The organism is Actinoplanes sp. NBRC 103695, from assembly GCF_030269485.1.
In the GTDB taxonomy this organism is placed as follows: Bacteria; Actinomycetota; Actinomycetes; order Mycobacteriales; family Micromonosporaceae; genus Actinoplanes.
The window spans coordinates 1-44,479 of the sequence record NZ_BSTL01000050.1; the positions used below are offsets into that span (position 1 = coordinate 1).

The 44,479-nt window shown below is 71.2% G+C and carries 44 protein-coding genes; 24 read left to right on the top strand and 20 right to left on the bottom strand.

Annotated features, from left to right (window positions below; all coding sequences use genetic code 11):
- Positions 1–92 precede the first annotated feature (92 nt).
- The 5 genes from QSK31_RS45410 (at position 93) to QSK31_RS45430 (ending at position 4,020) form a co-directional block, all read left to right on the top strand.
- Positions 93–1,394 (top strand): DUF4832 domain-containing protein, encoded by a 1,302-nt coding sequence (locus QSK31_RS45410; RefSeq protein ID WP_285691337.1) that lies wholly within the window; start codon positions 93–95, stop codon positions 1,392–1,394.
- A gap of 63 nt (positions 1,395–1,457) precedes the next feature.
- Positions 1,458–1,580: a hypothetical protein gene (locus tag QSK31_RS45415; protein ID WP_285691338.1), complete on the top strand. Its 123-nt coding sequence runs from the start codon at positions 1,458–1,460 to the stop codon at positions 1,578–1,580.
- A 121-nt stretch (positions 1,581–1,701) separates the two neighbouring features.
- A complete protein-coding gene (locus tag QSK31_RS45420) occupies positions 1,702–2,295 on the top strand; it encodes a GNAT family N-acetyltransferase (RefSeq protein WP_285691339.1) in 594 nt (197 codons plus the stop codon).
- Between the two features lie 305 nt (positions 2,296–2,600).
- Positions 2,601–3,122, top strand: coding sequence for an RNA polymerase sigma factor (locus QSK31_RS45425; RefSeq protein ID WP_285691341.1), 522 nt, complete (start codon positions 2,601–2,603; stop codon positions 3,120–3,122).
- A complete protein-coding gene (locus tag QSK31_RS45430) occupies positions 3,112–4,020 on the top strand; it encodes a hypothetical protein (RefSeq protein WP_285691342.1) in 909 nt (302 codons plus the stop codon). Before QSK31_RS45425 ends, QSK31_RS45430 begins: the two co-directional genes overlap by 11 nt.
- Before the next feature lie 220 nt (positions 4,021–4,240).
- Here the strand turns inward: QSK31_RS45430 and QSK31_RS45435 are convergent, their stop codons facing one another.
- Positions 4,241–4,612: a YchJ family protein gene (locus tag QSK31_RS45435; protein WP_285691343.1), complete on the bottom strand. Its 372-nt coding sequence runs from the start codon at positions 4,610–4,612 to the stop codon at positions 4,241–4,243.
- 23 nt (positions 4,613–4,635) lie between these two features.
- Here QSK31_RS45435 and QSK31_RS45440 point away from each other — a divergent pair, with 23 nt between their 5' ends.
- Complete coding sequence (locus tag QSK31_RS45440) at positions 4,636–5,430, top strand: SDR family oxidoreductase (protein WP_285691344.1); 795 nt, start codon at positions 4,636–4,638, stop codon at positions 5,428–5,430.
- Between the two features lies 1 nt (position 5,431).
- Here the strand turns inward: QSK31_RS45440 and QSK31_RS45445 are convergent, their stop codons facing one another.
- Positions 5,432–5,923, bottom strand: coding sequence for a DinB family protein (locus QSK31_RS45445; protein ID WP_285691345.1), 492 nt, complete (start codon positions 5,921–5,923; stop codon positions 5,432–5,434).
- A gap of 27 nt (positions 5,924–5,950) precedes the next feature.
- On the opposite strand from QSK31_RS45445, the gene QSK31_RS45450 reads away from it, so the two are divergent.
- Entirely contained in the window at positions 5,951–6,523 is a 573-nt protein-coding gene (locus QSK31_RS45450; protein WP_285691346.1) for a GNAT family N-acetyltransferase, read from the top strand.
- Here QSK31_RS45450 and QSK31_RS45455 read toward each other — a convergent pair.
- A complete protein-coding gene (locus QSK31_RS45455; RefSeq protein ID WP_285691347.1) occupies positions 6,490–6,813 on the bottom strand; it encodes a hypothetical protein in 324 nt (107 codons plus the stop codon). The two genes, QSK31_RS45450 and QSK31_RS45455, sit on opposite strands and share 34 nt — an antisense overlap.
- 91 nt (positions 6,814–6,904) lie before the next feature.
- On the opposite strand from QSK31_RS45455, the gene QSK31_RS45460 reads away from it, so the two are divergent.
- Positions 6,905–7,996: a serine hydrolase domain-containing protein gene (locus QSK31_RS45460; RefSeq protein WP_285691348.1), complete on the top strand. Its 1,092-nt coding sequence runs from the start codon at positions 6,905–6,907 to the stop codon at positions 7,994–7,996.
- A gap of 39 nt (positions 7,997–8,035) precedes the next feature.
- Here QSK31_RS45460 and QSK31_RS45465 read toward each other — a convergent pair whose 3' ends face one another.
- From QSK31_RS45465 to QSK31_RS45500, 8 genes are all read right to left on the bottom strand, one after another.
- A complete protein-coding gene (locus QSK31_RS45465) occupies positions 8,036–10,243 on the bottom strand; it encodes an MMPL family transporter (protein WP_285691349.1) in 2,208 nt (735 codons plus the stop codon).
- A gap of 1 nt (position 10,244) precedes the next feature.
- The gene (locus tag QSK31_RS45470) at positions 10,245–10,793 is read right to left on the bottom strand and encodes a TetR/AcrR family transcriptional regulator (RefSeq protein ID WP_285691350.1); all 549 of its coding nucleotides are present in this window, start codon (positions 10,791–10,793) and stop codon (positions 10,245–10,247) included.
- A 101-nt stretch (positions 10,794–10,894) separates the two neighbouring features.
- The gene (locus tag QSK31_RS45475; protein WP_285691351.1) at positions 10,895–11,623 is read right to left on the bottom strand and encodes a hypothetical protein; all 729 of its coding nucleotides are present in this window, start codon (positions 11,621–11,623) and stop codon (positions 10,895–10,897) included.
- A gap of 10 nt (positions 11,624–11,633) precedes the next feature.
- A complete protein-coding gene (locus QSK31_RS45480) occupies positions 11,634–12,818 on the bottom strand; it encodes an ABC transporter permease (protein WP_285691352.1) in 1,185 nt (394 codons plus the stop codon).
- Entirely contained in the window at positions 12,815–13,513 is a 699-nt protein-coding gene (locus QSK31_RS45485; RefSeq protein WP_285691353.1) for an ABC transporter ATP-binding protein, read from the bottom strand. The genes QSK31_RS45480 and QSK31_RS45485 overlap by 4 nt, the downstream gene beginning before the upstream one ends.
- On the bottom strand, positions 13,510–14,739 hold the full coding sequence (locus QSK31_RS45490; protein WP_285691355.1) for an efflux RND transporter periplasmic adaptor subunit: 1,230 nt from the start codon (positions 14,737–14,739) through the stop codon (positions 13,510–13,512). The genes QSK31_RS45485 and QSK31_RS45490 overlap by 4 nt, the downstream gene beginning before the upstream one ends.
- 23 nt (positions 14,740–14,762) lie before the next feature.
- Positions 14,763–15,536, bottom strand: coding sequence for a response regulator transcription factor (locus tag QSK31_RS45495; protein WP_285691356.1), 774 nt, complete (start codon positions 15,534–15,536; stop codon positions 14,763–14,765).
- A 60-nt stretch (positions 15,537–15,596) separates the two neighbouring features.
- Positions 15,597–16,838, bottom strand: coding sequence for an efflux RND transporter periplasmic adaptor subunit (locus tag QSK31_RS45500; RefSeq protein WP_285691358.1), 1,242 nt, complete (start codon positions 16,836–16,838; stop codon positions 15,597–15,599).
- A 156-nt stretch (positions 16,839–16,994) separates the two neighbouring features.
- Here QSK31_RS45500 and QSK31_RS45505 point away from each other — a divergent pair, with 156 nt between their 5' ends.
- Positions 16,995–17,522: a hypothetical protein gene (locus QSK31_RS45505; protein WP_285691359.1), complete on the top strand. Its 528-nt coding sequence runs from the start codon at positions 16,995–16,997 to the stop codon at positions 17,520–17,522.
- Here QSK31_RS45505 and QSK31_RS45510 read toward each other — a convergent pair.
- The gene (locus QSK31_RS45510) at positions 17,519–18,205 is read right to left on the bottom strand and encodes a TetR/AcrR family transcriptional regulator C-terminal domain-containing protein (protein ID WP_285691360.1); all 687 of its coding nucleotides are present in this window, start codon (positions 18,203–18,205) and stop codon (positions 17,519–17,521) included. The genes QSK31_RS45505 and QSK31_RS45510 overlap by 4 nt on opposite strands.
- Before the next feature lie 85 nt (positions 18,206–18,290).
- Between QSK31_RS45510 and QSK31_RS45515 the strand changes: the two genes are divergently transcribed.
- The 3 genes from QSK31_RS45515 (at position 18,291) to QSK31_RS45525 (ending at position 22,775) form a co-directional block, all read left to right on the top strand.
- Positions 18,291–18,740, top strand: a complete 450-nt coding sequence (locus QSK31_RS45515; protein WP_285691361.1) for a nitroreductase/quinone reductase family protein — start codon at positions 18,291–18,293, stop codon at positions 18,738–18,740.
- A 224-nt stretch (positions 18,741–18,964) separates the two neighbouring features.
- A complete protein-coding gene (locus QSK31_RS45520) occupies positions 18,965–21,208 on the top strand; it encodes an ATP-binding protein (protein WP_285691362.1) in 2,244 nt (747 codons plus the stop codon).
- A gap of 10 nt (positions 21,209–21,218) precedes the next feature.
- On the top strand, positions 21,219–22,775 hold the full coding sequence (locus QSK31_RS45525) for a helicase HerA-like domain-containing protein (RefSeq protein WP_285691363.1): 1,557 nt from the start codon (positions 21,219–21,221) through the stop codon (positions 22,773–22,775).
- On the opposite strand, the gene QSK31_RS45530 is transcribed toward QSK31_RS45525, so the two are convergent.
- A complete protein-coding gene (locus QSK31_RS45530; protein ID WP_285691364.1) occupies positions 22,772–23,239 on the bottom strand; it encodes an alpha/beta hydrolase in 468 nt (155 codons plus the stop codon). The two genes, QSK31_RS45525 and QSK31_RS45530, sit on opposite strands and share 4 nt — an antisense overlap.
- Before the next feature lie 8 nt (positions 23,240–23,247).
- The gene (locus QSK31_RS45535; protein ID WP_285691365.1) at positions 23,248–24,252 is read right to left on the bottom strand and encodes a magnesium transporter CorA family protein; all 1,005 of its coding nucleotides are present in this window, start codon (positions 24,250–24,252) and stop codon (positions 23,248–23,250) included.
- 81 nt (positions 24,253–24,333) lie between these two features.
- Here QSK31_RS45535 and QSK31_RS45540 point away from each other — a divergent pair, with 81 nt between their 5' ends.
- Positions 24,334–25,392, top strand: coding sequence for an aldo/keto reductase (locus QSK31_RS45540; RefSeq protein WP_285691367.1), 1,059 nt, complete (start codon positions 24,334–24,336; stop codon positions 25,390–25,392).
- A 946-nt stretch (positions 25,393–26,338) separates the two neighbouring features.
- Here the strand turns inward: QSK31_RS45540 and QSK31_RS45545 are convergent.
- Positions 26,339–27,043: a DUF6193 family natural product biosynthesis protein gene (locus QSK31_RS45545; protein WP_285691368.1), complete on the bottom strand. Its 705-nt coding sequence runs from the start codon at positions 27,041–27,043 to the stop codon at positions 26,339–26,341.
- 7 nt (positions 27,044–27,050) lie between these two features.
- Positions 27,051–28,406 (bottom strand): Hsp70 family protein, encoded by a 1,356-nt coding sequence (locus QSK31_RS45550; protein ID WP_285691369.1) that lies wholly within the window; start codon positions 28,404–28,406, stop codon positions 27,051–27,053.
- 57 nt (positions 28,407–28,463) lie between these two features.
- On the opposite strand from QSK31_RS45550, the gene QSK31_RS45555 reads away from it, so the two are divergent.
- Positions 28,464–29,117 (top strand): ABC transporter ATP-binding protein, encoded by a 654-nt coding sequence (locus tag QSK31_RS45555; RefSeq protein ID WP_285691371.1) that lies wholly within the window; start codon positions 28,464–28,466, stop codon positions 29,115–29,117.
- On the opposite strand, the gene QSK31_RS45560 is transcribed toward QSK31_RS45555, so the two are convergent.
- Positions 29,114–29,941, bottom strand: coding sequence for an ABC transporter ATP-binding protein (locus QSK31_RS45560; RefSeq protein ID WP_285691372.1), 828 nt, complete (start codon positions 29,939–29,941; stop codon positions 29,114–29,116). The genes QSK31_RS45555 and QSK31_RS45560 overlap by 4 nt on opposite strands.
- A gap of 91 nt (positions 29,942–30,032) precedes the next feature.
- Between QSK31_RS45560 and QSK31_RS45565 the strand changes: the two genes are divergently transcribed.
- From QSK31_RS45565 to QSK31_RS45585, 5 genes are all read left to right on the top strand, one after another.
- Positions 30,033–30,971: a ribose-phosphate diphosphokinase gene (locus QSK31_RS45565; protein ID WP_285691374.1), complete on the top strand. Its 939-nt coding sequence runs from the start codon at positions 30,033–30,035 to the stop codon at positions 30,969–30,971.
- 202 nt (positions 30,972–31,173) lie between these two features.
- Complete coding sequence (locus QSK31_RS45570; RefSeq protein WP_285691376.1) at positions 31,174–31,548, top strand: roadblock/LC7 domain-containing protein; 375 nt, start codon at positions 31,174–31,176, stop codon at positions 31,546–31,548.
- Entirely contained in the window at positions 31,545–31,997 is a 453-nt protein-coding gene (locus tag QSK31_RS45575; RefSeq protein ID WP_285691377.1) for a hypothetical protein, read from the top strand. The genes QSK31_RS45570 and QSK31_RS45575 overlap by 4 nt, the downstream gene beginning before the upstream one ends.
- Before the next feature lie 14 nt (positions 31,998–32,011).
- Positions 32,012–32,611 carry a hypothetical protein gene (locus QSK31_RS45580; protein WP_285691378.1) on the top strand — a complete coding sequence of 200 codons (600 nt, stop codon included), beginning with the start codon at positions 32,012–32,014 and terminating at the stop codon, positions 32,609–32,611.
- A gap of 11 nt (positions 32,612–32,622) precedes the next feature.
- Entirely contained in the window at positions 32,623–33,066 is a 444-nt protein-coding gene (locus QSK31_RS45585; protein ID WP_285691379.1) for a roadblock/LC7 domain-containing protein, read from the top strand.
- Here QSK31_RS45585 and QSK31_RS45590 read toward each other — a convergent pair.
- Entirely contained in the window at positions 33,002–35,044 is a 2,043-nt protein-coding gene (locus QSK31_RS45590; RefSeq protein ID WP_285691380.1) for a hybrid sensor histidine kinase/response regulator, read from the bottom strand. The genes QSK31_RS45585 and QSK31_RS45590 overlap by 65 nt on opposite strands.
- A gap of 230 nt (positions 35,045–35,274) precedes the next feature.
- On the opposite strand from QSK31_RS45590, the gene QSK31_RS45595 reads away from it, so the two are divergent.
- Both QSK31_RS45595 and QSK31_RS45600 read left to right on the top strand, forming a co-directional pair.
- On the top strand, positions 35,275–36,966 hold the full coding sequence (locus QSK31_RS45595; protein ID WP_285691381.1) for a serine/threonine protein kinase: 1,692 nt from the start codon (positions 35,275–35,277) through the stop codon (positions 36,964–36,966).
- Positions 36,967–36,990: 24 nt separating this feature from the next.
- On the top strand, positions 36,991–37,770 hold the full coding sequence (locus tag QSK31_RS45600) for a L,D-transpeptidase family protein (protein ID WP_285691383.1): 780 nt from the start codon (positions 36,991–36,993) through the stop codon (positions 37,768–37,770).
- A gap of 490 nt (positions 37,771–38,260) precedes the next feature.
- Here the strand turns inward: QSK31_RS45600 and QSK31_RS45605 are convergent, their stop codons facing one another.
- Positions 38,261–38,806 carry a hypothetical protein gene (locus tag QSK31_RS45605; protein WP_285691384.1) on the bottom strand — a complete coding sequence of 182 codons (546 nt, stop codon included), beginning with the start codon at positions 38,804–38,806 and terminating at the stop codon, positions 38,261–38,263.
- Positions 38,807–38,856: 50 nt separating this feature from the next.
- Positions 38,857–39,009: a hypothetical protein gene (locus tag QSK31_RS45610; RefSeq protein WP_285691385.1), complete on the bottom strand. Its 153-nt coding sequence runs from the start codon at positions 39,007–39,009 to the stop codon at positions 38,857–38,859.
- 168 nt (positions 39,010–39,177) lie between these two features.
- On the opposite strand from QSK31_RS45610, the gene QSK31_RS45615 reads away from it, so the two are divergent.
- Genes QSK31_RS45615 through QSK31_RS45625 form a run of 3 tightly spaced genes read left to right on the top strand, consistent with a single transcriptional unit; the run spans position 39,178 to position 44,470 of the window.
- Positions 39,178–40,725 carry a hypothetical protein gene (locus QSK31_RS45615; RefSeq protein ID WP_285691386.1) on the top strand — a complete coding sequence of 516 codons (1,548 nt, stop codon included), beginning with the start codon at positions 39,178–39,180 and terminating at the stop codon, positions 40,723–40,725.
- A complete protein-coding gene (locus tag QSK31_RS45620; RefSeq protein WP_285691387.1) occupies positions 40,725–43,631 on the top strand; it encodes a DEAD/DEAH box helicase in 2,907 nt (968 codons plus the stop codon). Before QSK31_RS45615 ends, QSK31_RS45620 begins: the two co-directional genes overlap by 1 nt.
- Positions 43,628–44,470 carry a hypothetical protein gene (locus tag QSK31_RS45625; protein ID WP_285691388.1) on the top strand — a complete coding sequence of 281 codons (843 nt, stop codon included), beginning with the start codon at positions 43,628–43,630 and terminating at the stop codon, positions 44,468–44,470. Before QSK31_RS45620 ends, QSK31_RS45625 begins: the two co-directional genes overlap by 4 nt.
- The last annotated feature ends 9 nt before the right edge of the window (positions 44,471–44,479 follow it).

The following is a 44,479-nucleotide window of genomic DNA, read 5'->3' on the forward strand; positions in this document are numbered from 1 at the left end:
AGCAACACGGAGGAACCCGGCCGAGCGCCGGGCCCTCACCATGCCTACAGAACAGCTAAAAGCACGCGAATCGCATTCATCGAATCATAGCTATGGGCCGACGGCCAAGCGAAAGACTGAGGCTAGCGTCCCTGCTCACCGGATCGTCGTTATGCTCCACCGTCACCTATCCAGGCTCTTCGGAAACGTTCGCCAATCCGGAGCGCGGCTTCTACCACCACACCGGCGAATGCAACGCGTCCACCTTCGACGAGGCGACGCTCCGGACCTACCGGACCTCGCAGAGCATCTCGCTGGTGATGTGCATCTTCTACCTGCGGGAGTTCAAGACGTCGCCGATCTCCGCGTCGGCGCTCGCCCATCTGCAGTCACAACTGGACACCGTCCGCCGGGCCGGGCTCAAGGTCGTGCTGCGGTTCGCGTACACCGACTCCGACGACGTCGACGCGACCCCCGCGCAGGTGTCGTCGCATCTCGACCAGCTGGCGCCCTACCTGCGGAACAACGCCGACGTGATCTCGGTCGTGCAGGCCGGGCTGATCGGCACCTGGGGCGAGTGGTGGGACACCCGCAACTACGGTGACGAGGGCGTGATCAACGAGCAGAACTGGCGGGACCGGAAGGCGGTCACCGACAAGCTGCTGAGCGTCGTCCCCACGTCGCGGGCCATCCAGCTGCGCACGCCCAAGTTCAAGCGCACGATGTACGGCACGTCGACCACGGTGCCGCGCATCGGGCACCACAACGACTGCTTCCTGGCCAGCCCCGACGACTTCGGCACGTACGAGAACCCGTCGGTCGAGTACCCCTACCTCCAGCAGGACACGCTGCGGGTGCCGATGGGCGGCGAGACGTGCGTGGTCAACCCGCCGCGCTCCCAGTGCCCGACGGCGACGTCCGAGCTGGCCGGGTTCCACTGGTCGTACCTGAACACCGACTACAACCGGGACGTCCTCGCCGGCTGGAGTCCCTGCATCGCGGACGTCACCCGCAAGCTGGGCTACCGGTTCGCGCTGACCAGCGGCACCTACCCGTCGTCGGCGACCCGCGGTGGGTCGCTGCCGGTGACCATCGGGGTGCGCAATGACGGGTACGCGGCACCGTACAACCCGCGCAACGTGCGGCTGGTGTTGCGCAACACGTCCAGCGGGGCGCTGACCCGGCTGGCGCTCTCGGCCGACCCGCGCACCTGGGCGGCCGGCGCCACCGCCTCCATCAACCAGTCCGTGACCGTCCCGTCGAACCTGGCCACCGGCCAGTACCAGCTGTTCCTCGAACTGCCCGACCCGCTCCTGGCCGCCCGGCCGGAGTACTCGATCCGCCTCGCCAACCAGGGCACCTGGGACGCGGCGACCGGCCTCAACAACCTGAACGCCACAGTCACCGTGAGGTGATGCAACCGTCCTGCGCCGGGGCCGTGACCGTGTCACAGCCCCGGCGCGGCCATGCTGGTCGGCATGACGGTGATCAGCACGTGGCGAGTCGAGGACCAGCCGCCGACGCGCCTGACCGTGGCCCGCGAGCTCGTCGCGGTCTGGACGGTGCACGTCCATCGCTCCCTGCGCCTGATCCTCTCCTAGCCCAGGGGCCCCCTGACGTCCCGGCCCTGAGCTCTCCGACGTGCTGGCCTGAGCTCTCCGAGGTCCCGGCCTGAGCCGCTGACGTCCTGGCCGGTGCCTGTGACGCCCTAGCCTGGGACCGGTGACGTCCTACCTGTCGACGCCGCCGGCCATTGCCGCCGGCACCCTCTCCGCAACCTCGCAACCGACGCTCCCCGCCCCCGGAGACCTGGTCCTGCGGCCGTGGGATCCGGCCGACGCGGCCACCTTCCTCGGCGCCTACCAGGACGCCGCGATCCGGCGCTGGCACACGAACCGGCCGTCCACCGAGCAGGACGTGCACGACTGGTTCGCGCGGTACCGCGACGACTGGACCCACGAGCGGGCCGGCCACTGGGCCGTGACAGGCCCGGACGACGCCGTGCTGGGGCGCATCGCCCTGGGCCGGTGGGACTTCGCCGACGGTCTTGCCGCCTGCGCGTACTGGGTGCTGCCGGCCGCCCGTGGCGCCGGTGTGGCGTCCCGTGCGCTGATCGGGCTCGGCGACTGGGCGTTCGAGGCCGGGTTCCACCGGCTCTATCTGGATCACTCGACCCGCAACGACGCGTCCTGCCGGGTCGCGGTCAAGGCCGGCTTCGCGCTCGAAGGAACCCAGCGCAGCGCCGGCATCCACGCCGACGGCCGCCACGACATGCACCTGCACGCCCGCATCCGCGGCGACCAGCCGCCCGCCTGACTTCCGGCCGTGGCGGCAGAACGAATGTCCTTTCCCTGCAGAAAGAACGTTCGTTCTCTCATTGCGCCCGTGTTGCGCCGGCGTTGCGCGCCCCTCGCCTCTGCTCCTGTCGCCGCCCGCGCCCGCGCCTGCGCCCCGCGCCCCGCGCCTGCGCCCCGCGCCTGCGCCCCGCGCCCCGTGGCCTGCGCCGGCAAAGTCGTTGCAGCATTTCGTCGCGTGCCGGCGTTAGCCAGAGTGGTAGAGGGGAGCGGCATCCGAGCACCGGATGCCGCCCCTGCCTACCACTGGGGCTTGGGGGAGCGGGGATGCGGGACAGTGGCGCCTTCGACGAGTTCTATCGGGCGACGTCCGCCCGGATGGTGCGCTACGGCTACGCGATGACCGGGGATCTCGGTGACGCGCAGGACGTGGTGCAGGAGGCCTACGCCCGGGCGTGGCGGCATTGGCGCAGCGTGGCCGGGCATCCGGCGCCCGAGGCGTGGGTGCGGCTGACCGTCAACCGGCTGGCCACCGACCGGTGGCGCGCACTGGGTCGGTGGCGGGCGGCGCTGATCCGGACCGGTCCACCCGAAGTGGCCGCGCCACCGGGCGAGACCTCGGTGCTGCTCGCCACCGCGCTGCGCAAACTGCCCATGCACCTGCGGCAGGCGATCGTCCTGCACTACCTGTACGACATGTCGACGACCGACATCGCCGCCGAGACCGGATCGCCGATCGGCACGGTCACCTCGTGGCTGCGCCGTGGGCGGCTCGAACTCGCCGCCATTCTGAACCCGTCCGGCCCGTACGCCGGCAAGACCCTTCTGGAGGCGAACGATGTCGACTGAGCTGGAGCGTGCCTTCGCTGCCCTGTCGTCGGACGCCGACCGGGCCGGCCTGGCCCCGCCGCAGAGCATCCGCCGCGAAGGGGACCGGCAGCGGCTGACCGTCGCCCTGGCCGGTGCGGCCGCCGTCGCCGTCCTGGTCACCGGCGTCAGCGTCGGCGCCCGGTTGGTGGCCGGCCCGGACCCCTCGCCCACGGTGCCCGCCGTCACTCCGGGGCCGGTCAGCCCTGCGCCGCCGTCGCCGAGTCCGTCGAAGTCCCCGAAGAGCGCCGTCCCGGTGGTGCCCGGCAAGAGCAGCCCGTCCACCCCGGCGCCCCCGGAGGCGCCCGACATCCCGGATTCGATTCCGGCCCGCGCCTTCGTCCGGGCCGCGGACGCCCCCGGCGAGGGCAGCACACCCGAGCGTCAGGGTGCCGGCGACCATGATCTGCCCGGCTTCTGCGGCAGGTCCTACGAGCAGCGGTCCGCGACCGGCATCCGGGCCACCCAGGTGATGTTCTACAAGTCCGCCGGCTCGCCCGCCGACTCGACGCCGAAGTCGGCGCTCTACGAGGACGTGATCGTCTTCCGGGGCGACGGCGCCGAGAAGTTCATGGACGGCCTGCGCGCCGCGGTCGGCGACTGCCCCGGCGAGGAGGGCGACGAGCGGAACGTGTCGCTGGGCGAGATCGGCGTCGGCGACGATTCGCTGCTGATCGAACGGAACAACCCGGCCATGACCGACGAGGGCGTCCCGGTCGGCGACGGCTCGCTGCACCGCGTCTACTTCGCCGCGATCCGCGTCGGCGACTCGGTGGCCTTCCTCAACGACACCGGCTGGGAGTCCGGCTCCGCCGACCGCGCCGACACCACGCATCTGGCCCGCAAGGCCGCCGACCGCCTGAAGGCCTGGCGGGACTAGCATCGCCCGGATGTTCGAGGGGACTTCCTCGAGGACGAGCGGGTGACGCGGGTCTGAGCGGCGACAGGTTCAGCGTCATGAAGCCTGGGCCGCGGCGGCTGCCCTGGTCTGAACCCACCACCAGCGCGAGACCCGCGTTCACGGCCCTACGCGGCGCGGAGGCCGCGGTGTGCCACGAGGATGGGGTGTTGCGGTTGGGGAAGCGAGTCGCGCGTACCCGTCAAGGGTTGTGAAGCGGTCCCCAATAGACCCACCGCTCCTCGTGGCGGGTGAAGCGGCTGCGCTCGTGGAGGCGGCCGCGGCGGCCGGCGGTGGAGTAACGGGCGACGAACTCCACCTCACCCTCGGTGTCGAACATGCCGCCACGCGCCGTGAGCACGGTCAGGCCGGTCCACTCGGTGTCCGGGTCCTTCCCGATCGCGGCGGGACGGGTCCGCGGGTGCCAGGAAGTGAGCAGGTAGTCGCCGCGGTCCAGCGCGAACGCCGAATACCGCGACCTCATCAGGGCCTCGGCGGTGGGCGGCGCGGCGCCGTCGTGTGCCGGGCCGCAACATTCCGCGTACGGCAGCCCGAGCCCGCAGGGACACATCATGGCGATCACCCTATGCTGCGCTGATGAGTCGAACGGCGTTGGTCACGGGAGCTTCGTCGGGCATCGGTCAGGCGACCGCGGCGGCCCTCGCGAAACGGGGCTACCGGGTGATCGGGACCAGCCGCGATCCCTCCCGGGCGCAGCAGATGGACGGCGTCGAGTTCGTCCGGCTGGACCTCAACGACGACGCGTCGATCGAGGCGCTCGGCGACACGCTGCGCGGCGTGGACGTGCTGGTCAACAACGCCGGGGAGAGCCAGTCGGGGCCGTTCGAGGACCTCCCCGGGTACGCGGTGCGCCGGCTCTTCCAGACGAACGTGTTCGGTGCGGTGCGGCTCGCCCAGCTCGCGCTGCCGGGTATGCGGGAGCGCGGCTACGGGCGGATCGTGATGGTCGGCTCGATGGTGGCGTCGTTCCCGATCGCCTACCGGTCGTCGTACGTCGCCGCGAAGGCCGCGCTCCGGGGCTTCGCGACCGCGGCCCGCTACGAGCTGACCCCGTTCGGCGTGTGGCTGACGACGGTCGAGCCCGGCTCGATCCGCACCGGCATCAGCGCGCGCCGCACCAACTTCGTCGCCGAGAACTCGTCGCACGGCAAGGACTTCGCGGCCGTACTGTCCTATCTGGACAGCAACGAGCGCGGCGGCACCCCGGTCGGCAAGGTCGTCGAGACGATCATCCGCGCGATCGAGGCGGACCGCCCGAAACCGCTGTACGCGGTCGGCAGCGGCGCCCCGCTGGTCTTCGCGTTGCGCCGCCTCATCCCCCGCACCACCGCGGAACGCCTCATCCAGCGCCGGTACGGCATCACCCGCTGAGTCACCGGCCGACCGCGCCGTCGAGCTGTTCCCGCAGGATGTCGGCGTGGCCGGCGTGCCGGGCGGTCTCCTCGATCAGATGCACGAGCACCCAGCGCATCGACGGCGGCTCGGTCTCACGCAGCGTCCGCGCGCCCGGCCGGCTCAGATCCGCGACCCGCGCGACGATCCCGTTGGAGTGCGCCGCGGCCGCCCGATAGGCGGCGACCAGGTCGGCCGGGGTGTCGTCGTCGGTGACCGCCGCCTCGTCGTCCTCGAGCGGCCGGTCCTCGGCCGCGTAGGACCACGCGAACCAGTTGTACTCCACCGCGGTCAGATGCTTCACCAGCCACAGCAGGCTGATGCCCGAGCCGGCACCCGGCCGGCGGGCGCCGTCCACGCCCAGCGCCTTCGCGATCACCGCCTCGCGCAGATAGTCCAGGAAGGCGGCAAGCGTCTCCCTCTCACCGCTGTTGATGCTGGGCGGTCGCCGGTCACCACGTTCATCACTCACCCACCCACTCTGCCGTATCGTGACCGGGTGTCCTTGACGAGCGAACGCCTGAGGCTGCGCGAACTGCGCGACGACGACCTCCGGGACCTCGTCGCCTGGTGGCAGGACCCCGAGGTGCTCGTGACACAGACGTCGGCCGTGATGCACCCCCGCCCGGCGGCCGAGGTCGCCGAGCTGTACCGAGGCTGGAGCCGCAACCAGGGCACCGACGCCGGCCTGGTCGTCACCGACCGCGAGCAGGGCACGGTGCTGGGGCACACGGCCCTGTACGGCGCCGACGCGCACAACCGGACGGCGACCTTCGCGATCATGATCGGCCCGCCGCACCAGGGCCAGGGCCACGGCACCGAGGCGACCCGGCTGATGCTGCGCTACGGCTTCACCGAGCTCGGCCTGCACCGCGTCCAGCTGACCGTGATCGGCTCCAACGAGCGAGGCATCGCCACGTACCTGAGGGCCGGCTTCGTCGAGGAGGGCCGCGCCCGCGAGGCCGTCTTCCGCGGCGGCGCCTGGCACGACCTGGTGCACATGGGAGTCCTGTCCCGAGAGTGGAGCGCCGCGGCGTCTCACCTCCGGCCGGGGAGACCGGCGGCAAGGTGACGAAGAACCTGCAGTGAACTCCAGGCCCTCGCGGATGCGCGGCCCGTCCCCACCGACGCGGGCGTGTGCGCTCGCGCGGCGGGGCGGAAGACGACGGCGCCGACGTTCTCGGCGAACAGGGCTGCGTACACCAGCCAAAGGTCCTGAGGGTCGCGGACCAGGAGCAGGAGGGCCACGGCGACGGCCCGCGGCACGTCGGCGGCGACGACCAGCAACCAGGTGCCGAGCCGGCTGACCGAACGGGCCAGCCACAGCAGCCGGAAGTCGCGTATCCGCAGGGCATCTCTCACCGTTGGCAATCCTGCAAGAACCGGTCGTGGGTGTCGCAGCGTACTTGGTCACAGAATCGGGCGCGCCCCCGAGCAGGAACCGGGGACCGAGATGACCATCACCACCACTGAGCCGTCCGCCGCTGCCCACCGCCCGCCGTCCTGGTGGGAACGGCAGACCGACCGTGTCATGCGGCGTCCGCTGAACGAGTGGACGTTCACCCACATGAACTGGCTGCTCCCGACCGCCCGGGTCGCCCGTGGCCGGGCCGGGAACCCGCTGCCCGCCCAGCCGAGGCCGCTGGACGTGACCTACGAGTTCGGCGAGTGGGAGCACAGCATCGAGGATCTGCACCAGCGCACGTTCACCACCGCGTTCGTGGTGCTGCACCAGGGGCGGATCGTGCACGAGCAGTACCGGGGCGTGTTCGCGGTGCCGCGTACCCGGATGCAGCTCTTCTCCGTCTCCAAATCGGTGACGTCCATGCTGGTGGGCATCGCGCTCGCGGACGGGGCGATCGGGAGCGTGGCCGACAAGGTGACCGAATACCGGCCCGACTTCCTGGGCACCGCCTACGACGGGGTGACGATCGCCGACCTGCTCGACATGCGCAGCGGCGCCGGCGAGGAGGAGACCTGGGGCCCGGACTCGGCGATCCGCCGCTTCGAACGCGCGGTGCTCAGCGGCGGCGACGTCGCGGAGATCGTGCGGTCGGTGCCGCGCGGGTGCGAGCCGGGGGAACGGTTCAACTACTCGACGTTCGACGCGCAGGTGCTCGGCTGGGTGCTGGAGGCGGCGACCGGGGTGCCGCTCGCGGCGTACGCGTCGGAGCGGTTGTGGCAGCCGATCGGCGCCGTGACGGACGCCTTCTACGGGCTGAGCCGGTCGAAGCCGCGGACCGCGATCAGCGCCGGTGGCCTCAACGCGACCGCGCGTGACCTGGCCCGGGTCGGGCAGGTGATGGCGGAGGGCGGCGGCCTTCTCGCACCGGCGCCGTCCGAGGCGCCCGGGTACTCGAACCAGTGGTGGACCTTCCCCGGCGGCCGGTTCAGCGGCATCGGGGTGCACGGGCAGTACCTGTTCGTGGACCCGGCGGCGTCGGTGGTGATCGTGAAGACGAGCGCGTGGCCGGTCGAGGAGGACGACGCACTGGAACAGGAGTCGATCGCGGCCCTGACCGCGGTGGCCGGCAGCTTGGCGTAGCCGCTGGGCGCCGGAGCGGCGTCCAGCGGCCGTTCACTCTCAGACCCGGACGGGCTCCGGGTCGGCGGTGGAGGAGGCAGGCGGCGGGGCGTCGATCTGCTTGCGCAGCTTCTCGCCCTCGATGTCGACGTCCGGCAGGACCTTGTCGAGCCAGCGCGGGATCCACCAGGCGCCCCGGCCGAGCAGCGACATCACCGCCGGCACGATGGTCATCCGGACGATGAACGCGTCGATGGCCACGCCGATGGCCAGGGCGAAGCCCATCGACTTGATGATCGGGTCCTCGATCAGCACGAAGCCGGCGAAGACGCTGGTCATGATCAGCGCCGCCGCGGTCACCACGCGGGCGCCGTGGCCGGTGCCGCTGACCACCGCGTGGTACGGGGTCTCGCCGTGCACGAAGTCCTCGCGCATCCGCGACACCAGGAAGACCTCGTAGTCCATCGCCAGCCCGAACAGGATGCCGATCAGCAGTATCGGCAGGAAGCTGACCAGCGGCCCGGGGCTCTCCAGTCCGACCAGGTCGGCGAGGTGGCCCTGCTGGAAGATGAACACCGTGATGCCGAACGTGGCGCCGACGGTGAGCAGGAAGCCCAGCGCGGCCTTGACCGGCACCAGGATCGACCGGAAGACCAGCATCAGCAGCAGCACCGACAGGCCGACCACGAGCAGCAGGTAGATCGGCATCGCGTCGGACAGCTTCTCGGACACGTCGATGCCGATCGCGGTCTGGCCGGTCAGTGACACGTCCGCGCCGCCGAGGTTGTGCGTGCGCTCGCGTACCTCATGAACCAGGTTCTCGGTGCTCTTCGAGGTGGGCCCGTCCTTGGGGATCAGGCCGAGCAGCATGGTCTTCTTGTCACCGCTGGGGTTCGGCGGCGTGACCAGCAGCAGGTTCGGCGTACCCCGCAGGGCGGTCGTGACCTGGCCGGCGGCCGCGGCGGTGGTCTCCGGCGAGTCGCTCGACACGATCAGCGCGAGCCGGCCGTTGAAGCCCGGCCCGAAACGCTCGGTGATCACGTCGGCGGCCAGCCGCGCGGGGGAGCCCTCCGCGCTCGACCCGGGTGCGGGCAGCGCGAGGCGCATGTCGGGTGCCGGCAGCGTCAGCGCGCCCAGGCCGAGGATTCCCACGATGATCACGGGTACGCGCAGCTTGATGACCATTCGCGCCCATCGGAAGCCGAAACCCTCCTTGGTGGCCGCGGCGACCGCGGACGCCTCGTGCCGGCCGGCGCCGCGCAGCTTGCGGGGCAGGATGCGCAGACCCGCGAAGCCCAGCAGGGCCGGCAGCAGCGTGAGGGCCACCAGCACGGCGACCGCGACCGTCCCGGCGGCGGCCAGACCCATGACCGTGAGGAACGGGATGTTGACCACGGACAGCCCGGCCAGCGCGATGATCACCGTGACACCGGCGAAGAGCACTGCCGACCCGGCGGTGCCGACCGCACGACCGGCGGCCTCCTCCGGCTCCAGCCCTTCGACCAGGTTCTGCCGGTGGCGGGACGTGATGAACAGCGAGTAGTCGATGCCGACCGCCAGGCCGAGCATCAGGGCCAGCACCGGCGCGGTGCTGGTCAGCTCGATGACGCCGCTCAGCGCGAACAGCCCGGCCATGCCCGCACCGACGCCGATCAGCGCGTTCAGCATGGTCATCCCGGCCGCCACCAGCGAGCCCAGCGTGACCAGCAGGACGATCAGGGCGATCACCACGCCGATCGCCTCGGTGCCGCCGACCTCCGGCGGGGCGCCGAGGATCTCGCCGCCGTGCTCCACCTGGAAGCCGGCCTGCTCGGCGGCGACGCCACTGGTCAGGAACGCGTCCTTCTCGTCCTCGGTGATCTGGTCCGCGCGTTCCTTGAACTGCACGTTGATCAGCGCGGTGCGCATGTCCGGCGAGAACGCCTTGGCCTGGTACGGGTCCACCGCGGCGAGCACGCCGGGCAGAGCGCCGGCCTCCTTGACCAGCCCGACGACCTGGTTGGCGACCGTCGGATCCTGCAGTGTCCGGCCCGCGGGCGCGGACACCACGATCACGCCGGTGGCGCCGCTGGCCTCGGGGAACTCGTGCTGGAGCGCGTCGATGGCGCGCTGCGACTCGGTGCCCGGCATGGTGAAGTTGTTGCCGGTCTCGCCGCGCAACGTCAGCGCCGCGGTGCCCACGGCGGCCAGCAGCACCAGCCACAGGACGCCGACCGCCTTGCGGCGGCGGAACGAGGCCCGGCCGAGCCGGTAGAGAAGGGTTGCCATCTCAATCCTTGTCGTGGTGAGGGGTGATCAGCGCACGTCGTGCGACGCGCAGAAGTGCGGGACGCAGCTGGGCGGCGTCCCATTTGTCGTCGATGGCCACGTTGACGACTCCGTGCAGGACGGTCTGGGCGGCGATGATCTCCGCCGGGTCGTCGGAGCGGGCGGTGATGGCGGCGCACAACTCGTCGGCCTGAGCCAGGACGCTGCAGAAGGCCGGCTCGCTGTGGAACTGCGGCACGACCTCGTAGACCAGGGCGGCCTCGCGCCGGAACTCCAGCACGAGGTCGACGAAGCGCTCGATGGCGAGCGCCTGCGCGGCGGCGGGGTCCAGGTCACCGAGGTCGGCGAGCAGGCCGGTCAGCGCGTGCTCGGCGGTGGCCACCAGGGCGAGCAGGATCTGCTCCTTGCCGGCGAAGTGGTAGAGCAGGGCGGCCTTGGAGCAGCCCACCTCGACGGCGATGTCCTGAAGCGACGTCCCCTTGAAGCCGACGCGGGCGAACTGGTCACCCGCGACCCGGAGGATCTCGTCGCGCGTGCTGACGCGAGCCATGCGCACCATGGTGCCTGACCGATCGGACAGGCTCTGACCGATCGGTCAGGAAAGTGGCAGAGGTAACAAAGAGAAAGAACGTTCTTTCCCGGTGGGCGGCCTTACTGCTTCGTCACGCTGGTCGCGGTGACCGCGTCCTCGCCTGCGGCGGTGCCCTGCACGGTGATTCTGGCGCCGGCTTTGATGTCGCTGAGCTTGGCGGGTGCTGAGGTACGGACGGAGGTGTCCTTACCCGTCTTCACGGTGACGACCGTGCCGTCCGCGGTCTCGACGTAGATCGTGCTGCCCTGCACGAGCTTGACCGTGCCGGTCGTGGCACCGGCTCCGCCCGTCGTGACACCGGCCCCGCCCGTCGTGACACCGGCCCCGCCCGTCGCGTTCCCGCCGTCGGCCCCGCCGGTCGTGCCGGGGGCGCCCTCGGCCCCGCCGGGCGCGTTGCCACCGGTGGTGCCGCTCCGCTGGCCGAAACCGCCGCCGTTGGCCCCGCCGCCGGCCCCGAAACCGCCCGCCGGGAAGTTGCGTCCGGTGGTCTGCTGGCTCGTTCCGGTCTGCCGCTCGGTCAGCGCGCCACCGAGGAAACCGCCCGCCACCAGCACCAACCCGACCAGCGGGAGGGTCGCCCTGTTGTGCCAGCGCCGAGGTGCGGCCTTGGCGAGCTCGGCAGCGAGGCCGTCCGGCGCCGCCTCGTCATCGGCGACCGGCAGGACGACGGTCTCGTCGGCGGAGGAAGGGAAGACGGAGGTGGAAGGCGCGGCTGAGGTGGAAGGCGCGGCGGGGTCAGCGTAAGGGGACGCGCCGGAGTCGGACCGGGCGGAGTTGGCGGGGGTCACGGCGGGGTCCTCACTCGTAGCGCAGGGCGTCGATGGGGCGGAGACGGGCGGCGCGGGCCGCGGGCAGGCCGCCGAAGAACAGGCCGATGGCGATCGAGACACCCAGAGCCAGGGCGACCGAGCTCGGGACGATGACCGGGCGTACGCCGACGATCTCGAACCTGCTGCCGATCAGCGCGGCCAGCACGCCCAGCGCGCCCCCGATCACGCTCAACAGCGTGGCCTCGATCAGGAACTGGGTCAGGACGGTCCGCCGGGGCGCGCCGAGCGCCTTGCGGATGCCGATCTCGCGGGTCCGCTCGGTGACCGTGACCAGCATGATGTTGGTGATGCCGATGCCGCCGACCAGCAGGCTGATCGCGGCCACCGCCCCGAGCAGCGCGGTGAACGTGTCGGCCGTCTCGGTCTGCGTCTCGAGCAGCTGGGACGCGTTCTGGATGCGGTAGGGCGCCGTGTCGCCGGCCGTGACGCCGAGGCGCTGGTCGAGGATCGACGCCACCTGGGACTGCACGGCGCTGACCCGGCCGGGCGACGCCGCCTCGACCAGGATCGAGTTCAGCGCCCCGTACCCGGTGAGAACCTGGCGCACCGCGGTGAGCGGGGCCACCGCCGTGTCGTTGCTGTCCTGGAAGCCGGTCGAGCTCTTCGCGGCCAGCACCCCGATCACCGTGAACAGCGCCCCGCCGACCGTGACCTGCTGGTCGATCGGGTCGACGCCGGGGAACAGCTCCTCGGCCACGGTCTGCCCGATCACCACCACCCGGCGGCCCTGCGCCTCGTCGTCGGCGGTGAACGCGGCGCCCTGCCCGACCGGCGTGTTGGAGGCCGTGAACCAGCCGGGTGTGGTCCCGACGAAGCTGTTCACGTCGTGGTCGGTGCCGTCGTACGTGAGGGTCGCCGACGCGCTGACCACCGGCGACACGGAGGCCACGTCCGGCGCGAGAACAGGATCGGACAGCGCCGAGGCGATCGGCAGGGTGAGGGTGGCGCCACGCCCGGTGCCGAGCACGGTCACCGTGTTGGTGCCGAGCGCCTCGATCCGGGAGGCGACCGCCTGCGCCGAGCCGTTGCCGACCGCGACCAGCAGGATCACCGCCGCCACCCCGATCAGGATGCCCAGCATGGTCAGCGCCGACCGCAGCTTGTTCGCGGACAGCCCGCGCAGCGCGAACCGGACGACCTCCCCGACGCTCATCGGTGAGCCTGCTGCCTGACGTCGGTGACGACCTGCCCGTCGACCAGCCGGATCAGGCGGCCGGCCCGGTCGCCCACCTCCTTCTCGTGGGTGATCAGCACGATCGTCCGCCCGTCGGCGCTGAGCTGGTCGAACACGTCGAGGATGTCCTCCGTGGAGCGGGTGTCCAGGTTGCCGGTGGGCTCGTCGGCGAGCAGCAGCGCCGGCTCGGTGACCAGCGCGCGCGCCACCGCGACGCGCTGCTGCTGCCCGCCGGAGAGCTGGTTGGGTTCGTGCCGGGCCCGGTCGGCGAGGCCGACCAGGTCCAGAGCGTCGAGGGCGCGGCGCCGTCTCACCTTGGCCTTGATTCCCGCGTACGCCAGCGGAAGCTCCACGTTGGCCAGTGCGGTGGTCCGCGGGATCAGGTTGAACGCCTGGAACACGAAGCCGATCAGCCGGTTCCGGGCGAGCGCGAGCTGCCGGTCGACGAGCCGGCTGACGTCCACCCCGTCCAGCCGGTAGCTGCCGGTGGTCGGCACGTCGAGCGCGCCGAGGATGTTCATCAGCGTGGATTTGCCGGAGCCGGACGAGCCCATGATGGCCAGGTACTCGCCGCGGGGCACGGTCAGCGTGACGCCGCGCAGGGCGTGCACCGCGGTCGGGCCGTCGCCGTAGGTCTTGGTCAGGTCCCGCACGTCGAGGACCGGCCGGCTCATCGGCCACCCCGGACCTGACCGCCGCCGCCGGCCGGGAAGCCCCCGCCGGCCGGGGCGCCGCCGCCACCGGTGAGGCCACCGAGTCCACCGCCGCCGCGCTGGAACTGCCCGCCGTTCTGCTGCGTACCCGTGGCGGTCTCGCGAAGGACCACCCGCTCGCCGGCGGCGAGCCCCGACGTGATCTGCGTGGCCGCGTCGCCGACCAGGCCGATCTCGACCTGGCGGACCTCCTGCGCGGTGCCGGCGAGCACGGTCACGGTGTGCCGCCGCCCGGCCGTGGTGACCGCCTGCGAGGTCACGAAGATCGCGTCGTCGACCTGACCGGTCACCACCGCCACCGAGACCGTCTGGCCGGGCTTCGCGCCGGTCGGCACCTTGTCCAGGGTGAGCGTGACGCCGTAGGTGACCGAGTCGCCCGACGGGGACTGCCCGGTCGTGCCGCCGGTCGTGCCGGACGTCGACGTGGCGGCCTGCGGGTCGATCGCGGCGACCTCGGCGCCCTCCTGCACGCCGTCGAGGGCGTTCCAGCTGACCGTGGCGGCCAGCTTCTCCTTGAGCGCGGTCGCGTCCGCCTCGGCGAACTGGGCGGTGACCTGCAGCTTGGTGAGGTCGGAGATGTCGATGAAGCCGCCGGTGTCCTCGGACGTCGTGGTGGTCTGGCCGCCCTGCTGGGAGGTGGACGACCCGGAGGCCGCGCTGCCCAGGGTTCCGTTGACGGCGACCACGGTGCCGGCCATCGGCGCGGTCAGCACGGTGCCGTCGACGCCCGCCTCGGCCTCGTCCACCGCGAGCCGCGCCTGGGCGACGTCGTTCTCCGCCGACGAGGTGTCCGACCCGGCGTCCTCGGCCCGGTCCAGCGCGTCCTCGGCGGCGTCCAGATCGGCCCGCTCGGTGTCCAGGGTGCGCCGCGCGGCGGCCGGGTCCACCTCGGCCAGCGTCTGCCCCTTCCTGACCCGGTCGCCGACCTTCACCTTGATCTCGGTGACCGTGCCACCGGTGGTGAACGTGGCGCTCGCCGTGCTCGCGGCGGCCACCGAGCCGTCGGCGGTCACCGTCTTCGTGACGGTTCCCTGCTGGGCGGGTACGGAGCGGACGGCCGAATCCGCGGCCTGTGCGGTCGACGGTCCCGCCAGCACTCGACAGATCACGTAGCCGCCGCCCGCGAGCAGCAGCACCAGCGCGATGTTGACGAGCACCGACGGCCGGCGCAGCGACGTGAGAGACACGCGCCTACTGTGGAGACCGCTGCTCAAGAGAACCTCGGAGCGGCCTCGGAGTCGGCTCGCGGCCGGCGCAGGGTGTAACCGACGCCCCGGACGGTGTGCAGCAGCGGCGGCCCGACCGTGTCGATCTTGCGCCGCAGGTAGTACACGTACGACTCGACGATGCGCCCGTCGCCGCCGAAGTCGTACTTCCACACCCGGTCCAGGATCTGCGCCTTGCTGACCACCCGGCCGGCGTTACGCAGCAGGTAGTGCAGCAGGTTGAACTCGGTCGGCGACAGCTCCACCAGCCGGCCGCCGCGGCGCACCTCGTGGGCGTCCTCGTCCAGCTCCAGGTCGGCGTAGCGCAACGTAGCGCCGGTGGGCGGCGGGACCGGGCCGGGGCGGCTGCGGCGCAGGATCGCCCGGATCCGCAGCACCACCTCCTCGATGCTGAACGGCTTCGTGACGTAGTCGTCGGCGCCGGCGGCCAGCCCGGCCACCCGGTCCTCGACCGTGTTCCGCGCGGTCAGCACCAGCACCGGGACGGTCCGCCCGGCCGCCCGCAACCGGCGGGGCACCTCCAGGCCGTCGCCGTCCGGCAGCGCGACCTCCAGCACGATCAGGTCCGGCTCGTACTCGTCGATCGCGGCCAGCGCCGCCTGCCCGGAGGTCACCACCCGGACGTCGTAGGCCACCAGCCGCAGCGTGGCGGAGAGCAGACCGGACACGTGCGCCTCGTCGTCGACGACGAGCACCCGCCCGGCGTGCGCCGGAGGGTCGGCGAGGAGGGCGGTCGAGCCGCTGGTATCAGGAAGCACCCGGAAGAAGTATCAACGCTTCCTTTGAATCCGCCATGAATGTCGTAGGAGCCAGCTGAGTCACCAGGAGCGGCTGACGACGTCACCCTCGGCGAGGCCCGCGGTGATCTCCGTGTACGCGTCCCCGCGCAGCCCGACACCGACGGCCACCTCGACGCCCGCACGCAGCACGGTTCCCTTGTCCCCGGTGACGTCGTGCACCGCGGTGCTGGGCACGCGCACCACGTCGCCGGCCGACCCGGTGGTCACCCGCAGCGCCGCCCGCTGGCCGATGAGCAGGCCGGCCGGCGCCTTGTCGAAGGCCAGCACCACGCCGTAGCGGACCATCGTGCCGTCGTCCGTGCCCGCCGGATCGACCTGGACGACCGTGGCGGCCGCTTCGTCGTCCTGTCCGGCCAGCGTGACTGTGGCCTTCTGCTTCACCGCGAGCCGGCCGGCGTCCGCTTCCGGGAAGTCGGCGCTGATCTCCATCGTGCCGCCGGCCAGCGAGACGAACGCGGAACCGGCCCGGACACCGCTGCCGACCTTGCCGGAGACGCTCAGCACGCGGCCGGCCATCGGGGCGGTGATCGTGGTCCCGTCCAGGGCGTCCTCGGCGTCGGCCAGGGTCTGCTCGGCCTGGTGCAGGCGCTGCTGCGCGCTGAAGATCTGGTCCCCGCCGCCGCCCTGACCCGTGCCACCTTGACCCGTGCCGCCTTGACCGGTGCCGCCCTGGGGCGTCGTCCCGGTTTCGCACGTCTGCGGCTGCGACGGCTTCGGCTGGGTCGCACCGGTGGGACGTGTGCCGGTCGGGCCCGTGGTGGCCGGGCGCGTCGTGGCCGGCGCGGGGGCCGGGCTCGAGGTGGCCGGGCTCGAGGTGGCCAGGCTCGAGGTGACCGGGGCCGGGGCGGCGGCCGGCACGTCGCAGCCGGTGGAGGTCGTGGTCCTCGCGGCCGCCTCGCGGGCCGACGTCAGCGCGTCCTCCGCGGCACCGACGTTGTCGCGGGCGGTGTCGACGGCCTCGGCGGCGGTCGCGTCGTCGATCGAGGCGAGCACCTGACCCGCCGTGACCACGGTGCCGGCGCTCACCTTGACGCTCTCGACGGTGCCGGCGGCGGTGAACGACAGGCTGCGGGTCTGCGCCGGCTGGACCGTGCCGGTCGTGGCGACCTGCGCGGTCACCGGACCGCGGTCGACGGTCGCGGTCGTGGGCGCCGCCGCCGGCTTCGCGTCGTCGGCGAGCAGCGCGCGTACGCCGAAAAAGGCCGCGGCCGGCACGACCAGGCCGACCACCGCCCAGAGTGTCCACCGGCCGATCCGCATGGCCGGAAGTCTGGCCGGTGGTCCTCGCCGCCGCCTCGTGCCCACCTCGGAGTTGCCTCGGAGCTTTCCCAGGCGGCTCCCAGCGGCGTCCGACACTCCCGGGAGGTCGATGGTCTTCGCTGTTCGGCGACCCTCTACCCACCGAAGGAGACGATCGTGGCGCTGCACCGAACCGGACTGGTCCTGGCTTCGCTGGCCCTGCTGTTCGGCGCGGCCGCGTGCGGAGGCGGCAGCGGCGACGACCCGGCACCCGCGAACGGCGGCGGCCCGGGTGGCGAGGGCATGAACGCGTACTTCGAATGCCTCCAGAAGAACGGTGTCACGGTCGCCATGCCGTCCGGCGGCGCCCGTGCGTCGAGGGGTCCGCGACCCTCCGGTGAGCCGCGTCCGTCCGGGCAGCCGCGGCAGGGCGGCGGGGGCTTCATGGGTGGCAAGCCCGAGGGCGTGGACGACGCGACCTGGGAGAAGGCGCAGGCGGCGTGCGCGTCGGTGCGGCCCAGCTTCGGCCCGGGCGGCGGCAACGGGCGCGGCGACGGCGGTGGGATGTCCCCGGCCTACCGCAACTGCCTCCAGGAGAACGGCGTCACCATGGGGCAGGGCTCGCCGGCGCCGGACGACGGCGCGCTGCGGAAGGCCCGCGAGGCGTGCAAGGCGCTCGCCCCGGCCCCGCGGCCCTCCTCCTAGGCGTCCGCGTCCGCCGACCGGCGGCGCTCCAGGCCGTCGAGCAGGATGTCGAGGGCGAAGGCGAACTCCTCGTCGTCGTCGCAGCCGCCCAGCGGGCCGTCGTGGGAGACCACGGCGGCCAGCTCGGCGATGTGCGGCATGGTGGCCGCCCACTGTTCCGCCTGCGCCGGCGAGGGCGGGGCGGCGGACGGCGAGTCGTCGAAGAGGTCCTGGCTGAACCCCAGGATGCGGCTGCCGAGCAGGTGGATGGCGTGGTGGCCGAGCCCGACCGAGCAGCCGCCGCCGCGCATGATGCCCAGCACCCGCTCGATGTGCAGCAGGACCGCCGGTGACGGGTCGGCGCGCTGCTCCAGGACGCGGGCCACCCACGGGTGCCGGGTGACGGTCGCCCGCGCCACCATGATCAGCTCGCGCAGCTCGCCGGCCCACGGCGCGCCGGTCGGCGGGGGCGGGTCGATCTCCGCCACCACGGCGTCGGCCATGGCGCCGAGCAGGGCGTTCTTGTCCGGCAGGTGGTAGTAGATCGACATCGCGTCGACGCCCAGCCCCTGGGCCAGCCGGCGCATGCTCAGAGCGTCCAGTCCCTCCCGGTCGGCCAGCTCGACGGCCGCCGTGACGATGCTCTCCCGGCTCAGCCGGGCGGTGGCGCGGGCGGGGGAGCCGGCGGTTGAACGTCGTGGCACGAACCGAAGCTTACTTCTTCCCCCGGGTGGCGCACGGGCGCTACTCTACGGCGTAGACCTACACCGTAGGGCAAGGGGAGGCGTCATGGTCAAGTCACTTCCGCCGCGATGGTTCGTCCGGTCGGCCTGGGTCGCGCACAAGGCGCTCCTCGGGATCACCAGGGATCGGGTGGGCCTGTCCAAGCCGGGCGACGGCAGGTTCGGCATGCTCCGGCTGCACACCGTGGGCCGGCAGTCCGGGAGGCCGCGGGCGGTCGTGCTCGGCTACATCGAGGACGGCGACAACCTGGTCACGCTGGCGATGAACGGCTGGGCGCCGCCCGAGCCCGGCTGGTGGCTCAACCTCCGGGCCCGCCCGGAGGCCGAAGTGGACATGGCCGGCGGCAGACGCGCGGTCGTCGCCCGCGAGGCCACCGGCGCGGAACGCGAGCGGCTCTGGGCGACGCTGCGCGGCGTTTCCGGGTACGGCGAACTGGACGCACTCGCCGCGAAACGCGGCCGCGAGACCGCCGTGGTGATCCTCGGCCCACGGTGACGACGGCTGCTCCGCCCGGGGCCCCGTCTCGCCGGGAACCGACGTCATCCCCCCGTACTTGCGCGTGCCGCGCCGATGACGTCGGCCCCGGCGGCCGGGCGGAGCAGCCACCGTCCCGTATCCACTTTCGCCGGAAATCCTGGGATGAGCCAGGAAACCGACCGGCAGTTGACCGGCAGTTACGCTGACACCTCACGGGGGAGCGCAACGGCGGAGGTGGATGGGTGTTCGGCCGTTCGGTGGCGGCACACCGGCGAAAGGCAGGCCTGACCCAGGACGAGCTCGCCGCGCGCACCGGCGTCAGCGTGCGCGGCATCCGCGATCTCGAGGCCGGCCGGGTGGCGAGGCCCCGGGCCAGCACGGTGCGCCTGCTCGCCGACGCGTTCCGGCTGGCCGGCGGCGAGCGCGAGCGTTTCCTGCGGGACGCCGACCCGGCCCCCGCCCCGGCCGCCGCCCCGCAGCGTGGCCCGCGTCAGCTTCCGCTGGACATCGCCGACTTCTCCGGCCGCCACGGCGAACTGTCCCGTTTGGACGAGGTGGTCGGTTCCTCCGGCGGCCGGCCCGCCACCGTGGTGCTGTCCGCGGTGGCCGGGATGGCCGGCGTCGGCAAGACCGCGCTGGCGTTGCACTGGGCGCACCGGGTCCGCGGCGACTACCCGGACGGCCAGCTCTACGTGAACCTGCGCGGCTTCGACGCCGCCGAGTCGGTGGCCGACGCGTCCGACGTGCTGCGCGCGTTCCTCCAGGCGCTGGAGGTGCCGCCCGGCCGGATCCCGTCCGGCCTCGACGAACGCGCCGCCCTCTACCGCACGGTGCTCGGCGACAAGCGGGTGCTCGTGGTGCTCGACAACGCCCGCGACGAGGAGCAGGTGCGCCCCCTGCTGCCCGCCGCCGGTGGCTGCGCGGTCGTGGTGACCAGCCGGGACCGGATGGCCGGGCTGGTCGCCGCGCAGGGCGCCCGGCCGGTGCTGCTGGACGTGCTGTCCGAGCAGGAAGCCTGGGCGCTGCTCACCGCCCGGGCCGGCGCCGACCGGGTGACCGCCGAGCCGGACGCCGCCGCGGAGATCATCGCGTGCACCGCCCGGCTGCCGCTGGCCCTGACCATCGCCGCCGCCCGGATCGCCACCCACCCCGGCTTCCCGCTGTCCACCTTCGCCGCCGAGCTGCGGGCGCCCGGCCGTCGGCTGGACGCGCTGGCCGACGGCGACGTGCGGCGGGTCTTCAGCTGGTCCTATGTGGCCTGTTCGAAGGAGGCGCGGCGGCTGTTCCGGCTGCTCGGGCTGCATCCCGGGCCGGACCTGACGGCGGGTGCCGCGGCCGCCCTGGCCGGGTCGCCGGAGGCCGAGGTGGCGCCGCTGCTCGCCGAGCTGACCCGGTTGCACCTGCTCGCCCAGCACCGGCCCGGCCGCTTCGCCTTTCATGACCTGCTCCGGGCGTACGCGAGCGAACTGGCGCGCAGCGCCGAGGACGACGAGGAGCTCACCGCCGCCAGGCTGCGCATGTACGACCACTACCTGCGGAGCGCGTGCGCGGCCGGGGAGGCGCTGCAACCGCAGTGGCTCAAGGTTCCGATGCCCGCCGGGGCCCCGGCCTTGCCGATGACCCAGGTCGAGGCGACGGCCTGGTTCACCGCCGAGGACCGGGTGCTCCCCGGCATCCTGCGCTCGGCCGCCGGCACCGGGGCCGACGCCTACCCGTGGCGGCTCGCCGCGTGCCTCGTCTGCTTCTACGCACCCGGCGCACGCTGGTCGGAGAGCGCGCCCCTGCAACGGCTGGCGCTGACCACCGCCGTCCGCTCCGGCGACGTCCTCGGCGAGGCCACCGCCCGCCGCCTGCTGGCCCGGGCCGACTCCCGCACCGGACGGCTCGCCGACGCCGACGCCGGGATGCGCGCGGCCCGCGACCTCTACGCCGGGCTGGGCGACGTCCTCGGCGAGGCCCAGGCGGAGCACAACCTGAGCGAGATCGCCCTGCAGTCGGAGCGGGCGCCGGACGCCATCGGCCACGCGCGGCGGGCGGTCGAGCTCTACCGGCGGGGCGGCTACCAGGCGGGCCTGGCGCGGGCGCTGAACGCGGTCGGCTGGGTCGCGGCCAACATGGGCGACTACGACGAGACCATCGTCAACTGCCGCGAGGCGCTGGACATCCAGCAGTCGAGCGGCGACCTGAACGGCCAGGCCGCGACCACGGACAGCCTGGCGGTGGCGTACGAGGCCCGCGGCGACGTGCGGCTCGCCGCCACCATGTACGAGCGGTCCGCCGCCCTGTTCCACCGCAGCGGCGACCGCTTCCACGAGGCCGAGGTGCTCAACCACGCCGGCTCCGCCCACCACGAGCTCGGCGACGCGGACGCGGCCGGCCGGTGCTGGCAGGAGGCGCTGGAGATCTACCGGGAGATCGGCTCGCACGCCGCGGAGGAGGTCGAACGCAACCTCAGCAGGCTTCGCGCCGGCCGCTCCAGCCGCTAAGTTGCAGGTCATGGCGGACATCGACATCCCGGCCGAGGTACGTGCCGGCTACGCGTTCACCGGCCCGGCCCTGGAACTCGGCGCGCTGGTCATCGACGGCGGCGCGTGCGACCCGACGGCCAAGGTGCGCATCCCGCTCGCCATGGTCAACCGGCACGGGCTGGTGGCCGGGGCGACCGGCACCGGCAAGACCAAGACGCTGCAGGGCATGGCCGAGCAGCTGTCCGCGGCCGGAGTCCCGGTGTTCCTCGCCGACATCAAGGGCGATCTCTCCGGGATGGCCGCGCCGGGTGCGGCCGGCGACAAGGTCACTTCCCGGGCCGAGGACATCGGGTACGACTGGAGCCCGGCCGCGTACCCGGTGGAGTTCTTCGCCCTGGGCGGGCACGGCACCGGGGTGCCGGTCCGCGCGACCGTCACGTCCTTCGGCCCGCTGCTGCTCAGCCGCATCCTGGGCCTCAACGACGTGCAGGAGTCCAGCCTCGGGCTGGTCTTCCACTACGCCGACCGGCACGCGCTGCCGCTGCTCGACCTGGCCGACCTGCGCGCCGTCATCCAGCACCTGACCTCACCCGCCGGCGCCGCCGAACTGGCCGAGCTGGGCGGCCTGTCCAAGGCCACGGCCGGGGTGATCCTGCGCGAGCTGATCGCGTTCGCCGACGCGGGCGCCGAGGACTTCTTCGGCGAGACCGAGTTCGACACCCGCGACTTCATGCGGGTGGCGCCGGACGGCCGCGGCGTGGTCAGCATCCTGGAGCTGCCCAGCCTGCAGAGCCGGCCGGAGCTGTTCGCCACGTTCCTGATGTGGTTCCTCGCCGACCTGTTCCAGGACCTGCCCGAGGTCGGCGACGTGGACAAGCCCAAGCTGGTGTTCTTCTTCGACGAGGCGCACCTGCTCTTCCGGGACGCCTCCAAGGAGTTCCGCAACGCGATCACGCAGACGGTCCGGCTGATCCGCTCCAAGGGCGTCGGCATCTTCTTCGTCACCCAGACCCCGAAGGACGTGCACGCCGACGTCCTCGCCCAGCTCGGCAACCGGGTGCAGCACGCGTTGCGGGCCTACACCCCCGAGGACGCCAAGGCGCTCAAGGCGACGGTCTCGACCTTCCCCCGATCCGGGTACGACCTGGAGGAGGTGCTGACCCGGCTCGGCACCGGCGAGGCGATCGTGACGGTGCTGTCCGAGCGGGGCGCGCCGACCCCCGTGGCGTGGACCCGGCTGCCTCCGCCGCGCTCGCTGATGGCCCAGGTGGAGCAGCCGGTGGCCGACGGCATCGTGGCCGCCTCGCCGCTGAACGCCCGCTACGCGCAACGGATCGACCGCGAGTCGGCGTACGAGATGCTCCTGAAGAAGGTCGCCGTGCCGCCACCCGCCGCACCACCCGCGCCCGCCCCCGCTCCCTCCCCGGAGAAGCCCGCTCCCTCCCCGAAGAAGAAGGACGACAAGAACTTCCTGGAGAAGGCGCTCGCCAACCCCACCGTCCGCAACGCCCTGAAGACCGCCGCGACCGCCGCCGGCCGGGAGATCGTCCGCTCGATCTTCGGGGCGGCCAAGCGCCGCCGCTAGCCGGTCTCGGCCAGGCGGTGGGCCAGCCAGGCGATCGCCTGCGGGTAGCGGTAGTCGATGGCGCCATGGCCGGCCGGGAACAGCTCGAAGTGCACCCGGCCGGCCTCGACGCCGATGCGCTCGAGGCCGTCGCGGAAGGCGGTCGCGCCCAGGTCCAGGTACCACTCGTCGCGGGTGCCGGCGTCGATCCAGATCGCCCGCTGGGAGCGCAGCGCGTCGGCGTAGCGGTCGATCATCCGGACCGGATCCCAGGCCAGCCAGCGTTCCCACAGCTCGGGGATGAGCTCGCCGGACCGGACGTCGAAGGGCAGCCGCGGGGTGCCGTCCGGATCCGCCGAGTAGGCGGCCGAGCAGCCGAGGGACAGCAGCAGCGGGATGTCGTGCTCCTTGGACAGCGCGGGCCGGTCGTGGAAGTCGGCCCACCACTTCTGGATGTCGTGGTCGTACTCCCGCAGCGCGCGCACGGCCTTACTCAGAGCCAGTTCTTGCGCTTGAAGGTCCAGATCAGCGTGCCCGCCGCGCCCAGCATGAGGACCGCGCTCACCACCACGCCCACCCAGGTGCCCGACGACGGGTACGGAACGTTCTGGCCGAAATATCCCGTCACGGCCGTCGGCACCGCGATGATCGCGGCCCACGCGGCCAGCTTCTTGGTGATGTCGTTGAGGGCGTTGCTCTGCTCGTTGAGGTCGGCGTCGAGGAGGCCGTTGATGCGGTCGCGGGCCATCTCGGTGGTCTCGGCGGCGTGCTTGGCGTGGTCCTCGACGTCGCGGAGATAGGGCTTCAGCTGGTCGGAGAGATGCAGGTGGGAGCCGATGTCGAGGAGCTCGGTGACGATGGCGGGCATCGGGCCGACGCCGCGCTGGAGCGTCGCCAGGGTGTGCCTGAGCGCGAAACCCTTCGCCCGTACGGCCCGGGGAGCCCCGCCCTCCTCGAGCAGGGTGTCCTCGACGCCGTCCATCGCCCGGTCGAGCTTCTGGGCGGCGGCCAGCTGGGCGTCCATCACGACGTCCAGCAGGCCGTACACCAGGAAGGCGACCCCGTTCTCGGCGCCCAGCGACTCGCTGTCGAGGTCCCAGCGGGCGGTCAGCGCGGCCAGGTCGCCCTGCTGCTTGTGCACCGTGATCAGGGCCCGTTCCAGGACGAACGCGCTGATCTCGGTCTTGTGCAGCGCGGGCGGCGAGGTGTCCACCCGTACGTGATAGAGGTTGAGGAAGAGATGCCCGGGGTAGCGGTCCAGCTTGGGGCGCTCGTGGTCCTGGACGGCGTCCTCGATTGCCAGCGGGTGCAGGCCGAAGATCTCCTGCGCCGCCGCCAGGCCGGCCTCGTCCGGGTCGAGCAGGTCAAGCCAGAGCACGGCGTCGGGGTGCTCGCGGAGCAGGGCAGGGATGCGCTCCGGGGCGAAACCCTCCTCGATCACCTTGCCGGCCTGGAAGAGCCGGGTGGTGGCGGGCGCGCCGGAAGTCGTTGTGGTCACACGTCTGTCTTACCCGGTTCGGTGGACAGCGGCTCGCGAGAGGGTAAGGCTTCCTACGAGACGACGAAGGGTGAGTGCGTAATGCAGTATCGGCAACTGGGGCGGTCCGGTCTCCGGGTCTCGACGTTCACGCTCGGCACGATGGGCTTCGGCGGCACCGGCTGGGCCACACCCGTCGGGCAGATCGACGTGAGCGGGGCCCGCGAGCAGATCGCGGTCGCCAAGGACTTCGGCGTGAACATCATCGACACCGCCGACGTCTACTCCGCCGGCCTGTCCGAGGAGATCCTCGGCGAGGCGCTCGGCGACAAGCGCGACGACTGGCTGGTCGCCACCAAGGTGCGGATGCCGATGGGGGAGGGCCCGAACGACGCCGGCCTGTCGCGCCACCACGTCATCCGGGCCGCCGAGGCCAGCCTGCGCCGGCTCAAGACCGACTACATCGACCTCTACCAGGTGCACGAGTGGGACGGCCACACTCCCGTCGAGGAGACGCTGACCGCGCTGAACGACCTGGTCCGCAGCGGCAAGGTCCGCTACATCGGCTGCTCCAACTACGCCGCGTGGCAGCTGATGAAGGCCCTGGCGATCAGCGACGCCCGCCACCTGGAGCGGTTCGTCAGCCAGCAGATGTTCTACAGCCTGCAGAATCGCGACATCGAGGCCGAGCACATCCCGCTCACCGTCGACCAGGGCCTCGGCGTGCTGGTCTGGAGCCCGCTGGCCGGCGGCCTGCTCTCCGGCAAGTACCGCCGCGGCGTCGACGCCCCCGCCGGCAGCCGCCACCTGACGGAGTGGGACGAGCCGCCGGTCAACGACGAGGACAAGCTCTACGACACGATCGAGACGGCCGTCCAGATCGGCGAGGCCCACGGCGTGTCCGCGGCGCAGGTCTCCCTGGCCTGGCTGCTCACCAAGCCCGGCATCACGTCCCTGATCGTCGGCGCCCGCACCCCCGACCAGCTCCGCGACAGCCTGTCGGCGTCCGACCTCGAACTGACGGCGGACGAGGTCGCGGCCCTCGACGACGTGAGCGGTTCGCCGCTGCGCTACCCGTTCTGGCACCAGCGCAACACCAGCACGGACCGGCTCAGCCCCGCCGACCTCACCCAGATCGCGCCCCACCTGCCGAAGGAGTGACCGCCCGCGCCTCGGCGGCCGTTCCTTCCCAGCCGCCGAGGCGCGGTCCGGTCTCGCCGCTCAAGTTCGATGCGCGGTCCGGTCTCGCCGCTCAAGATGCTCGGTCTTCACGCTCAAGATGCTCGGTCTTTGCGCTCAAGACGCTCGGTCTTTGCGCTCAAGATCGAGGTGCCCTTCGGTCTTCAAGATCAAGAGCTTGATGTCGTGCCTGGGTGGGTGGTGCTGACCGTCGCTCACGCCGAGGCCGGGCCCACTCGGCCTGGCCGCTGGCGCGTCCATAACGGCCGAGCGCACCCTTCATTCTGCGTGCGTGGTCACCCTCCGGTGGTAGCTGAATTGCCTCCGTGGCAGCTGGTTGCGTCGGTGAGTAGCTGGCTGTCTCTGTGGTAGCTGGTTGTGTCGGTGGTAGCTGGTTGCGTCGGTGGTAGTAGAGGGCGGCATTGTTTGCTGAATACCGCTCCAGCCCACCACAACCTGGCGAAGTGGTGGACTGGAGCGGTTGCCGCGGCGCGGATGCCGCCTGGCGCTACCACTTTTCGAGAGTGAGCGGCGGCAGCGACGGTGGGTGGGCACGGTGGGCGTCTGGCTACCCGCTCGGCCCACTGTGGCCCGGTGCCGCTGCAGAGAGGGCGAGCGGCACCGCGCGCTCCTGGCGCCCGCCCGCAACCTGGCCAGCCCGGCACGGCTCCTTCAACCCCGGCCCGCCCCGGCCCGCCTCGGTCCGCCCGGCTTGCCCCGGTCCGACAGGCTCGCCCCGGTCGGCCCTGGTCCGCCAGGCTCGTCCCGGCTGGCCCCGGTCCGCCCCGGCTCGCCCCGGCCGGCCCCGGCTCGCCCCGGCCGGCCCCGGCCCGCCCGGCCAGCCCCGGCCCGCCCGGATCGCCCCGGTCCGCCCCGGCTCGTTCAAGCCCGCCCGAGCCCAATCCGGCCTGGCCAGTCAGGCCCGGCGCTACCGGGCGTTGAGCGCAGCGAGCACCAGGGCGACGCTGCGCGGTGCGTCGGCCGGGGTGAGGGCGGCCGGCTTGTCGAGGTCGCGGCGGTTCGTCGCGACCAGGTAGAGGCCGTCGCCGGAGGGGCGGATCCAGGCGAGGGCCTCGCCGCCGCCGACCGACTCGCGGAGGCCCAGGTCGACGTGGCTGGTGAAGGGGAACAGCGCGCGCAACCGCGGCGCGTCCGCTGCCGCGACGAGGAAGGCGTACAGGTTGAGCAGGTAGGGCGCGCGGGTCGACGAGAGGTCGAGGTATTGGCGCCAGCGGTGGGCGATGGCCGCGGGTTCGCCGCGTTCGAAGGCCTCGGCGAAGCTGCCGAAGCGGATGAACGGGCGGGCCGCGCCGACCTGGCGGAGCTTGGCGCCGGCGAGGAACAGCGCGATGGCTCCGGCCACGGCGTCGGGGTCGGTGGTCTGGCCCTGTGCCATGAGGACGCCGCGCGTCCACAGGTCGAGGAGGAAGACCCGCTCGTTCGGGCTCAGGCGCACCGAGGCCTGGCGGTCGCCGGCGCGGACCTCGGCCCCGGTGCGCGCGTAGCCGGGCGCCGAAGGGGGCTGGGAGCGCAGCAGGGTGCCCGCGGCGGCGAGCCGGGGCTGGAGGAACCAGGCGAGGTCGCCGGCGGACGCGACGTCGGGATACAGGTAGGGGTCCGGGCCGTCGGGCATCGGTCCGCTAGCGGCCGGTCGTGACGGGGGACGAGGTGCCGGCCGGCCGGATGTCGTCGCGGCCCTGGAGGGCGAGGGCCACGCCGCCGATGGCGCCGATCAGGACGATGACGATCGCGGCTATCAGGGCGATGCGCTGGCGGCGGCGGAGTTCGGCGTCGGATGGTGCCGGGCCGGTGAGGGCGAACTCCTGGGTGCTGTCGGGGGAGGGCACGGTGGCGCGGACGGTCGCCTTCGGCAGGGGCGGCGGGAGAGCGATGGTGGCGTCGCCAACAGGGGCGTCAAAGGTCGGGGCGCTCAACGACAAGAGGGACTGGCCGGCCACGAGCGCCGCGCCCATGGCGATGCTGTGCTCGGGGTGGGGGTCCTGCGCGACCGGCCGGGCGTACCCGGCGGTGATCACCTGGGTGACCAGCGGGATGCGTGACGAACCGCCGCTCAGCAGGACCATCGAGATGTCGTCGGCGGTCACGCCGGCGCCTCGGATCGCGCGGCCGAGTGCTTCCACCGTGTCGCCGAGGGCGGGGGTGATGAGGGCCTCGAACTCGGCGCGTGTCATCCGCACCCGGGTGTGGAAGCCGGGCAGCGCCACGGGGATCTGCACCTCGGTGTCGAAGGACAGCGACTCCTTGCCCTCCACGCAGTCGCGCCTCAGCCGGGTGACCGAAGCGGCGAAGTCGGCGTCGCCGCCACCGGCGACCTCCGCGCCGAGGACTCGGGTGACGTGCCCGAAGACGGCCTCGTCGAAGTCCATGCCGCCGAGCTGTTCGATGCCGCTGGGCGGGCCGGGCATCTGGTAGCCGGTTTCGGTGCGCCGCAGGACGGCCGCGTCGAAGGTGCCGCCGCCGAGGTCGTACACGGCGATCAGTTCGCCGGGGGCGATGCGTTTGCCGGCCGCGTGGTGGATGGCGGCCGCCTCGGGCTCGGTGAGCGTCTCGACGCCGGTCAGCCCGGCCGTCTCGAAGACCTGGTCGAGCTGTTCCCGTTTGTACGGCCCCCAGTTCGCCGGATGGGTCACGACGATGTGCGCGGGCGGTCCGTCGTACAGCGCGGTGACCGTCTCGACGACGTGCTTGAGCAACCGTCCGAGCAGGGCGTGCGCGGAGAAGGGCGCACCGCCGACCAGGATCGACACCGGGTCGCCCATCCGCCGTTTGACCTCGCGCACGAGGCGGGACGGGTCGCCGCGGCCGTTGCGTTCGGCGCCGTCGCCGACCATGGTCCGGCCGTCTTCGGCGAGGTAGATCAGCGCCGGCATCTCCTTGTGCCGGTCGCCGAGCTGCACCACCTCGATGCGGCCGTCGACGTTCACCGCCGCGGCGATATGGGTGGTGCCCAGGTCGACACCCAACGCGTATTCCATCAGGGGCAGTATGCTCCCCCAGATCCACGGGCGGGATGACTGAGGGGGACGCATCCGATGAGGACGCTGACGGTCGAGGATGCGTCGATCGGTTACGGCGCGGGTGACCCGGTGCTGCGGGACGTGTCGGTGACCGTCCGGCCGGGTGAGATCCTCGCGGTCACCGGGCCGTCGGGCGCCGGCAAGACGACGCTGCTGGCGGCGATGGCGGGGCTGCTCACGCCGGCGGCGGGCAAGGTGCTGGTGGACGATGCGGCGCTGAGCGACCGGGACCACGCGGTCTCGCTGGGCGTGGTGCTGATCCCGCAGGACAACGGTCTGGCCGCGATTTTGACGGCGGCGGAGAACATCTCGGTGGCGGTGATCGCCACCGGGGGCACGCCGGCCGAGGCGCGGCGGCTCACCACGGAGGCGCTGGACCGGGTCGGCCTGACCGGGCACGGCGACCAGCTCATCGAGGAGCTTTCCGGCGGGCAGCAGCAGCGTACGGCGATCGCCCGCGGCCTGGCGCTGGTCGGCGACGTGCTGCTCGCCGACGAGGTGACCAGTGAGCTGGACGCGACGAACCGGCAGAAGGTGACGGACCTGCTGCGGTCGGAGGCGGATCGGGGCGCGGCGGTCGTCTTGGCCACGCATGACCCGGAGGCGGCGAACCTCTGCGACCGCGAGCTGCACCTGCTGGACGGCGAAGCCAGCTGGGTCCGTGGTTAGGACCCGGGGACGAGGGTGACCTCGCCGTCGACGTGCTGCACGGTGAACAGGGTGCCGGGCGGGTACGAGCCGAGCACGTCGGGTGGCAGCTGCACGGTGCCGTCGCCGGCGACCACGGCGAAGTCCTGACCGTCGCGACCCTCGGCGCCGACCCGGCCGTCCCGGATCGTCACGGCACGGCCCAGCCGGGCGCCCACCTCGTTGTCGTGGGTCACCACCACGATGGTGGTCTGCCGTTCCTGGTTGACGGTCTCCATGGCGGCGAGCACCTCGTCGCGGCCCTTGGTGTCGAGCCGGCTGGTCGGCTCGTCGACCAGCAGCAGGCCGGGGCCGGCCGCGATGCCGACGGCGAGCGCGGCCCGCTGCCGGCCGCCGGGGGTCAGTTCGTCCAGCCGGGCGCGGCCCTGGCCGGGCAGGCCGACCAGGTCGAGGATCCGGTCGGGGTGGTCGAGCTCGATGCCTCGGGTGTGCGCGGCCCGGCGCTGGGCCAGCCAGATGTTGCGGTGCAGCGAGACGTACGGCAGCAGGTTGCGCGCCGCGCCTTGCAGCACCACCCCGATCTCGGTGCCGCGCAGCCGGGACACCTCGGCGTCGGAGAGCTTGCCCATGTCGTACGTCCCGATGTTGATCCGCCCGGCGGACGGCCGCATCAGTCCGGCGAGGAGGGCGATCAGCGTGGATTTGCCGGAGCCGGACGGCCCGACCAGGGCGAGCGTCTCGCCCGGCGCGATGGACAGGTCGACGCCGGCCAGCGCGACCACGTCTCCCGCCTCGGCGCGATAGATGTGCACGACCCGCCGACATGCCACCGCCAGTCCGTTCATGCGATCACGATAGAGAAACTCCGGTGTTCGTGACGACCCGCGGCCAAGGTCGCCCGCAAGTGGCGGGGGGACGGCACCTAGGGTGGTGCCCGTGCGTGACATCGCCGTTTTCAGCGGAAGTGCCCATCCCGACCTGGCCGCCGAGATCTGCTTCCACCTCGGTGTGCCACTGCTGCCGACCAGGGTGTCGCGGTTCGCCAACGACTGCATCGAGGTGCAGCTCCAGGGCAATTGCCGCGAGCGTGACGTGTTCCTGATCCAGCCGCTGGTGCCGCCGACCCAGGAGAACCTGGTGGAGCTGCTGTTCATGCTGGACGCCGCCCGGGGCGCCTCGGCCGGCCGGATCACGGTGGTGCTGCCGCATTACGCGTACGCCCGCAGTGACAAGAAGGACGCACCGCGCATTTCCATCGGCGGTCGTCTGGTCGCCGATCTGCTCCATCAGGCCGGCGCCGACCGGATCCTCGCGATGACCCTGCATTCGCCGCAGGTGCACGGCTTCTTCAGCATCCCGGTCGACCACCTGCACGCCCTTCGTGAGCTGGCAAACCATTTCCGGGGGTACGACCTGAGCAACACGGTCGTGGTCTCGCCGGACCTGGGCAACGCCAAGGAGGCGGCCGCCTTCGCCCGGCTGCTCGGTGTCGAGGTGGCGGCCGGCGCCAAGCAGCGTTTCGCCGACGACAAGGTGGTGATCAGCTCGGTGATCGGCGAGGTGGCCGACCGGGACGTGATCGTGCTGGACGACGAGATCGCCAAGGGCAGCACGGTCTTCGAGCTGCTCGGCCGGCTCCGCGAGCGCAACACCCGGGGTGTCCGGGTGGCTTGCACGCACGGCCTGTTCTCCGGTGACGCGATCGAGCGGCTGAGCGCGGAGAAGGACGTCGAGGAGATCGTCTGCACGAACACGGTGCCGATCCCGCGGGAGAAGCACACCGACAAGCTGACCGTGCTGTCGGTGGCCGCCCCGCTGGCCGAGGCGATGCGCCGGATCCACAACGGCGAATCGGTCAGCGCACTCTTCGCATAACGGACACGAGCGGGTTACTCCCCGGGCACGGACCGTGTCCATAGTCCGGCTTGATGCATTTTCCATCAATCGGACTGAGTAGCCACCGATGATCAGTCGATCCTCCGTGTTTTCCCAGCTCGCAGGTCCCCTTTCGAGTGAACCTGTGTCACGCTCGGCGACGGCAAGATCCGTAAAGCCGTACATCCCCGGAGGCAGAACAATGGCCAACATCGAGACTTCTCTCAAGGAAGCGATGGCCATCGAGGGCGCGATCGGCGTTGCCCTCGTGGACTACACCAGCGGTCTGACGCTGGGCGTCATCGGCGGCTCGCCGACGATGGACATGAACGTCGCCGCCGCCGGCAACACGGACGTCGTCCGGGCCAAGATGCGCGCGGTGGAGATGCTGGGCCTCGGCGAGGACATCGAGGACATCCTGATCACGCTGGACAGCCAGTACCACCTGATCCGGCTGATCCAGACTCGCAAGGGCGGCGACGCGCTCTTCCTCTACCTCGCGCTCAGCAAGAGCCGCGCGAACCTGGGTCTGGCCCGGCACCAGCTCCGCAAGATCGAAGCCGACCTCGACGTATGACCACCGTCGAGGAGAAGCCGATCACGACCGAGCGCAGCATGTCGCAGGTCGTCACCGACACCGTGCGGACCTTCCGCGGCCAGGTGCCGGAGTGCATCACGGCGGCGCTGGTGGACATGTCCACCGGCATGCTCCTGGCCGTGGACACCATCGACGACCAGACCGCCGACGAGCAGCTCGACCTGCTCGCCGCGGCCACGTTCGACCTGTTCCAGGGCCGGAACGTCTCGATCATCCGGGACGTGTTCGCCGAGCGGAACGGCAAGGGCGACCGGCAGTACTTCCAGGAGATGCTGGTGAACAGCGACGAGCTGGTGCACCTGTTCCTGCGGAGCAACCGGCACCAGGATCTGGTCGCGGTGATCGTGTGCAAGCGGGTGTCGAACATCGGCATGCTGTTCGCCCAGGCCCGCGTGGTCATGAAGCAGATGGACGCCGATTTCGCCTGACCGGACGGACCCCCATGCAGCCGCTGGAGATGGCTCTCGACATCGGCGGGGCCCTCTCGGTGGCGGTCTTCTCCATCCGGGACGCGGCGGCGTCCTGGTGGGCCGGCGGTCACGAGCCCGACGGCGACGACGCGATCGCCGCGGGCGCGCTGGCCGGCGCGGCCGCCACGCTGGTCCGGCTCACCGATCCGGACGACGAGATGGGTGACATCCTGCTCACCACCACTACCGCGTTCCACGTGCTCCGGGTGCTCGATCCGGAGGACGGCGGGACGCAGGTCGCGCACCTGACACTGAGCCGGGGCGCGGCCAACCTGGCGCTCGCCCGTCGCGAGTTCAAGGTGCTCACCGACCGCTATCTGGCCGAGCCCGAGCCGCCGGAGCCCGAACCGGCGCCGGTGGAGCGGGCGCCGGCCCAGAACGGCTCGGCCCAGAACAGCTCGGCCCAGAACGGCTCGGCCCTGCCCCGGCGGCGGCGTAACGGCATACCCGCCGCCGCCTTCAAGGAGCGGGACGACGTGGTCCCGCCGGGCTGGCTCGAACTGGTGGGGCAGCCGTACGTCAGCGACGACTCGGCACTCGACCGGATCATCGGCACGCTCAAACAACTGTAAAAATGGGAGCTATGGTGCAGCCCACCGACCCCTTCAAGTCCGCACGCGCCGAGCTCGCGGCGCTGAGGCACGCGGTGACCGGCGTCCAGGGGTGCGTCGTCGCCGGCGTGGACGGCCTGCTGATCCTGCACGACACGATGTCCGCCGCCGAGCCGCACGACCTGGCCGCCCTGGCCGCGGGCGCGCACGGCATCAGCCGGACCTGTGGCGGCGCCCTGCACCAGGGCGGCTTCCACGAGTGCACGATCCGCAACCAGAAGGGCTACATGGCCGTCTACGCGGTCGGCGAGCTGGCCCTGCTGGCGGTCATCGGCGACGACGGCCTGAACATCGCCCGCCTGCACCTGGAAGCCCGCCAGACCACGGTCCGGCTGGCCAAGCTCCTGGAGATCAGGACTGTCCAGGATGCGGATGACTGGCTTCCCGCGGAGGCTGCGGGCCGCACAGGCTCTTGATCGCGCCCAGCAGGGTGGATCGGGTGAACGGCTTCTCGATCAGCATGCTGTTCGCGTCCAGGTTGAGCTGCGGGCCCAGGGACGCCGCGGTGTATCCGGACATGTAGAGCACCGGCAGGTCCGGCTGGTGGGTGCGCAGCGCGTTCGCCAGCTCCGGGCCGGTCATCGTGGGCATCACCACGTCGGTGATCAGCAGGTCCGGGTGTTCGCCGGCGGCCACCTGGGTCACCGCCGTGAGCGCGTCCGTGGCGACCGTGATCGTGTAGCCGGCCGGTTCGATCAGCCGCTGCACCAGCTGGGCCACCTCGGGCTGGTCCTCGACGATCAGCACCCGGCCGATCACCGAGGGCGTGGTCTGCCGGTCCACCGCGGGGGCGGGACGCTCCTCGGCCGCCGGCAGGTAGAGGTGCACCGTGGTGCCCATCCGCGGCTCGGACTCCAGCATGATGTGCCCGCCGATGCCCTGCACGATGCCGGCCGTGGTGGCCAGGCCCAGCCCGGCCGCGGTGGGGCGGGTGGTGAAGAACGGCTCCAGCGCCCGTTTCCGGGTCTCGTCGCTCATCCCGACGCCGGTGTCGGTGATGACCATGTGCACCAGCTTGCCGGTCGGCGCGCCCTCGGCGAGCTGCCCCGGCACCACCACCTCGTTGGTCGCCGCCACTCGCAGCATGCCGCCGCGCAGCATCGCGTCCCGGGCGTTCGCGGCCAGGTTGACCAGGGCCTGCTCGAGCGGCCCGCGTTCGGCGCGGATCGGCCAGACGTCCGGCCCGAAGGCCAGGTCCAGGCCGATGTGCTCGCCCAGCGTGCGGGAGAACAGGCTCTGCACGTCGGTGAGCAGGTCCGGGATGGGGATGATCTCGGGACGGTTCCCCTCGGTACGCCCGAAGGCGAGCAGCTGATGCGTCAGGCTGCGCCCGGTGTTCACCGCGGCCATGATGTCCGTGGCCATCTGGTGCTGGGGCGACCCCTCGGCGGTGGTGGACGCGATCATGTCCGCCGACCCGGCCACCACGGTCAGCAGGTTGTTGAAGTCGTGCGAGATGCCGCCGATCAGCTGGCCCAGGCTGTCCAGCCGGCGCAGGTGGTCGAGCTGGCGCTTGAGGCCGCGGGCGTCGATGTGGTCGGTGGTGTCGGTGACCATGCAGACGACGCCGGAGTACTGCCCGGTCTCGTCGGTCAACGGCATCATGCTCATGCGTACGCTGCGGTGCGAGCCGTCCGCGCGGTTCAGCCGGGTGGCACCGACCGTGGACCGGCCCGCCTTGCACTCGGCCAGCCGGCGGTTCAGCTCCTTCTGCCCGACCACGTCCAGGAAGCCGCGCAACGGCATCCCGACCAGCTGGTGCCGGGGCATGCCGAGGACCACGCCGATCGGCTCGTTGGCGTAGGTCGCCACGCCCTCGACGTCCAGCTGCAGGACGCCCTCCGGGATGGTCTCCAGCACCCGGCGGTACTTCTCCTCGCTGACCTTCAGGCGCTCGCGGGCCTTGGCCGAGGAGAGCGCCAGGCACAGCTCGCCGGTGATGTCCCGGGCCAGCTCGACCTCCGCCGCGGCGTAGAACGAGCCGACCTCACCGCGGGTCAGGATCAGATAGCCCGCGTACGTGTTGTCGACGATGACCGGGCACAGCACGGCGGCGTGCACCCCGGTCGAGAACTGCGGGAGCGGCTCCCGTCCGTCCGCGGCGAGCACCACCGGCCGGCGGCTCGCGGCCAGCGTGGTGGAGAATTCGTCCTCCGGCAGCCGGCCCTGCTGGTCCAGCGCCCGTTGCAGGGCGGCGGAGCGTTCCACATCCGGGTGGTGGAACGTGAGGGCCTCGTAGTGCCCGTCGTCGCCGAGCAGTTGAACGCCGGCGCCGTCACCGATCATGTCGGCCGCGGCGCGGGCGGCGGTGGCCTGCACCTCGGCGACATCCTCGGCCGCCCGGCTCAATGCCAGCGCAAGGTCGGCCAGCGCGTACCGAAGCGGATAAGCCATCACACCCATGCCGACATGATCCGGTGTATCGCCCTTCGACGCGGGCGGTTCGGGCGGAAAAGCAACCTTTCGGCCAGGGGCCTGGTGAACGAACGAGCGGGTTCGGCGCTGGTGACGGGTGTCGCGGGACTCCTACGCCATGGGCGAACTCCGGCATGCCGGGTTGGCAGTTGATCCGGACAAACAGCAGGATCTCTGGGCGAATGAGGCGGCTGGAAGGAACCTGACGGGTGGATGAGGATCCCAGAAGCTCCGGCGGCGTGCGCCAGGAGCCGGACGGCGCGCACACGGTCGATCTGAGCGGAAGGTGCGTCGGCAGCTCGTACATCCTCGTCAAGCCCATCGGGCAGGGCGCCACCGGCACCGTGTGGCGGGGCGTGGACCGGGCCTCCGGCGAGCCGGTCGCGGTGAAACTGCTGCACGAGAGCCTGCTGCGGCAGCCCAAGCTGGTCACCCGCTTCGTGCAGGAGCGGACGATCCTGCTGATGCTGCGGCACCGCAACGTGGTCCGGGTCCGCGACCTGTTCAGCGTCGGCGAGTCCCTCGGCCTGGTGATGGACCTGGTGGCCGGCGGCAGCCTGCGCGACCACCTGCGCGAACACCACACGATCGCGGCCGGCGAGGCGGCCCGGCTGGCCGGTCAGCTGGCCGCCGCCCTGGCCGAGGCGCACGGCCTGAACGTCGTGCACCGCGACCTCAAGCCGGACAACATCCTGCTGCAGACCGAGAACGGACGGCTGGAGACCCGGCTGACCGACTTCGGCATCGCCCGGGTGCTGACCATGCCGTCGATCACCACGCCGAACGCCGTGGTCGGCACCCCGCACTACATGTCGCCGGAGGCCTTCCACGGCTCGGCGGCCAGCCCGGCCGCCGACATCTACGCGCTCGGCATCGTGCTCTACGAGATGGTCACCGGCCGCCCGCCCTACCACGGCGACTCGGTGCACGAGCTGATGCAGCGGCACCTGCAGGGCGATCTGGACCGCCCGGGCGGCGTACCGGAGAAGCTCTGGACCGTGATCACCTCCTGCCTCGAGCAGAAGCCGCGGCTGCGCCCCACCGCCGAGGAACTGGTCAGCGAGCTCGCCGACGTCGCCCGTGCGGTGTCCGCCGCGCCCCGGCTCCCCGCGCCGGCGGTCCTGCCGCAGCAGCCCCACCCGAGCTCGCCCCCGTTGAGCGTGGTGCCGGTCCCGCGCGTCCCGAAGCGACCGCACAACAAGGCGCGCAGCTGGCGGTGGGCGCGCCCGGGCACGGTGCTGACCGTCATCGCCGCCACCATGCTCGCGTCCGGTGTCGCCACCACCGCCTGGCACGTCACCCGCTCCGGCGCCGACCCGGCGGACGTCCGGGTGATCGCCGCGCAGCCGGCCCCGGCGCAGAGCCGGACGGCACCGGCCGCGGATGCCGCGCCGGCGGCCACGACCGCGCCGCGGGGAAAGGCCGAGGTGGTCGATCGGGCGGTTCCGGCGCCGTCCGAGGACAAACCCGATCGGGTACGCCCGGCCGTCCCCAAGCCGTCCGCCACCCGGCAGTCCGCGACCCTCCGGCGGCAGCCGGAGGCCCGCCCGTACGGACCGTGGGCCTGCCGCCAGGTCGTCGCGCTGGACATGAGCAACCCGCTGGTCGCCAAGCCGTGCCAGTCGACCGGCAAGGACGTGCAGATGAGAGCCGTGCTCACGGCACGCGCCGGTGGCCACGCCACGGTCTCCCTCGCCCTGCAGGAGAACGGCCGCACCGTCGCCGGTCCGTACACCTGCTCGAACTTGATCTTCACCGAGGACGGCACGACCCGGGAGTGCGGGCCGCGCACCGCCCCCGCCGTCCGGGGGCATCGCTACACGGTGCGCATGAGCTGGTCGTTCTCCCGGCAGGGCAGAGTGAACAACGGCCAGGCTTCCGGAGAAGGGTTCACGTTCTGAGTCCGCGGCCGGTAGGGTGCGGCCGTGGTGAAGAAGTCACTCGTCGTGGCCGCTGCCGCCGTGGTGCTCGTGGCCGCGGGCGCCGTCGTGACCCAGCAGGCCTTCGCCGACGAGGTGCCGGTCTACCACCCGACCAGGCTGGCGCATGTCGGTGACGCGAAACAGCTGATCGTGGTGACCGGGGTGTCGATCCCGTCGACCTACGCCACGCTGCGCACCTACCAGCTCGGCGCGAACGGCACGTGGTCCGAGCGGTACCCGGCGATGGCCGCCCGCAACGGGTACGCCGGCTGGGCCTGGTACACCGTCCGCAAGCAGGACACCGGCACGACCCCGGCCGGCACGTTCCCGATCACCTGGACGTTCGGCGTCAAGGCCAACCCCGGCACCAAGATGTACTACCGCAAGGTCGACGGCAACGACTACTGGGTCGGCGACAACAAGGACGCCAAGACCTACAACCTGTTCCAGCCCACGGTCTCGGCCAAGCGCACCTGGCGGACCGGCGAGGGCGAGCGGCTCGCCGCCTACCCCGTCCAGTACGAGTACGCCGCGATGATCGACTTCAATCGCCCGCCGGCGTCGTCGCTCACCTGGAACGCGAGGCTGGGGGAGTACACCACCAACCGCCCGGCCGACGTCCGCCGCGGGTCGGCGATCTTCCTGCACGTCAACGGCAAGGGCTCCACGGCCGGCTGCGTCTCGGTCGCCCGCGCCGACATGATCAGGGTCCTGCAGTGGCTGGACCCGGCCCTGAAGCCGCGCATCGTGATGGCGCCCGAAGGCAGCATCGGCAAGGCCTGAAATACATTCGACGGGCGTCGCGTTACGACCTACCGTGATCACCATGTTCGCGCCCGGTCTGCAGCTGCCGCTCCACGCGGCCGCTCCCGCGTGCGATCTCTTCGATACGCGAATCTGACCCGTCCCCAAGCGGCAGCAGGACCCGGGGACGGGTGGCTGCACGCTGTGCGGTTCTGACGCGGACGGAAGTGGCGCCCGTCGCGGCGTACCAAAGAAAGCCTTTCGTTTTCTCGCATCCAGTGAGGACACATTTCCATGGCCAAGAGCCAATTCGTGCGCACCAAGCCGCACCTGAACATCGGCACGATGGGACACGTCGACCACGGGAAGCCCACACCCGAAATGTGACACTCATTAAACGGTGGTGTGCGTCCGGCTCGGCCTGGGGTGCCTTGAGCGGGTTCTTCAATCCCGCTGTCGGCGTCCAGCGAGGCTCACCGTAGCCGGTCAGGGGGTCATGCTCCTCTGCCTGACGGATTAGCGGCTAGCCCTACCTGGCGCGTAGTCGTCCGGCCGCGGCCAGCTGCCGCATATATGGCGGCCAGTCTGCGACTAATTGCTGCTCCAGCACCTGATGCACGAGCTGCCGCTCCTGCGTCGAGACTCGTTCCGGCGGCGCGCCGTTGGTGAAGTGCAAGGTCACGCCTTCCCTACTGGCATCACAGATGATTACGTGAGCGCGCTGCGTGATCGTCAGGTACATCAACGGGGTGGACGACTGGCGACCGAGCAAGAACGCGAGCGCGCCTTCGTAGCCGGTGCCACGAGCCGCCCAGCTGCTGCCGCGCTGATCGAGCCACTTCGTCAGATCACTTAAGAAGACGACTCGACCACCACTCATCCGCTGGTATGCATCGGCCATGGCCAGCACGTCACCAACATCGCGCGGCAGTGACGTATCCCGGGTAACCAGTGGCGGTGCGATCGCCGCCACGGCCTCCCGAGCCGGCTCCTGCCCAGCCGGCCACGGAAGACCGAAGACTAGCCAGTAAGGCGGTTGCGCCAGCTGAGGAGAAAGATCGAGCTGTCCCGTCATGAGATCATCCATACCAGGCACGGCGCTTCAGGCGCTGCCCCGCATCAGCATCAAAGCATCCGAACCGACAGGGTTAAGCCGCCTCCAACCCTTCGTCCGAGCTGAGCCGTCGACTCCGCAGCACGCTTCGCCTGGTCGGGCAGCACGGCGGTGAAGTTATCGGCGGCGACCACATAGCTGGTGTGCCCGAGCATGTCCTGCACGGTCTTCAACTCTATGCCCGTGGCCAGAGCCAGGGCACACCTAGAGGCGCAGAACTCGACGAACTCGGCCCAGCGCGGGCTTCCGGCCGCCCGCCGGATTGAGTAGTAGTAGTGGTGTGTGGCTCAAGGTGGTTGCCTTGACGAGGAACGTCAAACTAGGGTTTCCCGATGGCGTCGGCGGGTGTCGATATGTTCTTCGATGATCGCAATACCGCCCGGCAGACCCGGGGCCGGTTTCGTTACCAGGACGAATGCGTTGCCCTGCGGTGCGTCGCCAATCTGGTGTCCGAGGATGTCACGGCCGTGGTGGTCGAGTGGTCAACGGATTACCTTGCCCTGCTGGCGGACGGATCCAGCGAGCTCGTCTCGGTCAAGCACCGGGAGCCGGGCACCGGTGAATGGACCTCCGGCGAACTCAGGAAACCGCTTCGTGACCTGTATCGAACGTGGCGTGAGATGCCGGCGCAGTGCCGCTGCGCCTTTGCTTCCAGTGCGGCGGCCACGACGAAAGCCAGCGGCGACGTAAGACGAGATCTCGCGGCGATCCTCGGTGTGGACGCGGCGAACGCAGATGCTTTCGGGCGGGCGTTGTCGTTGCCGGACCCACCGTTGCCGAGGCGATCGGAGATCACCGCGGTGGGAATCAGAGACATGGCCGGGGTTCTGGCGTTGCTGGACCGCGACCCCCGCTACGCCGAGAAGTGTTACCTGGCGTTGGTTGCCCGGGTTGCCGCCGTCGCCGTGGAGGAGCCGGACAGCCCGGAGGAGCGGATCGCCCGGCTGGCGGGCTCACTGCGCGCCATCAGTGAGCGGAAGCGGCCCCGGCAGTCCGACCTGACCCTGCACATCGCCGACCTCCGGGAACTGGTGCTCTTCACCGAGGCCGAATACGCACGGCGTGAGCCTCGGCGCATCCGAGCGGCCGTGGAGCCACGGGTGTCCGGTCCGCCGCGGGTGAAGGTCGGCGCCGATAGCTTTGTCCTGACCGGGGACGCCGAAGTCGAGGAAGGCGCTGATAAATCCTTTCGAGTGGTACGCGCTCAGGCCCGCCAGGTGAACGGCCGCGAACGTGACGTGTGGCTTACTCGGCTGGAGGTCGGACGGGCAAGCGCGACCGCCGAACGACGACGCACGGAACTGGCGGCCGAGGCCGAACTGCAGGAGGCTGTCTCGGGCTTGCCCGCCGTGGCGGCGCGAGATCGGGATGCGTTCGCCACGATGCTGCCGGGAAGACCCCTAGCGGCGTTGTATGGGCGTCCGCCGTACCCACGAATTGCCTTGGACGCGCTCGTTAATGCCTTGCCGGCGGTAGTTCGCACGCTGTCGGCTCTGCACGCGGCCGGCAAGGCGCACCGCGCGCTGCGGCCGGCCGCCCTGCTCGGCGATCGTGGCCGCCTCTGGCTGCGGGACACCGGATTGGCTGTCCTGGAACCGGCTGCCGGGGAAGGGCCTGCCGATTACCGGGCGCCCGAGCAGGAACGGCCGCTGTTGAACGCGCCCGGGCCGGCTACTGATCTCTATCAATTTGCGGCGGTGCTGTTTCACCTGGCAACCGGGCAGCTGCCGGGCCCGCACCCGCCTCCGCCGTCATTACTTCGGGACGACCTGACGCCGGCCTGGGACGCCGTGCTGATGAGCGCCTTGTCCGAACCTCAGGACCAGCGGCCCTCCTGGGATGAATTCATGGCCGGGCTACGCGACGGTGGATCGATGTGATGGCGGGCATCGAAGTGGTGGCCGCGTCGAGGCCGATCGTATTCGTTGCCGGCCGTAACTTCCTCGGGAAGTTTCATGAGCAACTCCGCGCTTATCCCTTCCTTCCCCAGCCCGAGGCCCTGCCGCATGAACTCGGCCGGCTGAGCGCCGCCGGCGGAGTGGCGGTCACCGTCGACGACGGCAAGGGATGGATTCGACTCTATGTCCAGCGCTGCTGTATCGCCGTGCGACCGACCAATTTCCAGGACGCCTACTCGATCGAATTCATGGAGCCGATGCGGCTGGCCAATCACGGCCGGCTGGCGCGGAGCTGGCTGCGGCTGACCGCACCGTACTGGTCGTTCGTGTACCAACTTCACCAGGTGCCGCAAGGGTCCATCGTCCCGGATCAAGAGATCCGGCAGGCATGGCAACGAACTCGTACGGACCGAGTCGTGCATAGGCTTCCGGCCCGGCATGAACAGTTCTGCGACGCGCTCGGCACCGTCATCGAGACCGGTCGCCGGATCGAGGCGGAGCGGGATCCCGGCGGGCGGATCCTGCCGTACTACAAGGTACGCAGCACGGCACAGCAGCGTCGGTCAGCAGCCGGCGGCTACGAGTTCCTGCTTTCCCGGCCGAGTTCGGTGAAGGCGGGCGACATGGTGCATCTGCGGGCGGAACCCGACCTACGAGGCAGAGTGACGGCCATCGACGGGGAGCGGTTGACCGTCGGGTTCGAGGGCGCGATCGACCGGCAGCGGATCGCCGAGCGGGGCGAACTGATGATCAGCGGCAACGATGTGATCGCCCGAGTGCAGGGCGACGCGGTGGCGAAGCTCCGATCCGGCACGACGCTCCACCAGAGGCTGCTGCCACTTCTGGTCGACGGCGGTTTCACCCCACCGGAACCAGTGACAGCTCAACCGGCCGAGTCGCTGGACGAGGCACAGACCGAAGCCTTCCGGCGCGCCCTCGGCGTACCAGATCTGCTCTGTGTCGTCGGCCCGCCAGGCACCGGTAAAACCCGCACCATCGTGGAGATCGCACGGGCCGCGGCAGCCCGCGGCGAGCGGGTGTTGATCGCATCGCAGACGAACACCGCGGTTGACAACGTCATCGAGCGGATGCCGGCCGTCCTGACGGCGCTCCGTGCCGGGAACGAGGAACGGTTCTCCGCAGCAATGGCGGACAAGACCCTTGCCGCCACGGCAGTGCACCTGCAGGAACGTGTCCTGGCACGAACCCAGGCCACGGCGCAGCGACTGGAACCGTGGGCCGGGGAGCCGTCCCTGGCGCTGCGATGGATCCAGCGCCTGGAAGCCCTGCTCGCGACCGTTCGGCAGGCCGAGCTTGCCCGCGATGACGCCAGGGCACGGCTGGCTGCCGCGAGGCTGGTGGTCGAGCAGCGATTTGCCGGACCGATGCAGGCGAGCGGAGACACCCGGCGACAGACGGCGGCGGCCGCGCAAACGGCGTGCGAGGCGGAGGACTGGCTCACCGAGCGGGTTCGGCGAGCCGACCTGCGCGCCGCTGGAATGCTGGGATTCCTGTCCGCGTGGTGGGCGCGACGTCTCCGCCCCCGCCTCCTGGAGGCCACTACCGCTGCCGCCCAGACCCGAGCACAGGCAGACCGCGCCGCACAGGAGGATGAGGCCTGGCGAACGAGACTTCACCAGGAGACGGAAAGCGATGCGCAGGTGCGACGAGCCACCGAGCTGGTCGGTGACGCCGACTCAACCGTGGCTCGAGAGTTCGGCGCCGCACAGGAAACGGCGCGCCGGACGGCTCGTTTGTTTGCCGGCGTGGAAGGGGTGCTCGAACCGGGCAGCAACGCGGCGTCGCTCGGTGCCTTTGCCGAATGGTGCCTCGCCTGGGAACCGTTTCTCCGGCAGCGGACCGTGTTGCTGGCAGAATGGCGCGCCCAGCTGAGCCGTCCCACCGAGCAACTCCATCCCGAGCTGATCCGGTACGCGGACGTCATCGGGGCCACCTGCATAGGTGTCGGTGTTCAGCGCAATCTGCTCGCGGACCTCGATTTCGATCTGGCCGTCATCGACGAGGCGGGACAGATTCCCCTAGCGTCCACGCTCGTACCACTGGTTCGTGCCCGCCGGATCGTGCTGGTAGGTGACCATCACCAACTGCCGCCGTTCGTGGACGACGACGTCCGCCGAGCCCTGGGCGGCCCGGCCCAGGCCGGCCTTGCCGCCGAACTGCTCGTGCACAGTGCCTTCGAGATGCTGGCGGATAAGGCAGGCAAGGACAACCTCATCCTGCTGAACCGGCAACGCCGGATGCCGGCCGTGCTCGCCGAGTTCGTGTCTGCAGAGTTCTACGGGGGCAAGCTGCTCACGGAAGACCAGCCTCGGCAACCTCTGGCTTTCTTCACCAGCGCACTGGTGGTCGTTGACACCTCGACCCTTCCGGCCGATGACCGCGCCGAGCGGCAACGCCAGAAGACCGAGTCCTGGCTGGCCGCCGGCTGCGACAACAAAGAGGAAGCCCGCATCGTGCTGGACCTGGTCCAGGCCTACGCCAGGGCCGGTCGCGACTGGGTGGTGATCGCCCCCTACCGGGCCCAGGTCCAACTGATCGACATGTGGATTCGTGAGGCACTCGGCAACGACGCGGTCCGCGACCGAGTCGGCACGGTTGATGCCTTCCAGGGGCAGGAACGGGACATCGTGATCTTCAGTTTCACCCGGAGCAATCCGCACGGGCGGGTTGGCTTTCTCAGCGAACTTCGGCGGCTCAACGTCGCCGTCACGCGTGCCCGCGACCAGTTGGTCCTGGTAGGAGATCGCTCCACTCTCGTCCGCGCGCGTCACGAAGGTTTCCAAGGCTTGGCGCAGCGACTGTATCGGTACGCCGACCGGAACGGCGACGTCCTCACCCCGGCCGAGATGAAGAGCAGGCTTTCGTGACCGCTCCCGCGCATGTTCCGGTCCGCAGAGTTCTGGAACGCGTAAGCGCCGTCCCAGGGGCGCAGCCCCTGCGGATCTTTCCGCTGCTGCTCCCGCTGTGGCGGGTGGAAGTCAGAACGACGTTCTGGGACGCCCAACCCTACGAAGTCTTCGACCAATACCTGGCCCGGGCCATCGGTCAAGCGGGACTTCGCGATTCCTCCAGGCTCGCCGTCTTTTTCGGCGTGGAACCGGCACTGGTCCATCGAGCGCTGCACTTTCTGCAAACCATCGGACACGTACGTCACGAGGGCAGCGCGCTTGTCCTGACGGATCTCGGGCAGCGTTCGGTACGAGACGGGTGCCGCTACGTCCGCAAGGAAGACCGGCAGGTGCTCTACTTCGATGGCTTCCGCGGGGCGCCGCTACCGGCGACGCACTACGCGAAGTCGGTGTGGTTGGACGACCCTGAACTCACGATTTGGAACGTGCGGTTCCAGGTGGTGACTGGGTCACCGAACTTTCGCATGGAAGGGCTAGCCGAACTATCCCGGCGGCCCGACGGCGAGCGGTTCAACCTGCCCGGATCGCTCACCGAGCTCACCCCGTTGGAAGTGGGCACGGCGTGGCTACCCGCGTACGTCGTCGAATGCGTGTCGGGCCTGCTCGTGTACATCAAGGCACTCGATGCGGCGGATCCGTACCTGGCAGAGGTGGCCACCCCGTATCTGAAGCCGGTACTTGAGTTCCCCCCGTTTCGACGGAGCGGTGGTTACCTGCTTCCGGTCGGGGCAGGGGTGAGGTTATCTGGCTCGGTCTGGGTGTGCCAGGCGGTCTCGTATTCGTCCGGGCTCAGGTAGCCGAGTTCC

Bases quoted from the DNA above. Each gene is read 5' to 3' on its own strand.
- QSK31_RS45410 (WP_285691337.1), top strand. From the start codon at position 93: ATGGGCCGACGGCCAAGCGAAAGACTGAGGCTAGCGTCCCTGCTCACC.
- QSK31_RS45415 (WP_285691338.1), top strand. From the start codon at position 1,458: ATGACGGTGATCAGCACGTGGCGAGTCGAGGACCAGCCGCCGACGCGC.
- QSK31_RS45425 (WP_285691341.1), top strand. From the start codon at position 2,601: ATGCGGGACAGTGGCGCCTTCGACGAGTTCTATCGGGCGACGTCCGCC.
- QSK31_RS45430 (WP_285691342.1), top strand. From the start codon at position 3,112: ATGTCGACTGAGCTGGAGCGTGCCTTCGCTGCCCTGTCGTCGGACGCC.
- QSK31_RS45435 (WP_285691343.1), bottom strand. From the start codon at position 4,612: ATGATGTGTCCCTGCGGGCTCGGGCTGCCGTACGCGGAATGTTGCGGC.
- QSK31_RS45440 (WP_285691344.1), top strand. From the start codon at position 4,636: ATGAGTCGAACGGCGTTGGTCACGGGAGCTTCGTCGGGCATCGGTCAG.
- QSK31_RS45460 (WP_285691348.1), top strand. From the start codon at position 6,905: ATGACCATCACCACCACTGAGCCGTCCGCCGCTGCCCACCGCCCGCCG.
- QSK31_RS45465 (WP_285691349.1), bottom strand. From the start codon at position 10,243: ATGGCAACCCTTCTCTACCGGCTCGGCCGGGCCTCGTTCCGCCGCCGC.
- QSK31_RS45470 (WP_285691350.1), bottom strand. From the start codon at position 10,793: ATGGCTCGCGTCAGCACGCGCGACGAGATCCTCCGGGTCGCGGGTGAC.
- QSK31_RS45480 (WP_285691352.1), bottom strand. From the start codon at position 12,818: ATGAGCGTCGGGGAGGTCGTCCGGTTCGCGCTGCGCGGGCTGTCCGCG.
- QSK31_RS45485 (WP_285691353.1), bottom strand. From the start codon at position 13,513: ATGAGCCGGCCGGTCCTCGACGTGCGGGACCTGACCAAGACCTACGGC.
- QSK31_RS45500 (WP_285691358.1), bottom strand. From the start codon at position 16,838: ATGCGGATCGGCCGGTGGACACTCTGGGCGGTGGTCGGCCTGGTCGTG.
- QSK31_RS45515 (WP_285691361.1), top strand. From the start codon at position 18,291: ATGGTCAAGTCACTTCCGCCGCGATGGTTCGTCCGGTCGGCCTGGGTC.
- QSK31_RS45525 (WP_285691363.1), top strand. From the start codon at position 21,219: ATGGCGGACATCGACATCCCGGCCGAGGTACGTGCCGGCTACGCGTTC.
- QSK31_RS45540 (WP_285691367.1), top strand. From the start codon at position 24,334: ATGCAGTATCGGCAACTGGGGCGGTCCGGTCTCCGGGTCTCGACGTTC.
- QSK31_RS45545 (WP_285691368.1), bottom strand. From the start codon at position 27,043: ATGCCCGACGGCCCGGACCCCTACCTGTATCCCGACGTCGCGTCCGCC.
- QSK31_RS45550 (WP_285691369.1), bottom strand. From the start codon at position 28,406: ATGGAATACGCGTTGGGTGTCGACCTGGGCACCACCCATATCGCCGCG.
- QSK31_RS45555 (WP_285691371.1), top strand. From the start codon at position 28,464: ATGAGGACGCTGACGGTCGAGGATGCGTCGATCGGTTACGGCGCGGGT.
- QSK31_RS45560 (WP_285691372.1), bottom strand. From the start codon at position 29,941: ATGAACGGACTGGCGGTGGCATGTCGGCGGGTCGTGCACATCTATCGC.
- QSK31_RS45570 (WP_285691376.1), top strand. From the start codon at position 31,174: ATGGCCAACATCGAGACTTCTCTCAAGGAAGCGATGGCCATCGAGGGC.
- QSK31_RS45575 (WP_285691377.1), top strand. From the start codon at position 31,545: ATGACCACCGTCGAGGAGAAGCCGATCACGACCGAGCGCAGCATGTCG.
- QSK31_RS45580 (WP_285691378.1), top strand. From the start codon at position 32,012: ATGCAGCCGCTGGAGATGGCTCTCGACATCGGCGGGGCCCTCTCGGTG.
- QSK31_RS45585 (WP_285691379.1), top strand. From the start codon at position 32,623: ATGGTGCAGCCCACCGACCCCTTCAAGTCCGCACGCGCCGAGCTCGCG.
- QSK31_RS45590 (WP_285691380.1), bottom strand. From the start codon at position 35,044: ATGGCTTATCCGCTTCGGTACGCGCTGGCCGACCTTGCGCTGGCATTG.
- QSK31_RS45605 (WP_285691384.1), bottom strand. From the start codon at position 38,806: ATGACGGGACAGCTCGATCTTTCTCCTCAGCTGGCGCAACCGCCTTAC.
- QSK31_RS45615 (WP_285691386.1), top strand. From the start codon at position 39,178: ATGGCGTCGGCGGGTGTCGATATGTTCTTCGATGATCGCAATACCGCC.
- QSK31_RS45620 (WP_285691387.1), top strand. From the start codon at position 40,725: ATGGCGGGCATCGAAGTGGTGGCCGCGTCGAGGCCGATCGTATTCGTT.